The sequence below is a fragment of the Blastococcus sp. SYSU DS0828 genome (assembly GCF_054050975.1).
On the sequence record NZ_JBJHAK010000022.1, the window covers coordinates 1 to 57671 of the forward strand.

The following is a 57671-nucleotide window of genomic DNA, read 5'->3' on the forward strand; positions in this document are numbered from 1 at the left end:
TGGCCGAGGCGTTCCTCTACGCCGATCTGGTCGCCGGCCGTCCGGTCGCCGTCGAGGCGGCCGACCGCGTGCAGACGGCGCTGTTGGAGGCCGGCTGGGGGGGGGGGGGGGGGGGGGGGGGGGGGGGGGGGGGGGCCCCCCCCCGCCCCCCGCGACAGGATGGCTCACTCCTGCAGGATCGGCCCGTAGGCCTCGACGATCTCGTCGATCCGCTGGGAGAAGGCGTCGCTGCCGATGAACTCGTCGGGCACGTACTGCTCGCCGAGCTGCTCACGCACCTGGTCCTTCTGCAGGCACGTGTCGACCGTCTCCTCGAGGGTCGAGACCACGTCGTCCGGGACGCCCGCCGGGGCGGCCAGGCCGAAGACCGACACGCTGTTGGTGAGCTCCGGGTACCCGGACTCGGCCAGCGTCGGCGCGTCGATGTAGTCGACCGGCTCGGGCGGGCTGACCGCCAGCGGGACGAAGTCGCCCGCGTCGATGTTCTCCAGGACGTCCTGCGACGAGTTGATGAAGACGGCGTCGACGTTGCCGCCGCGGATAGCCGTGGTCATCTCCGCGTTGCCGGTGAACGGCACCGCGGTGACCTCGACGCCGTACTCCTCCGCGAGCCGCCGCAGCTCCATCGCCTGCGACGTCGTCGTCCCGGGGACGCCGACGTTGAGCTCGCCGGGGTTCTCCTCGGCGTAGCTGAAGAACTCCTCGGCGGTGGAGAACTGGGAGTCCGGCCCCACGACGAGCGCCGAGGGGATCTCGGTGACGGCGGCGATCGGGACGTAGTCGTCGTTGGTGTAGCCGACGTCCTGCTGCAGCGGGTTGGTGGCCGAGGCCGGCACCGCGATCAGCGACAGCGTGTGCCCGTCGTTCCCACCGGCGAGCATCGCCTGCATCCCGACGGAGCCGGAGGCGCCCTCGCGGTTCTCCACGACGACGGTCTGGCCCAGCTCCTCCTCGATGCAGCTGCCGATGGTGCGCCCGGCGAGGTCGGTCGGGCCTCCGGCGGCGTAGGGGACGATCAGGGTGATGTTCTCCGTCGGGTAGTCCGACGCGGCGGCGTCGCCGCCACCGCCCCCTCCGCCGGTGTCGCCCCCGTCGTCACCACCACAGGCGGCGAGGGTGAGCACGGACGCGGCGATCAGCGCGGGCCAGGTCGAGCGGGTACGGCGCATGGGTTCCTCCGGTGGTCGGGGGTGGGTCGTGCGGGGATCGGGTCAGCCGAGGATCGGCTCGTAGACCTCCTGGGTCCGGTCGAGGACCTCGGCGAGCTCCTCGGCGCCGGCGAACTCCTCCGGGACGTACTGCTCGCCGATCCGCTCCTGCACCTCCGGCTTCTCCAGGCAGGTCTGCAGGGTCTCCTCGAGCGTCGAGACGACGTCGTCCGGGAGCCCGGCCGGGCCGGCCAGGCCGAAGGTCGAGCCGGAGAGGGTCAGGCCGTCGTAGCCGAGCTCGGCGAAGGTGGGGGTGTCGGGCAGCCAGGAGAGCCGCTCCTCGGGCGAGGCGACGAGCGGGACGAAGTCGCCCGACTCGATGTTCTCGACCACGTCGATCGAGGCGTTGATCAGCACGGCGTCCACGTTGCCGCCGAGGAGGGCGGTGGTCATCTCGGCGTTGCCGTTGAAGGGGACGGCGGTGACCTGCACCCCGTGCTCGTCGGCCAGCCGCTGCAGCTCGATGGCCTGGGGGGTCGAGGCGCCCGGCGTGCCCACGGTGACCGTGCCGGGCTGGGCCTCGACCGCGGCGAAGAAGTCCTCCGCGGAGGCGTACGGCGAGTTCTGCCCGACCGCGAGGACCGACGGCACCTCGGCCATGACCCCCACCGGCGCGATGTCGTCCTTGGTGTAGCCCACCTCGTTGGCCAGCGGGGTCAGCACCATGGTGCCCGCGGTCACCAGCGAGAGGGTGTGCCCGTCGGGCTCGGCGGCGATGAGCTCGGTCGTGGCCAGCGCGCCGGAGCCGCCCGGCAGGTTCTCGACCACCACGGCCTGCCCCAGTTCCTCCTCGAGGCAGGCCCCGACGGTGCGGGTGGTCAGGTCGGTGGGCCCGCCGGCGCCGTACGGCACCAGCATCCGGATCGACTCGGTCGGGTAGGACGCCGCGCCACCGCCGTCCTCGCCGGTGGTGCCGGAGCCGCCGTCGTCCCCGCCGCACGCGGCGACGAGTCCGACCAGCGCGACGGCCGCGATGCCTGACGAGATGCGCATGTCTCTCCCCCAACGATCGCCGTTGATCGCTCCGCCGGACACGCCTGGCGGTGGTCCGGATCACCTGGATACAAGCACAGGGGTGGGTGGCCAGCGCCCCGAAAAGACAACGATCCGGACTCGGTCAGGGCACCGGGAGGACGACGTCGATCAGGTACGGTCCGGGCTCGGTGATCGCCCGGCGGAACTGCGCGGCGAACTCCTCCGCGGTCGTCGCCCGGCCGCCGGGCACGCCCATCCCGGCGGCCAGCGCGACGAAGTCGAGGTCCGGCCGGGCCAGCTCCAGCAGGTCCCTCGACCGCGGCCCGGAGGCCTCCGCCCCCACGTTGCGCAGCTCCCCCTCGAGGATCCGGTAGGAGCGGTTGCTGAACACGACCGTCGTCACGTCGAGCGACTCCCGGGCCTGCGTCCACAGCGCCGAGATGGTGTACATGGCACTGCCGTCGCCCTCCAGGCAGACGACGCGCTGCCCGGGGCGGGCGATCGCCGCACCCGTGGCGACCGGGAGCCCCTGCCCGATCGCGCCGCCGGTGAGGGTGAGCCAGTCGTGGCGCGGCGCCCCGGTGGTCGGCACCGGCATCTGCCGGCTCGACGTCACCCCCTCGTCGACGACGATCGCCCCCTCCGGCAGGAGGGCGCCGAGCACCGCGCCCACGGTGTCGGGGGTCAGCGCGCCGGTGGGGAGGTCGGGCCGCTCCAGGGGCTGCTCCTCCGGCTCCTCCGCCGGGCCGACGAGGTCGGCGAGCCGGGCCAGGGCGTCGACCACGTCGTCCGCGCCCTCGGCGAGCACGTGCACCTGGCACCCCTCGGGGACCAGGCTGCTGGGCCGGTCGGGGTAGGCGAAGAACTCCACCGGCGGCCGGGCACCGGCGAGCACGAGGTGCCGGACGCCGGCCAGCCGCTGGGCGACCTGCTGCCCGGCCCGGGGCAGGCGCTCGACCGGCGGCAGGCCCGCCCCGCGCTCCAGCCTGGCCGGGAAGGTCTCGCAGTGCAGCCGGGCGCCGGTCGCACGGGCGACCCGGCTCGCCGCCCGCAGCCCCGGTGCCCGCGTCGCCGCTCCGCCCACGAGGACCGCGCAGGGCTCACCGGAGGTCAGCAGCCCCGCGAGCCGGGTGACGACGTCGTCCGGCACCGCCCGCGGCCTGCCCGGCTCGGGGGTCGCGGCGGGCTCGGCGCCCTCGGACCAGGAGACGTCGGCGGGCAGGACGAGCGTCGCGATCCCGCCGGGGGCCGTGCGGGCGGCGGCGATCGCCTCCGCCGCATCGGCTCCGACGTCCGCCGCCCGGCCGGAGCGGCGCATCCACGCCGACACCGTGCCGGCGAGCGCGTCGATGTCCGACTCCAGCGGGGAGTCGTACTCCTTGTGGTACCCGGCGTGGTCGCCGACGACGGTGACCATCGGCGTCGCCGCGCGGCGGGCGTTGTGCAGGTTGGCCAGCCCGTTGGCGAGACCCGGGCCGAGGTGCAGCAGGACGCCGGCCGGCCGGTCGGCCATCCGGCCGTAGCCGTCCGCGGCCCCGGTGGCCACGCCCTCGAACAGGCAGAGCACGCCCCGCATCCCGGGAACGGCGTCGAGCGCGGCGACGAAGTGCATCTCCGAGGTGCCCGGGTTGGCGAAGCAGACGTCGACCCCGCCGTCCACGAGCGTGCGGATGAGGGCGCGGGCGCCGTTCACGCCACCACCCCCGCGCGGCCGGTGCGGACGTGGGCTGGATCACGCTGGGCACCCATAGGGGGCACCGTACGCGGGCCGGCAGCGTCCGGACGGACGGGTCAGCGGCGGGTGCGGGTGGCGGCCGAGACCCGTGCGAGGGCATCGGTGACGACGGCGGCGTCGTCACCCAGCAGGCTCAGCAGGTGCGCGACGAGCTCGTCGTGCGTGGTGCGGGCCGCGGCCACCCGTTCCCGCCCCGCGGTGGTCAGCCGGGCGTGCAGCAGCCGCTTGTCGGCCTCCACCCGTTCGCGGATGACCAGTCCCTGGGCGACCAGCCGGTTGATGGTGCTGGTGACCCCGGGCCGGGAGAGGCCGACCGCTTCGGCCACCTCCCCCATGGAGGCCCGCTCCCCCGGCGACTCGGCGATGCGGCGCAACGCCTCGAAGCCGGTGAGGGAGAGGTCGTGGTGGCGGTGGAGCGCCGAGTCGACCCGCCGGGTGATGCGGTCGTGCACCTGCACGATGCGCAACCAGGTCTCGGCGGGGCGGGGAGCGACTCCGGGAAGAGCGGCAGCATCCCGGGGGACACCGCGCGCGAGCGCGTCCTCGGACCGTGGCACCCGCTCAGACTCCCCGGATCACGCGCCGGTGAAACCGAACTCAGACGGCGGAGATCGAGCCCACGGCGCGCCGCCCGGCGTGCTGGCGCCCGGCGACCGAGACCAGCCCGCCGGCGGTGGCCACGAGCGCCACCGCGGCGACCGCCAGGGAGGCCAGCGACACCACGCCCCGGGCGGGCGCGGCCTCCTCCACGGCGGCGGCGACCTGCAGGGCGACGCCGGTCCGCACCGCGGAGTCGGCGCCCACCAGGTCGAGGGTGGCGGGGCCCGCCGCGGCGCCCTCGGGGATGCGCACGTCGACGCGGACCTCGCCGGCGAGGTTCGCGGTCGCCGTGGCCAGCACGGTCTCGCCGCCGTGGAACACGATGCTCACCTGCTCCCCGGGGTTGAAGCCGGCGCCGCGCAGCACCACCGTGCCACCGGGCTGGACCTGGGGAAGGCCGCCGCCCGGTCCGCCCGCCGCGAACGCCCCGACGTCGCCGGAGGTGCGCGTCGGGGTGCCCGTGGTCGTGGTCCCGGAGCCCGTCGGGGTGCCCGTGCTCGGCGGGGAACCGGGCGTCGTCGTGGTGCCGGGGGTCCGCGGCGCGGTGGTCCCCGGGAGGGTGGATCCCGTGGTCGGGCCGCCGGTGGTCGGGGCGCCGCTGGTCGTGGGCGCCGGTTCGGACGGCTCGACCGTGGCCGTCGGCGGCGCCGGTGGGGGCGGCGGCGGAGACAGGGCGACCTGGCAGTCCTCGACCGTGGGCCGGGTGAGCGTGTAGTCCGCCAGCTCGTCGACGTAGGTCCGGCCCGACCCGTCGCGCGCGGTGAACTCCAGCCGCGGGTCGATCGTCTCGCCGGGGGCGACGTCGTCGGTGCGCAGCACCACGCTGCCCAGGGGCGCGAGCGTGGCCTCGTCCTCACCGGACGGCGTCCGGGTGGTGGCCAGGCGCACACTGTAGGGAGCGGTGCCGGCGACGACCTCCACCACGATCCCGCCCGGGTGGCAGCTGGGGCCGTGGGTGACGCGGGCGTCGGGCCGGGTGGGGTCGTCGAGCGCCTGCGCGGGGGCAGCCGTGGAGACGGCGAGGCCGAGCAGGACGACGAGGAGGCCGGTCACGACACCGGCGGGGAGGGCGCCGCGGACCACCCGGGCCGACGTCGTCCGCGTCTGCCCGGTGATCCGCTCGAAGCTGCCGTTCAGCCCGCTCTCCCCTTTGCGATGCACTCGAGTTCCAGATGATGACGGAAGTGACGCTTCGTTGCCAGCCCGTTACGCGCGTGTCGGGCGTGTCGTGCGGCGTGTCTGGATCGACCCGCCGTCCACCCGTTCGGGGGAACCGCCGGACGCCCGTTCGTCATCCCCGGCGAGCACGCGCACTACCCGGATCCCCCGCTCCTCACCCACGGGACTTCGCCACCCCGGCGCCCGCCACCACGCGCCCCGGGCCTCCGGTCGGCCAGGACCGGGTGCGGACCAGGCAACGAGCCCCGGCGCGACCGCGCCCCTCCTCCTGCCGCCGTGAGCATGGTCACTACGGTGACCGCGTGGACGAAGCGGGTGCGGGCCGACGGCGGCAGAACGAGGTGTACCGGGCCGGGGTGTACGGCCGCTCCCCGCGGGTGCCGGTCGGCGTCCGGCGGCTGCAGGAGCGCGCCAAGCGGGTCCTGGACGCCCGCGCCTACGCCTACGTCGCGGGCGGAGCGGGCGACGAGGTGACCCAGCGGGCCAACCGGGCAGCGTTCGACCGGTGGGCCGTGGTGCCGCGGGTGCTGCGCGACGCGAGCGTCCGCGACACCTCGGTGGAGCTGTTCGGGCGCCGGCTCCCCGCCCCGCTGCTGCTCGGCCCGGTGGGCGCACTGGAGCTGGTGCACCCGGAGGCCGACCTGGCGGTCGCCCGCGCCGCCGCCGCCACCGGCGTGCCGATGGTCTTCTCCAACCAGGGCTCGCGGTCGATGGAGGAGTGCGCGGCCGCGATGGGCGGGTCGCCGCGGTGGTTCCAGCTGTACTGGTCGACGTCCGACGAGCTCGTGGAGAGCCTGGTCCACCGGGCGGAGACCGCCGGTTGCGAGGCCCTGGTGGTCACCCTCGACACGACGATGCTCGGCTGGCGCCCGCGCGACCTCGACCTCGGGCACCTGCCGTTCGCCCTGGGCAAGGGCATCGCGCAGTACACCTCCGACCCGGTGTTCCGCCGCCTGGTCGAGGAGCGCGCCGCGGCCGCCGGCCCCCGCGAACCACAGCCCCGGCCCACCCCGGCGGCGGTCAAGGCGCTGGTGACGATGGCGCGGGCCTGGCCCGGGTCGTTCCGCGACAACCTGCGCTCACCGCTGCCCCGCGCGGCCGTGGAGACCTTCCTGGCCATCTACTCGCGGCCGTCGATCAGCTGGGCCGACCTGGCCTGGCTGCGCTCCCGCACGAAGCTGCCGATCCTGCTCAAGGGCGTGCTGCACCCCGACGACGCGCGGCGCGCGCTGGACGAGGGCATGGACGGCGTGGTCGTGAGCACGCACGGCGGGCGCCAGGTCGACCGGTCGATCGCCGCGCTCGACGCGCTGCCCGACGTCGTCGCGGCCGTGGGCGACCGGGCGCCGGTGCTGCTCGACAGCGGCATCCGCAGCGGCGCCGACGTCTTCACCGCCGTCGCCCTGGGTGCCCGCGCGGTGCTGCTGGGCCGGCCGTTCGCCTGGGGTCTCGCGCTGGCCGGCGAGGCGGGTGTGCGGCAGGTCGTCGAGGACGTCGTCGGCGAGTTCGACCTGACGCTGGGGCTGACCGGGCACACCGCCGTCGACCAGCTGACGCCGGAGGTCCTGCGCCGCGTCGGCTGACGGACGCTCCGGCGCCGCGGGTTGACGCCGCCTGTGGCCTGGGTCACAGTGGGAACCGGGCGGGGGCAGCCGGGAAACAGTGGCTACCCACTGCTGGGTAGACCGACCAACGCGGCCAGACCGTCAGGACCGGCCCCCCGCCCCCACTCCTACTGCACCGCGTCCGGCGGCGGGTCCGCCGTCTCCGGGGTCGGCGGCTCCGCGGGCGGCTCCGTCGGCGTCTCCGGCTCCGTCGGCGGGTCGGGCTCGGTCGGCGGCGGAGGCGGTGGCTCCGGCCTCGTCGGCGGCGGGGGCGGCGGCTCCGGCGTCGTCGGCGGGTCGGGCTCCGTCGGCGGCGGAGGCGGCGGAGGCGGCGGCTCCGGGCTCGGCGGCGGAGGCGGCGGCTCCGGGCTCGGCGGCGGAGGCGGCGGCTCCGGCCTCGTCGGCGGAGGCGGCGGCTCCGGGCTCGGCGGCGGAGGCGGCGGCTCCGGGCTGGGCGCGGGTGGCGGCGGCGGAGCGGGGGCCGGGGACGGCTCGGGCGCGGGCCGCGGCGCCGGGGTCGGCGTGGGGCGCGGCGGGTTCCAGCGGGCGCCGTTGCTGACCAGCACCGTCACCGTGTCACCGCGCTGGAGGAGCGTGCCCGGCGCGGGGTCGACGCCGACGACGGTGCCCGGGCGGAGCGCGCTGCTGACGCGGACGAACGAGGCACCGAGGTCCCGGGCGGCGAGCAGCTGGCGGCAGCCGGCGGCGGACCGGCCGGGGCAGCCGGCGGGCACCCCGGCCCGGGTCCCCTCCACGAACTGCGGGTCGGCCGGCGGGAAGGGCACCGGCTCCCGGGTGCTCAGGACCGGCTGCATGGCGTCGTGCCAGATCTGGGCACCCTTGCCGCCGCCGAAGCCGCCGACGTCCTGGTTCTCCACCGGGTTGTAGACCATCACGCTGGCCGAGACCTGGGGCGTGTAGCCGACGAACGCGATGGAGAAGTTGTCCTGCGTCGTCCCGGTCTTGCCGGCGATCTGGTGGCCCGGCACGTACGCGCGGCGGCCGGTCTGCCCGGGGTGGCCCGGCTCGACGTCCTTGCGCAGCGCCTGGTTGAGCGTGTTCGCCAGCCCGGGGGCGACGACCTCCTCGCAGCGCGGGCCACCGAGCGGCTGCCCGTCCTCGCCCAGCACCGGCTCCCCGGAGCGGTCGAGCACGCGCTGCACCGGCATCGGCTCGCAGCGGGTACCGCTCGCGGCCAGCGTGGCGTAGGCGTTCGCCAGGTCCAGCGGGCTGGTGGCCTCGGCGCCGAAGGTGAACGACCCGCGGTTCTCGGCGACGATCTGGTCGGCGACGGGGTCGAGGGAGCGCAGGCCCAGGCGCTGGGCCATGCGCACCGGCGCCTCCACGCTGCCGAGCTGGTCGGACAACGCGAGGAAGTAGGTGTTGGAGGACATGTAGAGCGCCTGCTCCATGTCCAGCGTCGCCCGGTAGCGGCCGGCGTTCTCGACGTCGTAGGGGCCGTCGCCGTCCCGGTAGACCGTCGACTCGTAGGGGTCGGAGGTGGTGATGCGGTGCTCCAGGCCGAGACCCTGCTCGAGCGCGGCGGCGGCGGTGAAGACCTTGTACGTCGACCCGGTGCCCTGCCCGGCCGCGACGTTGAGGTTGACCATCGTCTGGGTGGGGTCGCCCTCGTCGGCGCCGTAGGTCCGGTTGACCGACATCGCCAGCACCCGGCCGGTGCCCGGCTCCACGGCCGTGTAGATGCCCGCGCGCGGGTCGTCGGGCGCCAGGGTCGCCAGGACGGCGGCGTCCCCGGCCTGTTGCACGGCGGGGTCCAGCGTCGTCTCGATGGTGAGCCCGCCGGTCTCGATCGCCTCCTCGTCGAGCCCGAGCGTGCCGGTCAGGTAGCTCATGGCGTAGTCGCAGAAGAAGCCGCCGATCCGGGCCTCCTGGCAGCCCCGCGGTGGCCCCTCGCCGGGCGTGGGGACCACCGGTTCGCTCCGGGCCTCCTCGACCGCGGCGGGATCGGCCATCCCGAGCTCCGCCATGCGCGCGAGGACGACGTCGCGGCGCTGGGTGGCCCGGTCGGGGGCCACGAACGGGTCGTACTGCGCGGGGCTCTGCACCAGGCCGGCGAGCGTGGCCGCCTGGGCGAGGGTCAGTGCGTCCGGCGCCACGCCGAAGTAGGTCTCGGCCGCGGCGGCGACCCCGTAGGCACCGGCGCCGAAGTAGACCCGGTTGAGGTACCGGGTGAGGATCTCGTCCTTGGTGTAGTCCTGCTCCAGGGCGAGGGCCAGCTGGGCCTCCCGGAGCTTGCGGGCCACGCTCTCGTCGGTGGCGGCCTGCCGGCTGTCGGGGTCGGTGGCCGACTGCAGGCGGATCTGCTTGACCAGCTGCTGGGTCAGCGTCGAGCCGCCCTCGACCACCTCGCCGGCGGAGATGTTGCGGACCAGCGCACGGGCGAGCCCCTTGCCGTCGACGCCACTGTGGTCGAAGAACCGGCTGTCCTCGATCGCGACGAGCGCGTCCTTCATCACCGGGGCGATCGCCTCGGAGGGCACCACCGTGCGGTTGCGCCGGTAGAACTCGGCGATGAGGGACCCGTCCGCGGCGAGCATGCGGGTGTTGCCGGCCGGCGTGCGGTCCAGCAGTTCGTCGTCGACGGGGCGCATCAGGTCGGTGCCGGCGCGGGTGGCGAGAGTGGCGCCGCCCACGAGCGGCAGGGCGAAGCCGGCGAGCAGCGCACCGGCCAGCACGACCGCCATCGCCAGGCCCAGCAGCGCGCGCCACCGGCGAGGGCGCCGGGCGGGCGCTTCCTCGACCCCGGGCAGGGGCAGACCTCCGGAGACGGGACGGGGCGACACGGAACTCCTCGGCACAGGCGACAACGGCGGCGCCCACGCGGAGCGGACCCGTGTTCCTCGGTACCCCGCGAGGTGCGAAGTGCCAGCCGGCGGACCGATCTGTCACACAATCGCAAAGAGCCGCCTCCGCCCCGAACGCAGCTCTGGGGGCCGAGTTCGCGAGCTGCGGGCCCTGTAGGACCCACGGAGCGCGTGCTCGACCCCCAGAGCGGGGAGCGAACGCGGTCAGTCCCCCGCCGGCACCAGCGGCGCCGCAGGCGCCGGCCGCGGGACCGGCACCACGGCCGGCAGCTCGCCGGCCGGCTCGTGCCGGACGGTCGGCAGCCACCCCATCCACCGCGGCAGGTACCAGTTGCGCTCGCCGAGCAGCTGCATCACCGCGGGCAGCAGCAGCGCCCGGACCACGGTGGCGTCCAGCAGCACCGCCACCGCCAGGCCCAGCCCGATCTGCTTCATGCTCGTCATCGACAGCGTCACGAAGGTCAGGAAGACGAACACCATGATCACCGCGGCGCTGGTGACGACCCCGGCCGAGGACGTGATGCCCTGCGCGACGGCGTCCCGGGTGGCGAGCCCCCGGTCCCGGGCCTCGCGGATCCGGCTGAGGATGAACACGTGGTAGTCCATCGACAGGCCGAAGAGGATGACGAACAGGAACAGCGGGATCCAGTTCACGATGGCCCCGGTCCGGTCGAGGTCGATGAGACCGGCGCCGATGCCCTCCTCGAAGACGAGCACCATCACGCCGTAGGCAGCGGCCACGCTCAGCAGGTTGAGCACGATCGCGGTGATCGCGACGGTCACCGAGCGGAACGAGACCAGCAGCAGGAGGAAGGCCAGCACCAGGACGAAGCCGAACACCCACGGGGTGCGCTCGGCCATGAGCTCGTCGAAGGCCACCGAGTAGGCCGTGCCGCCGCTGACGACCGCGGTCACGCCGTCCAGCGCGCCGACGGTCTCGGGCACGATCTCGTCGGCGAGGGTCGCGAGGGCGTCGCGGGAGGCCTGCTCCTCGCCGTCGCCGGTGAGCGGCACCCCTACGACGGCGACCGTGCCGGCCTCGTTGGTCTCGACGGCGATCGGCTCGTTCATCTCCCCGCTGGCCAGGGCGCGCTCGCGCAGCTCGGCGATCGCGGCCTGCACCTGCGGGGCGGCGACGTCGGGCGCCTCGATGACCACCTCGGCCGGTGAGGGTCCGCCGGGGAACGCCTCGGTGATCCGGTTGTAGGTCTGGATCACCGCGAGGTCCTGCGGCAGGTCCTGGACGCCCTCGGCACGGAGGTCCATCGACGCCGCCGGGACGGCCAGCCCGACGAGGACACCACCGGCGACGACGGCGGCGACCAGCGGCCGGCGGAGCACCGCCCCGAGGACGACGGGCCAGAAGCGGCCGGGCCGGTCGGCGGCGCGCCGGCGCAGGAACGGCAGCCGGCCCTTCTCCACCCGGTCACCGAGCCACGCCATCATCGCCGGCAGCACGGTGAGCGAGCCGAGCACCGAGCAGGCGACGACCAGGATGGTGGCGGAGGCGACGCCGGTGAAGACCGAGAAGCCGGTGAGGAACATGCCGGCCATCGCGACCATGACGGTGATGCCGGAGATGAGTACCGAGTGCCCGGAGGTCGCGGCGGCGATGTCGAGGGCGTTCACCGGGCCAGCGCCCTTGGCCCGCTCCTCGCGCTCCCGCTTGAGGTAGAAGAGCGAGTAGTCCACGCCGACGGCCAGGCCGATCAGCAGCATGACGATCTGCGCGGTCTGGTCGACGTGCCAGATCTGGCTGGTGAGGCTGAGCAGCCCGAGGGCGCCGACGAACGCGGTCAGCGCGAACACCAGCGGGAGGAGGGCGGCGACCAGCGCCCCGAAGGTCAGCAGCAGCACCGCCAGCGTGATCGGGATGGAGAGCAGCTCGGCGCGCTGGAAGTCGGCGTCCAGGGTCTCGTTCAGCGCGAGGTCGGCGCTGGTGCCGCCGAACTGCTCGACGCGCACGTCGTCGTGCTCGGCAGCCACCGCGGCGACCGCGGCCTGCACGGGGGCGATCCGCTCGGCGGCGTCGTCCGGGTCGCCGGCGAGGTCGAAGGTGACCAGGGCGGAGCGGCCGTCGGCGGAGACCAGCGGAGCGCCGTCGAGCGGGCTGACCAGGTTCGTGACCTCGGGGGTGCCTCGCAGCCCGTCGACGAGGTCGGTGAGCGCGGCGGTGCCCGCGGCCTCGGGGACGTCGGCTTCGCGCTGCACCAGGACCATCTCCGCGGCCGGCTCCTCCCAGCCGTGGTCGGTGAGGATCTGCTGGGCCCGGGCGGGCTCGCCGAGGGTCTGCTCGGCCGAGGTCAGCTGGGCCTGCGGCACGAACGAGCCGAGTGCGACGGCGGCCACCACGAAGGCCAGCCAGCCGAATACCGCCGTCTTCCGGTGCCGGGCGCTCCAGCGTCCGACCCGTCCCGCGAGGTTGCGGGATCCATCCATCGTCGTCTCCTGTCCGAGTGCGGGTGTCCGCAGGCCGACCTGCTGGTCACGAGCGCGCGCGCCCATCCCGCCAGCTGGTCGGGCGGGGGTCGGGGCGGCCCGACCGTCGGGGCGCGGCTCGTCGGCGGAGAGACTTCCGGAGGAGGCAGGACCGAACATCAGGGAAACCCCTGAGCCCGTCCCTGATCTTGATCGAGGCCCGGCCAGGGTCCGCCCCGTGCCCTCACCCGGACGGGGGAGAACCGCGCCGCACCGCACGACAGCGCCTTCACCTGCGTCTTTCACGTGCCGACGGGTGGACTGACCGGTTCCGCCGACGGCGGGCCGCTTCCTCCGGAGGCCTGTCCCCCAACCACGGACCAGCCCTGTCCAGCGAGCGCACAGGAGGGCATCAGTGCACATCGTCGAGGCCAACAAGCCGAGCCGCACCGAGGGGCAGTTCGGGCCGACTCTGGCGGGGTCGCAGGGACTCCTCATCCTGTGCCCGTTCGTGTCCCAGGGCGGCCGCACCCGGGAGCTGGACGGCGTCGCCATCACCCCGCACCGCATCACGGTCATCGAGGGCAAGGCCACCCAGATGAAGGGCCACCTCATCCCGGCGCTCAACGGGCCGTGGACGATCGGCGGGGAGCCGGCCGACTTCGCCGGCGACAAGAACCCGTACGTCCAGGCCCGCCAGGCCGCGCAGCTCCTCAAGGCCGCCGCCGTGGACGCACGGGTGCCGTCGCTGCCGTTCATCCACTTCGGGGTGGCGGTGGCAGGAGAGGGCTTCTGGACCGCTGGCTACGAGGTCAAGCTGGGCGACGGCAAGGTCGTCATGATGGAGAACCTCGCCAACCTCGCCTCGCCGGTGGACGTGGGTGACTGCAACCACGACGTGACCATCGACACCGCGTCGGCGTTCCTCCGAATGCTGGGACTGTCGGTGGACGAGGCCACGCTCCGCGCGGAGGGCTTCCTCACCGCCCCCGAGGCGGCCGCAAAGCGGTCCCGCGAGGAGCAGGCGGGGCAGGAGTGGCGGCAGGGCAACGAGGCGCGGTACGCAGAGCTGAAGGCGGAGCTGCAGAGCCACAACTGCCCCTGCGGGGTGCCCATCGAGTCCCTCAAGGGCGACGAGGTCGTGCAGCACTACAAGGAGCACACCAGGGAGCTGCGCGACGAGCTGCACAAGCTGGCCTTCTACGTCGGTAAGCGGTCCTTCAGGGGTGAGCGGGAAACCTTCCGCACCGTCTGGTACGGGGTGCTGCCGGACTCCGAGCTACCCCACGGGGTGCGACGGGCCAGGCAGGAGGGGCGGGCGGTGGCCCCGCCGTCCCAGGCCGTGCAGCGTCGCCGACAGAGCCGCAGGCGGCTCCGCTCCATCCCCGGGCGGCTGGCGCTGGCCGCGGTCACCGTCCTCGTGCTGTACGTCGGGAGCCTCATCTTCCCGGACCAGACCACCCTCCTGGGCACGGTGGGTTTCTTCGTGCTGGTCGGCACGGCGGCGTCGGTGTACGACAAGACCGTGGGGGCCAGGCAGCGGTACGCCGCGTTGCGGCGCGAGGCGGAGCAGGAGATGGCTGCGGAGCGGTACCGCAACTATCTGGACTCCCCGGAGGCCCGTAAGGAGGCGCAGCGCCGGCGCACGGCTCGGGCGCTGGGGCACAGGTACTAATGGGGGTCGTGGGCTGGGCGTACTAGTGGGGGTCCTGGGCTGGGCGCTGTGGCGCGGCAACCGCCGCCTCAACGAGTCGATGGAGCGGGAGCGGCTGCACCAGAACGCCCTCGCCACCCGTGGCTCACCTCCCCGGAGGCGAAGGAGCGGGCCGAGCTGGGGCGGCGGGCGTACTGGCTCAACAGGGGCGGACGGGAAGCAGGCCACATCCGTCCCCCGATTCCGGCCCGGAAACGAATCTGCCGCGCCGCCCCCGTCGGGGCTGCGCGGCAGATCGGTGTCTCAACCAGACGTGCACCCGAAGGGATTCGAACCCCTAACCTTCTGATCCGTAGTCAGATGCTCTATCCGTTGAGCTACGGGTGCCTGTGTTCAGTTGTCGTGCGCGGAGGCTCCGGGATTTGAACCCGGGATGGGGATTAACCCAAACCGCATTAGCAGTGCGGCGCCATAGACCGGACTAGGCGAAGCCTCCCGGGGCTCGAGTCACCTCGTAACCACCGAGGAGAGAGACTACCAGCGCCGCCGGGCCCGGGTCTCCCGGGGGGTGCCGCGCCAGGCCGCACGGACGAGTGCGACGAGCTCGTGGCCACCAGGCCGCGAGCACCACGAGTTCGTCGCACTCGACGCAGCAGTCAGGCGGCGACCGTCTCCCGCGAGTGGGTGGGGGCCAGCGGGCTGCGGCCGGGCACGAGGGTGACGACGACGGCGGCGGCCGCCCCGGCGCAGGCCAGCAGGAGCGCCCCCGGCACCCCGGACGACGTCTCGATCAGCGCACCACCCAGGGCCGCGCCGATGGCCGAGGCGCCGACGGTGATCGTGGAGAGCCAGGTGAACGCCTCGGTGGTGGCGTGCACCGGCGCGAGCGAGCCCACCAGCGAGTTCTGCACCGTCAGGGTCGGCGCGATCGCCGTCCCCCCGAGGAACAGCAGCACGCCCAGCGCCCACGGGCTGGACACCCAGGCCAGCGGCGCGAGGCCGATCGTGACGCCGAAGAGCAGCCAGCGGTACTGCCGGGGCAGCGACGCACTCATCACCCGCGCCCCGAACCACAGGCCACCGGCGACCGATCCCAGCGACCAGACCGCCAGCAGGACCCCCGAGAGGCCCGGGGAGCCCGTGGAGCCGGCGAACGCCGGGATCGCGACCTCCAGCGCCCCGAACCCCAGCATCACGGCCGATCCGCTGAGCAGCACCCGGGGCATGCCGGGGGCGAGCACGGTGCTGAAGAGGCCGGCGGTGGGCGCCGCCGCGGGCACCCACGACCGGGCGGCACGGGCGACGCCGAGCGCGCCGACGACGGCCAGCGCGCCGGCGAGCCCCACGGCCCACGCCGGCGCGGCCAGCACCGCCAGCGCGGCGACCAGCGTCGGGCCGACGACGAACACCAGCTCGGTGGCCGTGGCGTCGAGGGCGTAGGCGGTGGAGCGGACGCGCGGGTCGGTGCGCGACCACAGGGCGCGGACGGTGCCGGAGACCAGCGGCGTGCTGGCGCCGGCCAGGGCGGAGGCGGCCACGACGGCGGTGTCCGGCGCGCCGCCGAGGGTCACCGCCACCAGCAGGGCGAGCAGCAGCGGGTAGAGCGCCGACTGCGCGAGCAGGATGCGGCGGGGTCCCTTCCGGTCGGCGAGGCGGCCGAGGACCGGCGCCATCACGGCCGACGCGATGCCGAGGGTGGCCGCGGCCAGGCCGGCGATCGCGTAGGAACCGGTCTGCTGCTGCACCATGAGCAGCAGCGCGAGCGGCACCATGGACGACGGCAGACGGCCGGCGAAGCCGGCGAGGAGGAGCACCTTGGCGGAGGGAAGCCGCCAGACGGCGAGGTAGGCACGCACGCTTGCACTCGTTTCGCACTGCAGGGGAAGGAAGAGTAGGCGGTCAAAGAGCGTTGACCGCCTACGCAGTCCCGAGACTAGGGACAGATGAGTAGGGAGTCAATTGGACTACGACACCTACGGGTCGACCGCGGTCGAGCTGGCCATCGCCCTGGCCAACGCCGACCTGGCGCCCGAGGACGGGATGGCGCGCTTCCTGGCGGCCCACGACGAGTGGTTCACGCCCGGCACCTCGCTGGACCTCACGCCGGCCGACGCCCAGAAGGCCGCCGCCACGGCGCAGCTGGTGCGCGCCGTCGCGCTGGCCGAGTCGCAGCCCGACGTCCTCGCCCGGCTCAACGAGCTGCTGGCGCTGGCCCGGCCCCGTCCCTACGCCACCGACCACGACGGCGACCTGCACCTGCACTACGCCCGCCCCGACGCCCCGGCCCTCGAGCAGCTGACGACGACGGTCGCGATGGGCCTGTCGCAGGTGGTGGTGCAGCACGGCTGGCAGCGCCTGGGCGTGTGCTCGGCCGAGGGCTGCGACGACGTCTACGTCGACACCTCGCGCAACGCCAGCCGCCGCTACTGCTCCAACACCTGCGCCAGCCGCTCGACCGTGGCCGCCTACCGGGCCCGCCAGAAGTCCTGACCCCGCCCCGAATGATCAGGTGACCTGGCCATTCGGGGTCCTGGCTCACCATCGACACCGAGCCAGGACCCGGAACGATCAGGTGGGCTGATCATCGACGCGGCGGCTAGCGTCCGGTCGTGCCCATCCCCCGCGACGTCGACGCGCGGCTGCACGCCTGGATCGGCGGGTTCCCGACCACCCCGGCCGACCGCTGGCTGCGCCACCTCTCGGCCGCGGCCGACCACGGGAAGCTGTGGCTGCTGCTCGCGCTCGCGCTGGGCGGCCGCCCCGGCCGGCTGCGGCGCGGCGCCCTCCGCGGGGTGGGGTCGATGCTGGTCACCAGCGCGGTGGTCAACGCCGTCCTCAAGCCGGCGTTCGGCCGGGTGCGCCCGGACCTGGCGAACCTGCGCACCGAACGCCGGCTGCGCCGCGAACCGGGGAGCCTGTCCTTCCCCAGCGGGCACTCGGGCTCGGCCGCTGCCTTCGTCACCGGGCTGGCCCTGGAAGCACCCGCGGCCGGAGCCGGGCTCGCCCCGCTGGCGCTGGCCATCGGCTACTCGCGGGTGCACGTCGGCGTGCACTACCCCGGGGACGTGCTGGCCGGGCTCGCGGTGGGCGGCGCGGTCGCCGCGGCCGGCCGGCGCGTCCGGCGCTGAGCGGCCGGGCCGGATGACCCGCCGGACCGGCTGCGTGAGAAGCCCACGGGCGGTGTGCGAAGGTGGCTCGCCCACCGACCGTCGGAGGCGCTGACGGGAGGACCGCGGTGACGCAGGGCTACCGCGCACCGGTGCCCCAGCGGGCCATCGCCCGGGGCTTCCGGCACCCGGGGCGGGTCATCGCCGGAGCGTTCCTGCTCGCGATCGCCGTGGGCACCGCGCTGCTGTCGCTGCCGCTGGCGACGCCGGGGCCCGGCCGCGCCGACCTCCTCACCGCGCTCTTCCACGCGACCTCCGCCGTCTGCGTCACCGGGCTGGTGACCGTGGACACCGGCACCTACTGGTCCGGCTTCGGGCAGGCCGTCATCCTGGGGCTCATCCAGGCGGGTGGGCTGGGGATCATGACCCTGGCCAGCCTGGTCGCGCTGCTGCTCTCCCGGCGGCTGGGTCTCCGCGCACGCCTGATCGCGCAGGCCGAGACCAAGTCGTTGTCGGCGGCCGACGTGCGCCGGGTGATCGTCCGGGTCGTGCTGTTCAGCCTCGCCGGCGAGGCGGTGGCGGCGGCGGTGCTGACCACCCGGTTCGCCCTCGGCTACGACCAGCCGGCCCCCGCAGCCCTGTACAGCGGGGTGTTCCACGCGATCTCGGCATTCAACAACGCCGGCTTCGGACTCCACGCGGACAGCCTGGTGCGCTACGTCGGCGACCCCTGGGTGAGCCTGACGATCGCGGCGGCGGTCATCGTCGGCGGCTTGGGCTTCCCGGTCGTGTTCGAGCTGGTCCGGTCATGGCGCCGGCCGCGGACCTGGTCGGTGCTCACCCGGATCACGGTGATCGTCACGGCCGCGCTGCTCGTCCTCGGCACGGCCGGCTACCTGCTCGCCGAGTGGCGGAACCCCCGGACGCTCGGTCCGCTCGGGTTCGGCGACACCGTCATGGCGGCCTTCGTCGCCGGGGTGATGCCGCGCACGGCGGGGTTCAACAACCTCGACATCGCCGCGCTGCAGCCGGAGACGCTGCTGCTCACCGACGCGCTGATGTTCATCGGCGGGGGCAGCGCCGGCACCGCCGGCGGGATCAAGGTGACGACGTTCGGGTTGCTGGCCTACGTGCTCTGGGCGGAGCTGCGCGGGGACGTCGACGTCGAGGTGGGCCGCCGCCGGGTGCCCCCGACGAACCAGCGGCAGGCGCTGGCGGTGGCGCTGCTCGGCATCGGGGTGGTCACCGTCGCCACGTTCGCGATGGAGGCGCTGACCGACTTCTCCTTCGAGCAGGTGCTGTTCGAGACCGTCTCGGCGTTCTCCACCGTCGGCCTCTCCACGGGCATCACCGCGGCCCTGCCGCCGGGCGCCCAGCTGCTCGTCGTCCTGCTCATGTTCGTCGGCCGGATCGGCCCGCTCACACTGGCCTCTGGCCTGGCCCTGCGGGACCGCGCCCGGCCCTACCAGCTCCCCGAGGAGAGGACCATCGTTGGCTAGTCACAGGGACCCGGTCGCCGTGATCGGGCTGGGCCGGTTCGGCACCGCCCTGGCCACGGAGCTGGCCGGCGGCGGCACCGAGGTGCTGGCGATCGACCACCGGCCGGAGATCGTCCAGCGGCTCTCCGGCCAGCTGGGGCAGGTGGTCGTCGCCGACGGCACCGACCTGGACGCACTGCGGCAACTCGGTGTGGGCGAGTTCCGCCGGGTGGTCGTGGCCATCGGCACCGACCTGGAGGCCAGCATCCTGACGACGTCGCTGCTGGTCGAGCTGGAGATCGCCGACATCTGGGCCAAGGCCCTGAGCAGCCAGCACGGCAAGATCCTGGAGCGGATCGGCGCCCACCACGTGGTGTTCCCCGAGCACGAGATGGGCGAGCGCGTCGCGCACCTGGTCTCCGGCCGGCTGCTGGACTGGGTGGAGCTGGACCCGCAGTGGGTGTTCGCCAAGACGAAGCCGCCGCGGGAGATCGTCGGGGTGCCGCTCGGGGAGACCGGGCTGCGCAGGCGGCACCGGGTCACCGTGGTGTCGGTCAAGCCGGAGGGCGACGAGGCCTACACGCACGCCGCCGTCGACACGGTGCTCACCTACGGCTCGACGATCGTGATCGCCGGCCGGCCGCGGGATGTCGAGCGGTTCGTCGACCTGCAGTGACCCCCCGGGTCAGCCGCTGCCGTAGGTGATCAGGCCGACGGCGAACAGCGGCAGCGCCACGAAGAGGAAGACCCCGAGCGCCGTCAGCGGCTCGTCGCCGCCGGACTCCTCCTGGCCCGGCCCCTGGCCGAGGAAGGCGCGCGCCTCGGCGGTGGCCAGGCGGGGCGCGAGCGTGCCGCCGACGAGCGCCAGCAGGCCGGCGACCACCATCAGCGAGAGCGCAAAGCGGCTGCGGAACCCCTCGTCGGCCACCACCGCCCACACCCAGCCGGCGACGGCCGCGGCCAGGCCCGCAGCCGCGAGCATGACGACGACCCGGCGGAGCGCGGCGGCGACGGGCACCAGGTGACCCTAGGCAGCGGTGCCGGATTTCCGGCACCGCCGAGTCCCGCGCGCCGCCGTCGAGCAGCCCGTGCACCCCGGGGCACCGGTACGGTCCGCACCATGGCGGAGCCGACGAAGCCCCCGGAGAAGGACTGGCAGCAGGGCACCGGCCTGGCCCTGGGGCTGGCCCTGGGCGCGGGGCTCGGGCTGTCGCTGTTCGAGAACCCGGGCGTCGGCGCGGGCATCGGCCTGGCCGTCGGCGTCGCGATCGACGCCGCCATGCGGCGGAGGACGCGGGACTGATCCGCTGCGGTGACGCCCGGTCGACCCGGGCCGAGGGGTAGCCGGGCACGTCGCGGCAGGTGGAGACGGGGCGCCCGAGTTGCGCCGCGTGATTGCCGGATGGATCTTCCGGGCAGTGCACGCTGCGACTGCCCAGTGGCATCGAGGAAAGAGGTCACCATGCTCGTTCGCCGGATCGCCCGGCCCCTGCTCGCCGCGCCCTTCATCTACGGGGGGATCAGCACGCTGCGCCAGCCGCAGGACCGCGTGCCGGGCGCCACCCCCGTGGTGGAGAAGATCGCCGAGACCGCCGACAAGCAGCTCCCGGTGGAGCTGCCCCGTGACGTCGAGCAGTGGGTCAAGGTCGACGCCGCCATCAAGGTGGCCGCCGGTTCGCTGTTCGCCCTGAACAAGTTCCCGCGGCTGACCGCCATCGCGCTGTCGGCGTCGGTCGTCCCGACGACGCTGGCCGGGCACCGGTTCTGGGAGCACGACGACCCGAAGGAGAAGTTCGGGCAGCTCTCGAACTTCCTCAAGAACACCGGCCTGTTCGGCGGGCTGCTGCTGGCCGCCGTCGACACCGAGGGCAAGCCGTCGGTGGGCTACCGCGCCAGGCGGGCGGCGAAGCGGGCCGCCGACGCGACCGAGAAGAACTACGAGAAGGCCTCCAAGCGCGCCGTCAAGGCGCAGAAGAAGGCCTCCCGCAAGGCCGGCAAGAAGACCGGCAAGGGCGCCCTCAAGGCGCTTCGCTGAGCGCTCCGCTCCCGCCCGCGGCCGCGCTCCGGAGGATCGCCTTCCTCCTGGAGCGCGCCCGCGAGGCCAGCTACCGCGTGGGTGCGTACCGCACCGCCGCGGCGGTGGTCGACGGCCTGGACGAGGCCGAGCTGGACCGCCGCATCCGCACCAACACGCTGAAGGACCTCAAGGGCATCGGCCCGAAGACGGCGACGGCGGTCGCCCAGGCCCACCGGGGCGAGGTGCCCGAGTACCTGGCCGCGCTGGAGGAGACCTACGCCGGGGAGCTGCCGGCAGCCGAGGACGTCGCCGCCTTCCGCGCCGCGCTCAAGGGCGACCTGCACGCCCACTCCGACTGGTCCGACGGCGGCAGCCCGATCCGCGAGATGGCCGAGGCCGCGATCGCGCTGGGCCACGAGTACCTGGCGCTGACCGACCACTCCCCCCGGCTCACGGTGGCCAACGGGCTCTCCCCCGAACGCCTGGAGCAGCAGCTCGACGTCGTCGCCGCGCTGAACGAGGAGCTCGCGCCCTTCCGGATCCTCACCGGCATCGAGTGCGACATCAACGTCGACGGCTCGCTGGACCAGAGCGAGGAGCTGCTGGGCCGCCTGGACGTCGTCGTCGCGAGCGTGCACTCCGACCTGCGGGCCGAGCGCTCGGCGATGACCGAGCGGATGCTCGCCGCCGTCGCCAACCCGCACACCGACGTCCTCGGTCACTGCACCGGTCGGCTGGTCATCGGCCGGAGGCAACGCGACGGGACGCAGAAGCCGCGGCCGGAGAGCCAGTTCGACGCCGAGGCGGTGTTCTCCGCCTGCATCGAGCACGGCACCGCAGTGGAGATCAACTCCCGCCCCGAGCGGCTGGACCCACCGCGGCGGCTGCTGAGCCTGGCGGTGGAGCTGGGCTGCGAGTTCGCCGTGGACACCGACGCGCACGCCCCCGGCCAGCTGGACTGGCAGTACAACGGCTGCGAGCGGGCGGTCGAGTGCGGCGTCCCTGTGGAGCGGGTGATCAACACCAGGTCCGCCGAGGACCTGCTGGCCTGGACCGCCGGCTGATCGGTGACCACGGCGCGCTAGGGAACCTATGCGTATCGTGACGACCACGCGTGTGGTCGGTCTTGTCGCGCACCGTTCACCGGGCGGACGCCCGCCCGCCCGGGAACGTGGGTACACCGGTGCCCGGAAAGTCTCGGCGCCCGCGCGAACGCGCGGCAGATCCGGATGGAGGTGCTCGGAGGTGGCCCAGCCCGTGTCCACCCAGCAGGTCCACGCGCCGGACGGCACACGGCTCGCCCCGGCGCCCGAGCCGAAGCGCCCCTCCGCGCGGCACGTGCACTGGTTCCGCTGGCGCAGCGAGGACGCCTTCAGCGGCTCGTCGCTCTACGCCTGCCGCTGCGGGCAGGTCCGCCCCTCGCTCTGAGGCGCGGGCGCCCGGCTCAGCGGAGGGGCTCCTCCAGCGGCTGCACGAGCTCCAGGGAGTGGGCGTCGTCCGTCCGGCGCAGCGCCCAGTCGGCCGGGAGCACCAGCCGCGGCGCGACACCGATGAGGACGGCGACCAGGAACGCCACCCCGGCCAGCGCCTCGCCGGACTCCTCGACGAAGGTGGCGGTGGCCCGGAGCGAGTCGGGGGCGACGACGGAGAGGGCGGAGAGCCCGACCGCGGCGACGCCGTAGCCGGCCAGGCTGCCGAGGACGCGGCGCCGGTCACGGCGCTCGGTGCGGCTGAGGAAGAACAGCGCCCCGACGACGGCCAGGGCGACGAGGGCGCTGAGGGTGATGGCGGCGGGCCGGCCGACGGCGGCGTCCAGGGCGGTCATCGTGTCGGCGTGCACGGTGCCCCCGGCCTTGACCGAGGCGATGCCGGCCGCGACCAACCCGACGGCCAGCCACCAGGTGCGGCGGCCCGGGTTGCGGGCGGCGCCGGCGACGGCGGCGAGGGCGGCGACGGCGAACAGCCCCGCCACGAAGAGACGGGGCAGGGAGAAGGGCGCGTCCATGGAGAGGGCGCGGGCAGCGGTGCCGGTGGCCCCGGTCAGGCGCAGCAGGAAGCCGGTGGCCATGAGCGCCACCGCGGCGGCGGCCAGCCCGACGCCCACCGGGGGCAGCGGGACGGCACGGCGACGGGTGCGCGCGGCGGCGGGCTGCGGTGCGCGAGCCGGCTCCACCCAGGAGGCGGCCGCGCGCTCGTCCGCGTGCCGGATCGTCCGGCCGATGACGACGCCGAGCACGGCGGCGATCGCCACCCAGACGACCAGTCCGCCGATGATCCACGCCCACCACACACGGCGATCATCGGCAGGCGGGGGGCAGACCTTGACCGATCCGTCCTCCGTGTCGGGGGCGACGGGGCGCGGGGGTCAGCTGAGGCGGCTGAGGTGGTCGCGCAGGGCCTCGCGCCAGTGCGCCGGCCGGAAGCCGGCGGCACGGATCTTCGCCAGGTCCAGCACGGAGTTCAGCGGTCTCGGCGCGACGCCGGTGCGCCCGGCGAAGTACTCGGCGGTGCTCACGCGCCGCACGTCGTCGGCGGAGCGGCCGCGGGCGGTGAAGACCAGCGCGGCGACGTCGGCCCAGGACGCGGGCTCGCCGTCGCCGGTGAGGTTGTAGGTGCCGAACGGCGCCCCCGTGCCGACCAGGTGGCGGATGCCGGCGGCGAGGTCGGCGGCGGTGGTGGGCCGGCCGATCTGGTCGTCGACGACCGAGGGGCTGACCCCACGGTCGGCGAGGCCGGCCATGGTGCGCACGAAGTTGCCGCCCTCCCCCACCACCCAGGTGGTGCGCACCAGCCAGTGCCGCTCGATGGCGGCGGCGCAGGCGTCGCCGTCGGCCTTGCTGCGGCCGTAGACCGACAGCGGCGTGGGCGGGAGGTCCTCGGGGATCGGGCCGGGATGGGTGCCGTCGAAGACGTACTCGCTGGAGAGGTGGACCAGCGCCGCGCCGGCCCGGTCGGCGGCGTGCGCGAGGTGCGCGACGGCGTCGACGTTGACCGCGCGCACCGCGGCCAGGTTCGCCGGGTCCTCCGCGGCGTCGACGGCGGTCCAGGCGGCGGCGTTGAGCACGACGTCGACGCCGGTCCAGTCGAAGGCCTGCACGGCGGCGGCGTCGGTGATGTCGAGCGCGGCCCGGTCCAGCGCCACGGCGCCGGGGAACGCTCCGCGCAGCGCACGGCCGAGCTGCCCGCCGGCGCCGACGATGACGGCCTTCACTGCCCCTGGGCCGCGTACTGCGCCTCGACGCCGTCCTTGAGCGGGCGCCACCAGACCGTGTTCTCCCGGTACCAGTCGATGGTGGCTGCCAGGCCGTCGCGGAAGTCGGTGTAGCGCGGCGTCCACCCGAGCTCGGTGCGCAGCTTCGTGGCGTCGATGGCGTAGCGCAGGTCGTGGCCGGCCCGGTCGGGAACCGAGTCGAAGGCGTCGGCCGGCCGGCCGAGCAGCTCGAGGATCAGCCCCAGCACCTCGCGGTTGTTCTTCTCCCCGTCCGCGCCGATCAGGTAGGTCTCGCCGGAGCGTCCCCGGTCGAGCACCGCGTGGACGGCGGAGTTGTGGTCGTCGACGTGGATCCAGTCGCGCACGTTCTCGCCCGCGCCGTAGAGCTTGGGGCGCAGCCCGGCGAGCACGTTGGTGATCTGCCGCGGGATGAACTTCTCGACGTGCTGGTAGGGCCCGTAGTTGTTGGAGCAGTTGGAGATGGTGGCGTGGATGCCGAAGGAGCGCACCCAGGCCCGCACCAGCAGGTCCGAGCCCGCCTTGGTCGACGAGTAGGGGCTGGACGGGTTGTACGGCGTCTCCGGCGTGAACTTCGCCGGGTCGTCCAGCTCCAGGTCGCCGTAGACCTCGTCGGTGGAGATGTGGTGGTAGCGGACGCCGTGCCGGCGCACCGCCTCGAGCAGCGTGAACGTGCCGACGACGTTGGTCTGCAGGAACGGCGAGGGGTCGCGCAGCGAGTTGTCGTTGTGGCTCTCGGCCGCGAAGTGGACGACGACGTCGCAGCGGGCCACCAGCCGGTCGACCAGCTCCGCGTCGGCGACCGAGCCGTGGACGAACTCGATGTCGTCGCGGACGGGCGCCAGGGACGCCTCGTTCCCCGCGTAGGTCAGCGCGTCGAGCACGGTGACCTCGTACTCGGGGTGCTCGCGCAGCGTCTGGTGCACGAAGTTGGCGCCGATGAAGCCGGCACCCCCGGTGACGAGCATGCGCATCGCCTGCTGAACCTCCGCCGTGGATCGCGACCGGACGAGGACCCCGCCCGGTGCCCGCGCCGCGGCGGGCCGTCGTGCAGGGCATGACGGTAGTCGCCCCAGGGGGTGCTCATCGCCGGTTCCCGGCCTCGGCGACCCCGATCGAGGGAGGCGCCCGCTCGCGCCGGACCTCGACCACATGGCCGCGATACCGATCGGTCACGTAACCGACAGTGAGGCCGGGCCGCGCGCCGCCGCTGTTAACCCGCACGCCACCCGATCCCGGTTCCCCTCGCCGCGAGTTGGGCCGAAGGTGTCTCACGAGGCGAGGAACAGGAGGAGGCGCGTGTCCATCGGCCGGGCGGCGGGAGCGCTGTCGGGACCGCACGCCCTCGTCGCGCCGCACGCCGGCCTCCCCGGGCGCGGGGCGTGGCCGCGCCGCCTGCTGATGGCCGCCCTGCTGTCCCTGGGCGCCTGGCTGCTGCTCGCCGTCTCCGCCGACGCGGCGCGGGCCGACTCCGCCGGCCACACGGAGGGCGACACCTCCGTGGCCGCGCCGCCCGGTCCCGAGGAACCGCCCCCCGACGTCCCCGCGGACCCCCCACCCGACGTGCCGGCGGACCCCCCACCCGACGTGCCAGCGGACCCCCCGCCCGACGTGCCGGCGGACCCCTCGCCCGACGTCCCCGCAGACCCCCCGCCCGACGTCCCGACGGACCCCTCACCCGACGTCCCCGCGGACCCCCCGCCGGCCGGGCCCCCGGCTACTCCCGCCACCCCGGCCGTGCCCGGCCCGACACCGACCACCCCGACCGACGGCGACGTCACCCCGCCCGTGGCGCCGACGCCGCCACCCGCGGAACCGGACGTCACCCCGCCTGCGGCCGACCCGGCACCCGTCGACCCGGCAGCCATCGACCCCGCACCCATCGACCCCGCACCCGCCGACCCGGCACCCATCGACCCCGCACCCATCGACCCCGCACCCATCGATCAGTCGCCGCCGGACAGCAAACCCGTCGACGGCGAGCCCACCGACGAGGAGCCCGCCGGCCCCACCGAGGGCGACCTCACCGAGGGCGAACCCAGCAACGAGGAGCCCGCCGGCCCCACCGAGGGCGACCTCACCGAGGGCGAACCCAGCAACGAGGAGCCCGCCGGCCCCACCGAGGGCGAACCGACCGAGAGCGAGCCCGGCGGCACCGAGCCCACCGAGCCCACCGAGCCCACCAAGGCGGGCACGGAGCTCGCCGGCACGGAGCTCGCCGACACTCAGCCCGCGAACGCCCCACTTCCGGCCACCTCGGCGACGGCGCTGCCGCAGAGCGCGCCGACGCCGGACGCCACCGCGCCGCCGTGCCTCCCCGCCGCCGCGGAGACGACCACGACGGGGGCGGCGGCCTCCGCGTCCCCGTCCGCGCGCGGGGCCGGCACCACCCAGCCGGTCACACCGACCCTCACCGCGACCCCGCAGCCCCCCGGCCCGCCGCCCCCGGCCCCGCCACCGGCACCGGTGCGCCCGCCGGGCCAGCACGGCCCTCCGGCGGCGCCGGTCGCACCGGTGCCCGCGAGCGGCCCGGGCGGCCCCGCGTCGGCCACCGCGTCCGGCAGCGGTGGATTCGGCGCCGGCCACACCGACCACGCGGACTGCGTGCTCGCGGTGCTCGACGCGGGCTTCCCCGCATCTCTCGCCGGCTCGATCCGGACCGCTCGCGGGAACGACGCCGCCCTCCTCGGCCGCGTCGAGGAGCCGGGCGCCAGCCCCGACTGACGGGCGCACGCTCCCCTCTTCGCCCGCCCCGCCGGTCCGTCGATCGGCTCGTCGAACAGTCCATGACTCCGCACGCGCGTCCCGCCCCCGGTGTGCCTCTCTCCCCACCGGGCGCCGGATCGCCGTTCGCACCGCAGGGAACTCACCCGATGAGCAGTGAAGCCATCCCGTCCGAACACCTCACCCACCACCGTGCCGCGCCGCCTCCACGGCTCACGCGGGCCGACCGGCTGCGCGGGGCGGGCACCGCCGCCCGCCGCGCCTGGCGCGGTCCCTACGTCCGCCGCCTGGTCGTGTGGGACGCCGTCTGCGCGTCCGTCGCCGCCGGCAGCGGTCTGCTCGCCCGCTTCCACCCGCCGGACGTCGGTGCCACCAACGCGTCCCTGGCCATCGCCGTCGCCCTGCCCGGCGTCTGGCTGTTCGCCATGGTGGTCGCCCGCAGCTACGAGAGCCGCTACCTGTGGGAGGGGCCGGAGGAGTTCCGCCGCGTCTTCTTCGCCGCCGCGCTGCTGCTGGCCCTGGTGGGCACGGTTTCGTGGGGCCTGAAGCTGGAGGTCGCCCGCGGTTTCGTCGTCGTCGCCCTGCCGCTGGCCACCGCGCTCACTCTCGCCCACCGCCAGGCGCACCGGTCGTGGCTGCGCCGGCAGCGGGCCCGCGGCCGCTTCCAGCAGACGACGCTGCTCGTCGGCCACCGCAACGGCGTGGCCGCGCTCCGGGAGCAGCTGCACCGGGAGGTCGACCAGGGCTACTCCGTCATCGGCTGCTGCCTGCCCGCGCGCTCCGGCACCCGCGGCGGCTCCGTCGGTCTGCCGGTGCTCGGCGGCCTCGACGAGGTGGTCGACGTCGTCGAGCGGTACGAGGTGGACACCGTGGCCGTCCTGCCGTGCCCCGAGCTGGACGGTGCGGCGCTGCGCCGGCTGGGCTGGGAGCTGGAGAAGACGCAGGCCGACCTGCTGCTCGCGCCGGCCGTCTCCGAGGTCGCCGGTCCGCGCATCCGGGTGCGCCCGGTGTGCGGGCTCTCGCTGCTGCAGATGGAGCGGCCCGAGCTGCGCGGCCTCCACCGGCTGGTGAAGGAGTCCTTCGACCGGTTCTGCGCCGTCCTGCTCCTGCTGCTGCTGGGCCCGGTCCTCGTCGTCGCCGGCCTGGCCGTCAAGCTCGACAGCCCGGGGCCGGTGTTCTACCGCCAGGTGCGGGTGGGCCGGGACGGGCACCGGTTCCCGATGCTGAAGTTCCGGAGCATGCACGTCGGGGCCGACCGCCTGGTCACCCGCCTGGCCCCGGTGAACGACGGCAACGGCGTGCTGTTCAAGATGCGGCGCGACCCGCGGGTGACGCGGGTGGGCCGGGTCCTGCGGCGGTACTCGGTCGACGAGCTGCCCCAGCTGATCAACATCCTCCGCGGGGAGATGTCGATGGTCGGCCCCCGCCCGCCGCTGCCCTCGGAGGTCGAGCGGTACGGGGTGGAGATGCACCGCCGGCTGGTGGTCAAGCCCGGCCTGACCGGGCTGTGGCAGGTGAGCGGCAGGTCCGACCTGTCCTGGACCGACTCGGTGCGGCTGGACATCCACTACGTGGAGAACTGGTCCCTGATGCTGGACCTGATGATCCTGTGGCGGACGGTGGGGGCGGTCCTCACCGGTCGCGGTGCGTACTGAGACGCCGAAGGGGCGGGCGCCGCGCGTCTCGCGCGGCACCCGCCCCCCACCGTCGGGTCAGCGATAACCGGGGCTGACGTACCCGATGCCGACGGAGCCGGCCGGGACGAAGTCACCCGACGCGGGCTTGCCCTGCGTGAGGGTGCCGGTCAGGTTCCCGATCGACGGCCACGAGACGACGCCGTTGCTGATCTTCGCGGGGCAGCTGCGGTCATCGGTCTGCGGCCACACGCTGTAGCCCATGTCCCGGCCGGAGCGCGGGTCGAGGTAGACGTTCTCGAGGGCCAGCGGGTAGGTGTTGCAGTCGATGCGGATGAACTGCCCGCCCCGCTCGATCGGGTTCACCTCGGAGCTGCCGACGTTGGTGTTCCGGATGGTGCCCTTGCCGATGGCGCCGAGGTCCTGGCGGACCTGGATGCCCTGGTAGTTGGTCGTGCCGCTGAGCCGGTCGATCCGGTACTCGCGCACCCCGCCCCACGGCTGGAAGACGTCGGCGTGGTTCACCGAGTAGGTGCCGCGCAGGGCCTCCATGCGGACGTTCTGGATCTGCACGGTGGCCTCGGGGGCGTTCACGGCGATGCCGTCGGCCTGGGAGCCCGGGACGTTGCCGTTGATGAGGACGCCCTCGATGTGCACGGTGCCGGTGCACTTGTGCACGTAGATGGCGCGCTGGTCGTCGTTGCCGAAGCGGGCGGTGGGCGCGACGGTGATCTGCCCGCCCATGATGACGGCGTTGCGGCAGTTGGCGATGGTGATCGGCCCGGCCGGGCGGTCGGCGGGCAGCTTGACCAGGACGTCGCCGCCCCGGGCCCCGATGGTCGTGACCGAGTTGCTCGGGGTGACGTTGGTGACCGGGTAGTTCTGCCAGCCGGCCGGCGGGGCCCAGCTGAGGGCGCCGCTCGCGGGAGCGGCGACGGGCTTCGCGGGGGTGGTCGCGGGCTGCGTGGGCGCGGGAGCCGGGGCAGGCGCGGTGGGAGCCGTGGTCGTCGGGCCGGTGGGGCGCGTGCCGGTCCGGGAATCGGCGACCGGGGCCGGCTGCTCGTTCGGGACCGGAGCCTGCGCCTGGGTGCCGGCGGGGGCGGGGGTGTCGACGGCCGGCGGGGCACCGACGGGGGGCTGCGCCGCGGGGCGGGAGTCCCGGGTCTCCGCGGGCTGCGGGGACTGGCTCGCGACGACGTCGGCCCCCTGGTTCTGCACGAGTGGGTAGCTGAGCGGGAGGATGCCGACCAGGGCGAGGGAGAGCTGCGCCAGCCGACGTCGGGAGAGACGCCTGCGGCGGGGCTGGTGGTTTCGCCACTGTCGGTAAGCGGTTCGTGACACGCGACAGAAGGTAGCGTCACGATTACGTAACGCCAAGCCCGATCGAGTGAATTTCTCGGGCTTCGCGCCGAGCCGCCCCCGGTTCTGCTAAGCGACTCGCGGCCCGACCTGCGCGGACACCCGCACATGCGGCGAGAAGAATTTTCGGCAGGTTCTGCCCGCGTCGGACCCGGCCCGCTCGCAGCGGTCCGCCTAGGAAGGTCCCATGACATGGCTGCTGGTCCTCGCGACCGCCTGGATGACGCTGGCCGGCCTCCTGGCGCTCGTCATCGGCCGGGCGGTCCGCGTGGCCGACCGCCGGCAGACTCCGGGCACCCCGCCGGTGCCGGACTTCGTGCCCGCGGAGTGGACGACCTCCCCGATCACCCCGCGCTAGGAACCGGAGCCGGCGCGCCGGCGGAAGCCCAGGACGCCGAACGAACGCCGCGCGGGACGCCCGGGCCGATCCGCCGCCGGTGCGGAGCCACCCGCGGTCGGGCCCTCCTCGCCGGACGGCCGGCCCTCGGCCGCATGGGCACCGCCACGGTCGACGTGCGCGGCGCCCCCCCGGGGATCGGGCACGGCCGCGTCGTGCAGGGACGGGTGCAGCGCGGCCAGCGCGGCCAGCACCGGCAGCAGCGCCTCGGCCACCGCCTGCCCCATCTCCTCGTGACCCTGCAGGGGCCGGCCGATCGGATCGGCGATGTCGTCGTCCTCCCCGCCGCTGCGCCCAGGGCGCGCCGCGGCCAGGGCGGCGACCAGCGCGCGGACCCGGTCGGCGAAGCCGCCCCCCGCGAGCTGCCGGTCGTCGAGCGCGTCGAGCAGCGCCGCGGCCTCCCGCAGGGTGAAGGTGCGCGCCAGGGCCCGGGGCACGATCCCCAGCACGTCGCGGCGGTGGTCGCGGGTCAGGGTGAGGACCAGGTCGGCGTCGGCGACCATCCCGGGCTCCAGTTGACGGGCCACGAACCCCTCGGGGTCCCCGCCCAGCCCGGACAGGACCAGCGCGCTGTGCGGGTGCATCCGCGAGCCGGCGACCGCACGCGTGCCCGCGCTGACCAGCCGGACGTCGGACACCGCCGGCCCGAGGAGTTCGTGCAGGTAGGCCCGCCCCAGCCCCTGCCCCAGGGCCGACCGGCAGATGTTCCCGGTGCACACCAGCAGGACGGTGACGGGGTTCGCGGGCGGATGCGGCTCGGGCACGGCACCCAGTGTGGGCGGTGCGGGCCGTTCCCGGACACCTCCGATGGGGTGGTTGCGCTGCACGGCAGGTCGGTCCGGAACGCCGGGTACTAGGCTCGCCCGCGACACCGGACGCCGGACGGCGCGCCGGGAACCGACACAGCCGGCGTGCCCACGTCTCACACCAGAAGGGGTCAGCATGCCCCGGAGCGGCTTGAACGAGAGCCTCCGACACGTTTTCCAGCCGGCTCACCGCAGGGTCGCCGGCCTGATGCCCCTTCCTCTCCGGCGGCGATACCTGTACCTGGCCGGGCACGGGCGACTGCCGCGGCTCCACGAACCGCAGACGTTCGGCGAGAAGATCAACTGGCGCATCCTCCACGACCGGCGCCCGTTGCTGGCCTGGACCTGCGACAAGCTGGCGATGAAGGACCACGCGGCCCAGGTGCAGGAGGAGGCCGGCATCTCGGTGCCGGAGACCTTCTGGTCGGGCACGGACCTCACCGAGGTGGCCGGCCGGATGTTCGACCGGCCGTGGGTGCTCAAGCCCAACCACCGCAGCGGTCTGGTGCGCTTCGGCGGCGAGAAGGAGACGGTCGACGCCCGGACGATCGCGGAGACGAGGACCTGGCTGCGCGACGACCAGAGCGTCCTGCTCGGCGAGTGGGCGTACAGCGAGGCGCGCCCCCTGTACGTCATCGAGGAGGCCATCGGCGACGGCGTGACGCCGCCCGACGACTACAAGTACCTGGTCTTCGACGGCAAGATCGCTGCGGTGTCGGTCGATACGGGCCGGTTCACCAAGCAGCACTCACGCACCTTCTACACGGCCGACTGGGAACCGCTGCACGTGGCGACCGCCCTGGGCAGCGGCGAGCCCGGCCCGCCGCCGGAGAACCTGGCCGAGCTAAACCACGCGGCGGAGGTGCTCGGCCGCGACTTCGACTTCATGCGGGTCGACCTCTACAACGTCGACGGCACCATCTGGTTCAGCGAGTTCACGCCCTACCCGGGCGGGGGTGTGCTGCCGTTCGAGCCGCCCAGCTTCGACGCCTGGCTCGGGGAGCAGTGGACGCTGCCCGCCCTCGACGACGTCTCGGGCCGGTGAGCCGGGCACGATGCGGAACGGAACGACGGGCCCCGGCCACCACGACGACGCCGGCGGCGCGCTCCGGGTCCTGAGCGTCGGCCCGACCGGCGGGCAGCCCGGCGGCATGGCCTCGGTCGTCGCCGAGCTGGAGACCCAGAACCGGCTCAGCGCCACCCCCGTGCAGCTGCGGGTCGTGGACTCCGGCGGGATCGGCCCCGTCCCGCACCGGGCCGTGGCGTTCGCCCGCAGCCTGCTGACGGCCGGCACGGCGCGCGCCGACGTCGTCCACCTGCACGTGGCGAGCCGCGGCAGCACCTGGCGCAAGCTGGCGATCGCCCGGGCCTGCGCGGTGCGCGGCCTGCCCTACGGCATCCACCTGCACGGCGCCGGGTACCGGGACTTCCTCGCGACGCTCTCGCCGGCCGCGAAGCGCCGGGTCGAGCGGTTCTTCCAGCGCGCGGCGTTCGTGGTGGTCCTGGGCAAGCCGTGGGCCCGGCTGGTCTGCGAGGAGCTGGGCGTCCCCGCCGCGCGGGTGCACGTCGTGCACAACGGCGTCGCGGACGGCGCACCGCCGGTCGTGCCGTGGCCCGCCGGTCGCACCAAGCGGGTGCTCCTGCTCGGCCGGATGGACGAGGGCAAGGGCGTGCCCGAGCTGCTGCGCGCGTTCGAGCGGCTCGACGACGTCCCCGACGCGGAGCTGGTGCTCGCCGGTCCCCCGGCCGAGCCCCGCGTCGTCGCACTGGTGGAGGAGGCGGTCCGGGCCCGCCCCGGCCGCATCACCTACGCGGGGTCACTCCCCCGCGCGCAGGCGCAGGAGCTCCTGCGAGACGCCTACCTGCTGGCCCTGCCGAGCCACGCCGAGGGCCTGCCGATGGTGGTCATCGAGGCCATGAGCCGGGGCATCCCGGCCGTCACGACCCCGGTCGGTGCCATGGCCGAGCTGGTCACCTCGGGCGCCAACGGCTACCTCGTCCCGCCCGGCGACGTCGACGCCCTGACCGAGCACCTGCGGCTCCTCCTGGGTGGCGAGGAGCTGCGCGACGCGATGGCGCAGGCGGCCTACGCGACGTGGCAGGCGGGATTCGACGCCCGCTCCATGTACGCCGACATCCGCGCCTTGTGGCAGGCGGCCGCCGGCTGACCCGGGGCCGCCCGGCCGGGCGTCAGTAGGCGCCGCGGCCGCGGAGGACGGCCCCGAGGGTCTTCCACAGGATCATCATGTCGAAGCTCAGCGACCAGTTCTCCACGTAGCGCACGTCGATGCGCACGGAGTCGTCCCAGGAGAGGTCCGAGCGGCCGCTGATCTGCCACAGCCCGGTGATGCCCGGCTTGACCAGGAAGCGGCGGCGCATGTCGAAGCCGTAGCGCTCGGTCTCGCTGGGCAGCGGCGGGCGCGGGCCGACCAGGCTCATGTCGCCGCGCAGCACGTTGATCAGCTGCGGCAGCTCGTCGAGGGAGTACCGGCGCAGCACCCGCCCGACCCGCGTCACGCGCGGGTCGGCCTTCCGCTTGTAGAGGACGCCGTTGCCGTCGTTGTCGGACTCGAGCACCTCGACCATCCGGTCGGCGCCCTGCACCATGCTGCGGAACTTGAGCATGGAGAACGTCTGCCCGTCGCGGCCGACGCGGGTCTGCTTGAAGAACACCGGGCCGCGGCTGGTCGTCTTCAGGGCCAGCGCGATGACGAGAAACAGCGGGAGCGTCAGGAGCAGCGCGACGGCGGCGAGGGAGGTGTCGACCACCGTCTTGGCCAGCCGGCGCACCCCGCGGAGCTCGGGCCGCTCGACGTGCAGCAGCGGGAGCCCGCACACGGGGCGGATGGCCACCCGCGGCCCGACGACCTCGGTGACGGCCGGGGCGAGCAGCAGCTCGGCCTCGGTCTTCTCCAGCTCCCAGCCGAGCCGGCGCAGCGACGAGCCGTCCAGCTCCGGGCTGGGCATGACGGCGACGGTGTCGACCTCGTACCGCTTCACCACGTCGAGCACCTCGTCGAGGCCGCCGAGGACGGGCAGGCCGTCGAAGTCGGTGGGCACGTCGGCCGCCTTGCCGTCGGGCAGGCAGCACCCGATGACCTGGTAGCCGTGGTAGGCGGCGCGGTCGAGCTCGGCGTGCAGCGAGGCCACGGCGTTGCGGTGCCCGACGATGACGGTGGTCTGCTGGAACGCCCCACCGGTGCGGGCCCGGTGCAGCGCCTGCCGGCGCACGTAGCGGTGCAGCAGGGTGAGCACCGTGGCCAGCGGGAGGGCGACGACGACGAAGCCGCGGGCGACGCGCAGGTCCATCCCCCAGGAGACCACGGCCACGACGGCCAGCAGGACCGCGGCGGAGTGCAGGACCCGGCGGAACTCCTCGGCGCCGACCCAGAGGAAGCGCTCCTCGTAGCTGCGGCCGACGTGCATGGCGGCCAGCCACAGGAAGGGCATGAGCAGGGCGGCCCACAGCGAGTACTGGGCCGCGCCGTCGACCTCGGTGCCGAACCGGACGAAGTAGCCGATCGTGGCCGCGAGCACGGCGCAGACCGCATCCCCGAGGACGATGCTGCGGACGTAGGCCGAGCGCCACGCCCGTCGGGCCTCGGTGCCTTCGCCGCGCAGGCGGCGGAGGCCGTAGAAGCGGGTCCGCACCTTCGCGGGCAGCACCTCACGAGTCGTCTGTTCGTGAGCAACCTGCATCGAGATACCGAGCCCCCTGGGTGCGTCTGGTCGTCGTGGTGGCGAACCCGCCAACACACCGCCTCGCTCACCTGTACGGAGAGTGAGCACGCATGGGCAGCCGGGCGCCATTGCACCGGCCGGTCGAGCCGCCGGACACGACGTTAACGGCTCAGGGCCGAAATGTCTCGGCCACGACATAACAGTACGTAACGGAGATCCTTCGTTACAATCAGTCAGCGACCCCGGTCACAGCCGCGCCCCGGGGGGCGGCGACCGCGCTCAGCTCCGGCTCGGGAAGTCCGACCGCTCGACACGGGCGGGCTCAGCACCGGCGGGCTCGGCCGTCGGCGGGATCTCGATCCGGGTCGCCCCCGCCGGCTCGGTCCGTCCGTCGCCCCCCGGCATGACGCCCGACGCCGCAGGGGGCTCCTGCTCGGCGACGACGGGCCCGGGCTTCGGCTCGTCGGACTCCGTGGGGCCCTCCCCCGCGTAGCCGTACGCGTGCGGCAGCGCCGACGCCGGGGCGAGGTTGAGGATGACCCCCAGCATCCGTGCGCCGACCCGGTCGAGGAGCGCCGCGGCCCGCTCCACCTCGTCCCGCCGGGTCTTGCCCTGGCGGACCGAGAGGAGCACGCCGTCCATGGCCGCCGCGACGGCGCTGCCGTCGGCGACCGGCAGCAGCGGCGGGGTGTCGAAGACGACGAAGTCGTGGGTGGCCCGCAGCCGGTCGACCACGTTGCGCAGCTGGCTGGAGGCCAGCAGCTCGCTGGGATTGGGCGGGATGGAGCCGGCGCCGAGGACGGACATCCGGCCGTTGCCGTAGGGCTGGAGGACGTCGTCGAGGTCGGCGGTACCGGCCAGGACGCTGGTCAGCCCGGCGCCGTCGACCAGCCCGAGGTACTTGACCACGCGGGGGTGCCGCAGGTCGGACTCGACCAGCGCCACCCGGTGGCCGCCCTCGGCCAGGGTGACGGCCAGGTTGATGGCGAGGGTGGTCTTCCCCTCCGCGGCGGCCGCGCTCGACACCATGATCACGCGCGGCGGCTCGTCGACGTCGAGGAACTGCAGGTTGGTGCGCAGCTGCCGGAACGCCTCGGCGTTGCCCGACCGGCTGTGCCGCTCGAGCACGTGCTGGGAGGCGAGGTGGGGATCGCGGGCGATGGTCCCGATCACCGGGGCGCCGGCCGCCGCGGCGGCGACCGTCCCGTCGCGCACGGAGCGGTCCATCCGCACCCGTGCGTAGGCCAGCGCCAGGCCGACCAGCAGGCCGACCAGCACGCCGACGGCGGTGTTGGCGACGAGGTTCGGGGAGGCGGGCTCCTGCGCGACCTCGGGCGTGTCGAGGACGGTCACCTTCACCGGGATGCTCGTCACCGGCTCGACCTCGGGATCGGTCGGCGTCGTGGTGGTCGCCTCGACCTCCTCCACCAGGTCGGTGAACTCGGCGGCGACGGCGGCCGCCAGGTCGCGCGCCCGCTCGGCCGAGGTGTCGGTGACCACGATGTCGAGGACGGTCGTGTCGGGCACGACCGAGGCCTCGATCTTCCCCTGCACGGCCGGCGCGGCCAGGTCCAGGTCGAGCCGGTCGACGACGCCGTTGGCCAGCCGCTCGCTGGTGAGGAGCTGGACGTACGAGGCCACCCGGTTCTGGGAGAACTGGCTGCCCTGGAAGGCGGCGGTGGTGGTGGTCGCGTCCGTCGAGGTCACCCACAGCTGGGTCCCCGACGTGTAGGTCGGCGTCATCGCCAGGGCGGTACCGGCCCCGACCGCGCCGCCCACCAGCACCCCGATCACGGGCAGGAACCACCCGGCGCGGAAGGCCGCGATGGTGTCTCTGAGTTCCACTACTTCCTCGTCTCCGGTGATCGACGCTCACGGGCGTGAGCTCCAGGCGGTCGCGGACGTCGCGCGGGCCCGCACATTCCCGGTTCTGCCGACTCAAGCAGTTGCTGGGCCGTCCAGGCTAGATATCGTGCGGGGGATCCGGGGGGAGGGTTCACCCGGACGGGCCATGGCCGACGCACTTGCGCCAGTGTTCGACGAACTTGCGCCGCACGACGTCGTTCGAGTGCCGGGCCCGCACGCGCTCCCAGGCGCGGCGCCCCAGCGACAGGGCGAGCTCCGGGGAATCGGCCATCCGGCGCAGCGCCGCGCCGAGCGCCTCGGAGTCGGCCGGGGGCACGACCATCCCCGTGTCGTCGACCACCTCGGCGATCTGGCCGACGTCGCTGGCGATGACCGGCGTCGCCAGGCTCATCGACTCGAGGATGATCATCGGCATGGCCTCCGCCCGGCTGGGCAGCACGAGCGCGAGCGCCGTCCGCAGCCGGGCGCGCACCTGCTCCGGCGCGACGGGCCCTTCGAACACCACTCCGTCGGGGAGCGGGGCGGGCAGCCGGAACTGGGGCGCGAGGTCGCCGAAGAGGATCAGCTGCTGGCCGTCCAGCCGCGCCTCCGACCACGCGTCGAGGAGGACGTCGGCGCCCTTGCGCTGCCCGACCTCGCCGGCGAAGACGAACCCCGAGCGGCCGTCGGCGACCGGGCTCTCCTCGATGGGCACGGAGTTGGCCACCCGGACGGCGTCGATGCCGAGGGAGCGCACGACCTCGGCCGCCGGATCGGTGAGCACGAACACCATCGCGGGCCAGCGCAGCACCAGCCGGGCCAGCCGGCGGTTGCCCTCGGCGAACGCGACGAACTGCGAGCCGTGCACCAGTGCGGTGCAGCAGATCCCGCGCCGGCGGGCGATGCCGAGCAGCAGCCCCTCGCGGAGGAAGGAGCCGTGCTGGGTCAGGTGGAAGTGCCAGACGTCGGTGGGCTCCGCCCGGCTGAGCAGGACCTTCAACGCCGTCCGGGCGAACGTGGCGATGGTCCGCCGCCGGTCGCCGTGCCAGTAGGAGGGCCACTCGCGCACGACGAGGTCGTCCCCGCTCCAGGTGTTCATCGTGCGCACCACGGAGGAGACACCGCCGCGCCCCTGCGACGCGTTGCCGATCTGCGTGATGCGCAGCGCGGGCCGCGGGGGGCGGCTCACGCCGACATGTCCCCGGCTCGGCGGATCACCACGCCGGAGGGGTCGAGGTCCGCGGCGGTCAGCTCCCCGGGCGCCCGCAGCAGGACCAGCCCGCGCCCGGCGAGCTCACGGGCCACCTGCAGCTGGTGGTCGTCGACGTGCTCGCCGCGCTCGGCCAGCCGCGGGACGACGACGGGCCGGACACCGAGCTCGAGGGCGCGCATCAGGGTGCCCACGCCGGCGTGGGTGACGAAGACGTCGCTCTTGGCCACCAGGCGGTCGAAGTCCTCGGCGCGCATCTCCTGGTTCACGTCCCCCGGCAGGTCGTCGCGCGTCGTGGCGCCCAGCTGCCAGGTGACGGTGTCGCCGGGCCGCACCCCGTCCCGCACCGCGTCGACCAGCGCGTCGAAGCGGAACGGCTTGATGGTGCCGAGGCTGACGAAGACGCGGCGTCCCCCGCCGCTCGGGGCGGGGCCGTCGGGAGCGGGGACGGCGGTGTAGTCGTCGAGGAGCGAGGGGCCCAGCTGCCAGCCGGGGCGGTCGGCCCACGTGGCGTGCTGGCAGTAGCGCTGGACCCGTGGCAGCCGCTCGAGGATGCGGCCGGTGGCCGAGGGCCCGTCGAAGCGGGACACGCTCTCGATGTAGACGAACGGGAGGCGCCGCAGCTGCGCGATCGCGTAGGCGGAGAGACCGACCGCGGCACCGGTGCTCAGGACGACGTCGAAGGGCTCCCGGCGGGTCTCCCGGTGCAGCCGGACGGCGGCGCGGACCGCCGGTGCCAGGCCTCGCGGAGGCACGTAGTCGAGAGCGACCACGCGACGCCCGCCGAGCAGCGACCGGCTCTGCTCGGACTCGAACGTGGCGAAGACCGAGTCCGGCCGGAGGGCGAAGCGCTCGGCCCACCGGACGATCTGCGCGAGGTGACCACCGGTCGAGGCGACCAGGAGGGCGCGCTTGCCGCTGAGCGCCGCGGACAGCTCCACCCTCTCACCTGCCGGTTCGGTTCGATCCCGTCGTGGTGGCACTCCCGCAGCGTAATGGGGCGCGGGGACGGAGCCTTTCCCGCGCGCGCCGATTCGCCGGTTGGGGTGGCTGCCGGCAGCGGACGGGGACGGGCTAGGTGACGTTCGCCACGTCCGCGCGCGCCGGTTCCGCACGCCGCCGGTCCGGATGCGCTCCGCCCGGCCGCTCGCCGGCGGCCCCGTCCTCCTCGGCGGACCGTGCACCGAACGATCCCAGCAGGCCGATCAGGACGAACAGGGGGATGTAGGAGGGCGGGGAGACGAACACCGGGTTGCCGGTGGACTCCAGCAGGTACTGGACCAGCCAGGCGATGCCGGTCAGCCCGAGGAACCGCGCCACCGGCTCGGCGTCGCGCGACAGCCGGCTCGCGGTCCGCCACACGGCGACGAGCGCGGCGAGGAACGCCAGCATGCCGAGGAACCCGGACTCCCCCAGCACCGCCGGCCACATGGTGTCGGTGAGGAACATCGCGTTGCCGGTGCGCTCGGAGAGCCCCCAGACGTACTGGTAGCCGCGCTCGAGGTAGAGCGGGCTGTAGAACTCCGAGGCCGTGTCCGAGCCGAACCGGCCGAAGCCGGCGCCCAGCGGGAAGTAGTCCTGGGCGACGAAGAAGGAGTCGCGGGTCATCAGCGTGCGCGCCGCGGTGCCCTCGGACTGGTCCACGTAGGTGGCGACGATGCCCTGCAGCGCGTTCAGCAGCGTCGACCAGAAGACGATGACGATGCCGGCGACGACGGTGAGCGCCGCCGGGAAGACGCCGGCGCGGCCGGCCCGGGAGCTCAGCCACAGGAAGCTGCCCATCATCCCCAGCCAGGTCTTGCGCCGGAAGGAGAGGACGGCGACCAGGGCCATGCCGGCCGACAGCAGCCAGGTGAAGCGGGTCGCGCCCATGCTGGTGTTCCAGGCGACGACCCCGAGGAACCCCAGGGCGGCCATGATGCCGAGCGTGCCCGGCTCGACGAACGGCCCGATCAGCGACGGGATGGCCGCGCGGTAGCTGAGCTGGTCGATGTTGCCGACCGTGCTCTGCCAGGTCTGCGGGATGGCGAGGTTGACCAGGCAGCAGGCGATGATGACCAGCAGGACGGCGACGCCGCCCTTGGCCAGGCGGCGCACGTCCGCGCTGGACCAGCGCAGCTGCGCCACGGCCAGCGCGAGCAGGATGCCCTTGCCGGCCAGCGCCGCGCCCGAGGCCAGGACGACGAGCGGCACGTTCGCGACCAGCCCGCTGACCACCCCCAGTACCCCGTAGAGGGCGAACCAGCCCAGCCCCGGGAAGGTCCGGAGCGGCTCGCCGCGGAGCAGCCGGGGCCCGACGCAGACGAGCAGCGTGGCCCCGATCGCCGCCTCGTCGAGGTAGTCCACCTGGGCGATGCCGCTCACCTGGGCGGCCGACTTGTTGAACAGGCTGATCAGGACGGCGGCCGCGACGAAGCGCTTGGGGTGCTGACAGCCCCACACGAGCACCGGGACGCCGACCACCAGCAGGAGCACCGGGACCGGCTGGTAGGACGCCGCCACGGTGAGCCCGACGACGGCGAGCACGCAGACGAGCAGCGAGCGGGGCACGGTCCTGGTCAGCGCGTCACCCACCCCGACCCCTTCCACGCCACGGGCCGCTCGCTCCGGGCGATACGGTCCCCGCTGGTCCGACGCGAGCGTTCCACGCGTACCGGTGCTCCGACAATGCCACGCCGCCGCGACCCCCCGGCCGGGCGACGCCTGGGTATGGCTGCCGTCACACGGCCGCGGGGCCACCGCCACCTGCACGGTGGATTCTGCCCCTCCCCGTCGCCGTCCGGCTGGCGTTCCGGGTGGTGCGTGGTCGAACATGGCGGAGGCCTGCAACGGACGGACGGGGAACGCCGGGGCCAGACCTGCCCGACCACTCCCCCCACTCGGACTACAGGAGCACTGCGTGAAGATCTCGGTCATCGGCTGCGGATACCTGGGCGCGGTGCACGCCGCCTCGATGGCCGAGCTGGGTCACGACGTCGTCGGCATCGACGTGGACCAGGCGAAGATCGACTCGCTGGCCAAGGCCCAGGCGCCCTTCTTCGAGCCGGGCTTCGAGGAGCTGCTCGAGCGCACCCTGGCCACCGGGCGGCTGCGCTTCACCACCGACATGGCCGATGCGGCCGGCTCCGCCGTCCACTTCGTCTGCGTCGGCACCCCGCAGAAGCGCGGCGAGTACGCCGCCGACATGCGCTACGTGCAGGGCGCCGTCGAGTCGCTGCTCGAGGTCCTCTCCCCCGGCGAGCTCGTCGTCGGCAAGTCCACCGTGCCGGTGGGGACGGCGGCCCGGCTGGCCGAGCTGATCGACGAGAAGGTGCCCGGCGCCCTGCTGGCGTGGAACCCCGAGTTCCTGCGCGAGGGCTTCGCCGTCCAGGACACGCTGCACCCCGACCGGCTGGTCTACGGCCTGCCGGTCGGGCCCGACGCCGAGACGGCCCGGAAGCTGCTGGACGAGGTGTACGCGACGATCGTCGCGCGGGGCACGCCCAAGGTGGAGAGCGACTACGCCACCGCCGAGATGGTGAAGACCGCCGCCAACTCGTTCCTGGCCACCAAGATCTCCTTCATCAACGCCATGGCCGAGCTGTGCGAGGCGACCGGCGCCGACGTGAAGTTGCTCGCCGACGCGATCGGCTACGACGACCGGATCGGCCGCAAGTTCCTCAACGCCGGCCTCGGCTTCGGCGGCGGCTGCCTGCCCAAGGACATCCGCGCCTTCATGGCCCGCGCCGGGGAGCTGGGCGCCGACCAGGCGCTGACGTTCCTGCGCGAGGTCGACAACATCAACATGCGGCGGCGCATCCGCATGGTGGAGCTGGCCCGCGATGTGCTCGACGGTTCGCTGCTGGGCAAGAAGGTCGCCGTCCTGGGTGCGGCGTTCAAGCCCGACAGCGACGACATCCGCGACTCCCCGGCGCTGAACGTCGCCGCCCAGCTACAGCTGCAGGGCGCCGTCGTCCGGGTGACCGACCCGGCCGCCATCGAGAACAGCCGCCGGCAGTGGCCGCAGCTGGACTACGCGGCCACGCCGGAGGAGGCGGCCGAGGGCGCCGACGCCGTGCTGGTGCTCACCGAGTGGAAGCAGTACCGCGAGCTGGACCCGGTGGCGTTCGGCCGGGTGGTGTCGCAGAAGCGGGTGCTCGACGGCCGCAACGCGCTGAGCCGCAGCGAGTGGACCGCCGCGGGCTGGACCTACCGGGCGCTCGGCCGCCGCGCCGGCTGACCCCCTGATCCGCCGATCTCGTCTGCCGTGCCGCTGACCCTCCGCGCCGCCCGATGGTGATCCGACGGCTGGGCCGCGCCCTGCGCGGGGGGAAGCTGGTCAGCCGGGGGCTCACCGTCGCCGACCAGGCGATCTCCAGCGCCAGCAACATGCTGCTGTCGGTGGCGATCGCCTCCGGCGTGAGCGCGAGCGTCTTCGGCGAGTTCGCGATCATCTACAGCATCTACTGGCTGCTGCTGGGCGGAACCCGCGCCGCGGTCCTCGACCCGCTGCTCATCACCCAGCGGAACGTGCTCAAGGGCGCGCCGGTGCACCTGGTCGCCGTGGCGTCGGCGGCGGCGGTCGGGGCCATCGGCATCCCGGTCGGCCTGCTCCTGCTGGCCACCCCCCTGGACGTCGCCTGGGTGGTGTTCTTCCTGGGGCTGCCCGCCCTGCTGGTGCAGGACGCGCTCCGCTACGTCGGCTTCTTCGAGCAGCGGCCGGGCCGGGCGGTGCTGCTGGACGGCGTCTGGCTGGTCGTGATGATCGTCGCCACCGTGCTGGCCCTGACCGACGTCATCTCGGGCACCGCCGTCGTCCTGGGCCTGTGGATCCTCGGCGCGCTGCTGGCCGACGTGATCGGCCTGGTCGCCTTCCGGCTGCGCCGCGAGCCCCTGCACCTGCGGGCGCGGCTACGGGCGATGTGGCCGGTGTCCGGCCCGCTGCTCGGCGACTTCGCGCTCTCCTCGGGCTCCGGCCAGCTGACGATCTTCGTGCTGCCGCTGGTGGCGAGCACCGCGCTGCTCGGCTCGCTGAAGGCCGCGCAGGTGGCCAACGGCCCGCTCAACATCACCGTGGCCGCCGCGAGCGTCATCTGCCTGCCGATGGTGGCGAGCGCGGTGGAGTCCGACCGGAACCGGGCGTTGCGCATCGGCCGGTTCGCCTCGCTGGCGCTGGCCGGTGTCGCCGTGGTGTACGGCACGGTGCTCGTGCTGCTGCCGCAGGGCGTCGGGCAGGCGCTGTTCGGCGAGTCGTGGGGCTCGGGCTGGCTGGTGGCCGCGGTGAGCGTGCAGATGGTGCTGTTCGGCATCACGCACGGAGCGCTGCTGGCGATGCGCGGTTCGCGCAACACCGGGGCCGCACTGAAGGTGCGGATCGCGGTGGCGCCGATCGCGGTGCTCCTGCCCGTCGCGCTGACCGCCGTCTGGGGCCGCACGGGCCTGATGGCGGGGCTGGTGATCGCCGCCGCGACGATGTCGCTGGTGAGCTGGCTGGTCGCCGTCCGGGTCGTGCCGAGGACCCCGCCGCCGGAGGAGGGCACGGCCGGCGACGAGGCCGTCGAGGTCCTGGAGGACGCCCCGACCGGCAAGAACCCGCTGGGCTCGCCGGCGTCCACGGCGCAGTAGCCGTCAGTCGGCCGCCGCGTCGAGCGCGACGCTCTTCCGCGACTCGCCCCAGCGGGCGTCGGAGAAGTAGAGGGTGTGCTCGCGCCGGGTGTTGCTCGCCGCGTAGATGCCCTGCTTGAAGTAGACGCTCTGCCCCTCGAACAGGGTCGCCGCGACGGCGTTGACCAGCCGCTCGTCGTTGATCCACACCTGCACGCCGCCCTTCTCCGGGTCGGTGGACCACTCGATGCGGACGGTGTGGTCCAGCCACTCGCCCCGCTCCAGCGGGCCGAGGTCGTAGGTGGCGACGTACTGCGCGGACTCGCGGCCCTGCAGCCCGCCACGCACGGAGAGCCGGATCTCGGGCTGCGGCCCCGGGGTGACCCAGAGGTCGACGTTGGGCGACCCCTCGTTCGCGGTCTGGTGCCACTGGGTGTAGATCAGGAACTCGCCGCCGCCGTCCCACAGGAAGTCCTCGGGGAAGTACGTCGACCACGAGTACCACTGCACGTCGCCCTCGCGGGGGGCGCCGGCCTCCTCGATGGTCGAGCGCACCTCCCCGCGGATGGTGGTGTCGACGCCGAAGGTGAAGTCGCCCGGGCGGGCGGAGAAGGCGGCGGAGTACTCGTACCCGGGGCGGACCGGCTCGTCGACGACCCGCACCTGCTCGGGCCGGGCAGCCTGCACCTCGCTCCAGTCGGAGAAGTCGCCGTCGGCGTAGCTCCACACCTGCTCGGGCTCCGCCGGCTGGTCCGACGACGTCGATCCCGAGGTGGCGGAGGACCTCGACCGGGAGGTGGTGAACCGGTCCCCCGTCGTCGAGACCGGATCGAGCTCGGCCCGCGGGATGGCGGTGCTCTCGATCGGGGTCGACGTCGGCTGCGCGGTGGCGTGCGGGGATTCCTCCTGGCCGTCGTCGGAGTCGCCCGAGCCGCAGGCACTCAGGACCAGCGACGCCGCCACCGCCAGGGCGAGCGGGAGCCGTCGTCGTCCTCGAGTCACTGCGGTTCCCTCTTGGTCCTGGTATCAGCGCGGTGGGCGACGCAGCGCCCCGGACGACGGCCTGCTCCCCCCGGCACGAGCCCGCACCGGGCAGCCCTGGGCGGGCCGCCCGAGGTTACTCATCGCAGGCTCGTGACCGCAGGGTCACCGCCACGCAGGTGGAAACGAGGTGTTCATGCCCCGTGTTCCCCGATGCGCAGCGGGGACGCCGAGCAGCCCTTATTGTCGGTAGCGATGATCTTCCCCGGGCGTGTCGTGGACGAGCAGCCCGAGGTGCCCGGCGCACCTCGGGTGGGTTAGCGGTGTCGGCACCACGCCCCGGCACGACATCGCGCAGCGCCGCCACGCGGCCGGCGGGCCAGGGGGCGGGTGAGCGGCAGTCGCGCCGCGCGGCGGCGCTGCCGGCGCGTCCGCGGGCGTCGTCGTCCGGCCCGACCCCGGCGAAGCCGACCGCGCGGCTGGACTCGCTGACCGGCCTGCGGTTCGTCGCGGCGCTGCTGGTCTTCGGCTCGCACCTGATCGCGACGTTCGAGTTCACGCCGGTGGCCGACACGGTCTACCCGTACCTGGAGCCGGGCGCGGCCGGGGTGAGCTTCTTCTTCATCCTCAGCGGGTTCGTGCTCACCTGGACCCACCGCCCCGGCGACCGGGCCGGCCCGTTCTACCGCCGGCGGTTCGCCCGGATCGCGCCTGCGTACTGGGTGGCGGTGATCGCGTTCATCCCGCTGAACGCACTGGCCCGCCCGGAGGAGACCGGGACGCTGCTGCTGCACATGGCGCCGCAGTTCCTCGGCCTGCACGCGTGGATCCCCGACTCCGACTACTACTGGGCCGGGAACGGCGTCACGTGGTCGATCTCCTGCGAGATGTTCTTCTACGCGCTGTTCCCGCTGCTGATCGTGCAGGCGATGCGCCTGTCGCAGCGGGCGCGGTGGTGGGTCGCCGGGGTGCTCTGCGTGCTGGTGATCGTGCCCCCGATCGTGCTGGCGCCGCTCACCCACGGCGAGACGGTGGCCGACTGGGCGATCTTCATCTTCCCGGTGCAGCGGCTGTGGGAGTTCTGCCTCGGCATCCTGATCGCGCTGTGGATCAAGGAGGGCGCCCGCGTCCGCCGCATCGGGCTCGGCGGCTCGCTCGCGCTGGTCGCCGTCGCCTACGTCGTCGCGGCGTTCGCGCCCGCCTACCTGATCTGGGTGGCGATCCCGTTCATCCCGTTCGCGCTCACCATCGCGACGGCCGCGCAGGCCGACCTCGACGGGCGCCGGTCGGTGTTCCGCCACCCGGTGCTGGTGAAGCTCGGCGAGTGGTCGTTCGCCTTCTACCTCACCCACCAGCTGGTGATCCGGGCGGTGGACTACGTGCTCGAGCCCACCACCGTGCCGGGCGCCCTCGGCGCCTCGGTGCTGGCCCTGGTCGGATCCATCGCCAGCGCCTACGTGCTGTTCACTGTTGTCGAGAAGCCGCTGGAGCGGCGGCTGCGCGGGGGGTCGCTACCGGTGAGCACCGGCGGCGGCGGTCACGTCCAGAAGCGGTAGCGCGACACACAGGCGCTGGCCGCCCCCCGCCCGGCACATTCACCGGATCCGGGGGATGCTGACGATGCGCAGCTGTGATCCGCCCGGCCGGTATGCAGGCGTACCGTCGGGGTAGGTGATCACGGTCACGAAGCAGGGTAGTTTCCCGCGTATCCGGCGACGAGCCGGCGACACCAAGGAAGAGCCCATGAGCTGGGTGCTGATCCTCATCACACTGTGGGTGGCGGCCGGCATCGCCGTGGCCCTGGTGATCGGGCGCGGGATCCGCCTGGCCGACGACGAGGACGCCGCAGCCACGACCCTGCATGCCGGCCCGGACGACGAGCCGGCCGCCGACGAGGCGTGGCCGCTCCCGGGCGCGGCCGCGGCAGAGGGGGCTTCACGCAGGCCGCGCCCATCCGGGCACCCGGCCATCGGGCACTGCATCCCCGCCCCCGAGCGCGCGCCGACCGATCGCGAGCGCGGCCTGGCCTGAGCCTCACCCCCGCGAGGCAGGGCCAACCCCGCCCTCTCCTACGTCGCCGTACCCTCGGCCGGGTTCGACGGCGACGGGGGGCAGGCGATGCAGAGCGGCGACAGCGGCGTGCGCGACAGCGGGCGTACGGGTGACACCTCCCCCATCCCCCTCGTGGCCGACGGCGACCACGCGGACGAGATGGCAGAGGGACGCCCCCGTCACCGCGGGCTGCGGCGGGTGCTGATCGGCCTCGGAATCCTGGCACTCGCGCTGGTACTGCTCGTCGGCGGCGGCTTCTGGTTCCTCGCCGACCGCTGGGCCGGCAACATCGACCGCGTCTCCGACGTCTTCGCCGACATCGAGGAGGACGCACGCCCCGCGCCGGCTACCCCGCAACAGAGCGCCGGCGAGGAGCCGGTCACCTTCCTGCTGGTCGGTTCCGACACCCGCAGCGAGGGCGAGCAGGGCGTCGACCCCGGCGGCCGATCCGATGCGATCATGCTCGCCCGGCTTTCCGCCGACCGGCAGCACGCCCAGCTGATCTCCATCCCCCGCGACTCGTGGGTGGAGATCCCCGGCCACGGCATGAGCAAGATCAACGCGAGCTACGCGATCGGGGGCCCGCCGCTGCTTGTGCAGACCGTCGAGCAGCTCACCCAGGTGCGCATCGACCACTACGTCGCCATCGACTTCGAGGGCCTGATCCAGGTGACCGACGACCTCGGCGGCGTGGACGTGGTGGTCGCCGAGACCACACAGAACGGCCCGTACACCTTCACCGAGGGCGTCAACCACCTCGACGGCGACCAAGCCCGCTGGTACCTCGCGCAGCGCTACGGCCTGCCCGGTGGGGACTTCGACCGCGTGAAGCGGCAGCAGCAATACCTGCGGGCGATGTTCGACAAGCTGTTCAACTCCGAGACCTTCACCAGCCCGCCGAAGCTCGATGCGGCGATGCTCGCCATCACGAGCGCGGTGAGCGTCGACGACACCCTGAGCAACGCCGACCTGGTGAGCCTCGCCTATTCGATGCGCAACGTGACCCCCGGCGACATCGAGTTCTTCACCGCGCCGGTGATGGGCCTCGGCATGGAGGGGCAGGCGAGCGTCGTCTACCTCGACGACGTGGCCGCGAGCCGCATGTGGGAGTACCTGCGCAGTGACTCCCTCGGCCAGAACGCCGACGAGTTCGCCGACGAAGCCCTGCCCGACGTACCGCGCTGACGGCGGCTGTTGCCACGGAGCAACAGGCTGTGCGCGGAGCCCGACACGCCTTGACCCCGAAGACCACTCGCCGGCCGGCCCGCACAGAATTCGCTGCGCGCTCGCCTGCGCGCGCGTCGCAAGCACCAGGACGGGCGCCTGACCCAGCCCTTGGACCGAGAACGACCCAGCCCCTCGGCCAAGCCGAGGGGCTGACTCGCAGGTGCAGACGCACGGGCCGATGATCGCTCACCGCCCGGGCGGCCGCCGCGACAGCGGGGGCGTCAGTAGGCCCGGGAGCCCCGCACGACGGCGCCGAAGCACTCCCACCCGGTGATCGGCACGGCGTTCGCTCACACCGTGATCGATGACCACCGCCGAGGCGCCTACCCCGAGATCCACGACGACGACACCACTACCACCGCCATCGGCGTGCTGCGCAACGCGGTCGCCTGGTTCGCCGATCGAGGCATCACCGTCGAGCGCGTCCTTTCCGACAACGGCTCGGATCACCGCTCCCACGCCTGGCGGGACACCTGCCTCGAGCTGCCATCAAGCCCAGCCACGCCGGCCCCTACCGCCCGCAGACGAACGGCAAGATCGAAGGCATCCACCGCACGATGGCCGACGGCCAGGCCTACCGACGCCCCTTCGCGAGCGAATCAGCATGCCGCAAAGCACTTTCCGCCTGGCTGCACGAGTACAACCATCACCGACCCCACACCGCGACCGGGCGTCGCCCACCCATCACCCGCTTGACCAACCTGTCCGGTCAGTACACCTAGCGGCGACCGGACATCTGGCGGCCGGCTCCCAAACGATCACGCGTTTGCCGCCGGACGGCAGCAGATCAACGTTCCGGGCGACGGCCGGGTGCGTGGCGCACTACGCCCTGCCGCGCCTCACGGTCGCCCGTAGTCGTGCGGCAGTGCCTGAAGTCGATCCCAGGGAAAACCGTGCATCACCCGATAGTCGGGGACGCCATCCAGTAACGGCGCCCATGGATCCTCGCCCGTCGCCGCCTGAACGGAAGCGCCACTCTCCGCAATCAGCGCAACAGCGCCCGCGGTGTCGACGACAATAAAGCCGTACCGCTGCGCGGCACTCGCCACCATGGCAGCCACAGGATGCAGATTCAGCGCTGAGACATCGATCGTTGGATCAAGACGCAGTCGAGTACCTTCGGGGACTGCATGAGGATGAGTGTCCCAACCGTCGCTCCGCTGCGCGGGCCAGCTCAGCCTCGTCGCGATTGCAGGATTGGGAATGGCAAGAGACAAGGCATGCTCGATGCGCCCACTCTGGACGTCGGCAAGCCTCACCATACCGCCCGAGCTAGAAAGCCCAGTCGCCGTCGCGCCGAAGTGCCCGTCGAAAAACCCGGGGCTACGGGACACTCGATCGATCCGCCCTCCCCAGCATGCACCCCATCCGCCCTCATCGTGGACCGCGCCCCAAAATTCCCACAACTGATCCGTAGACGGTGAGTAGATCGACAACGCCTTGTCCGTACCTGGTGAAGGAACAGCACCAGCAGGAATAGGCACATCCTGGAAGTGGCCTCCAGGGTTTACGAGTCCATCTGGCGTGTAGCCTTTACCTTGACAGTCAACGAAGGCGACGTCCGTAGTGGATAACCCATCATCGGCGATGTAGTAACTGTTGTTGAAGTTGTAGACATTGAAAGCTGCTATGCCGTTATAGCGGTCACTTACAGTGCTCGCCAGGTGAGCCACGAGACTGTGACTTTGCGTCGAGATCGGCGCGTTTGATACGTCCTCACGCCAGACACTCGCAGGGCCGAAGGGGTACCGTCCCATAAGGCCGTTTGCGGCGGACACGTCGGCGACGTTGGGCGCACTTTCGGGCACCTGCTTCGCCAGCGTCGGCATGCTGCGCCAAGCCTCCCCGTCAGGGGCAGGAAGCGTCTCATCGACGAACGACTCGGGCACCCGCGCACCTTCCGGCGTCATGCCGCTGGGCTCCTCGGAGGTGTCCGGACGCGCCGGCGGCGAGGACCTCGGGGGGGAGGTGGCTTCCCGCACACCTAGCTCTACGTCAGACGGAGCACAACCTAACAGCCCCGCCAGAGACACGGAGACCGCCAGGCCGAGAAGCGCCGCCCGACCCACTAGCTGCTGGGGCACAGAACCTCCGAACACCTCAGTTAGGGAGACGCATGGCGCGATGCGCTCGGACCATCCTCGCAGCCCCGCCGTCGTGGCTGGGGACGTCTTCGAGCGTGTCGGAGAGACAGCCCGGAGGACACAGATCCGCAGGCAGTGCGGGGCAACTTCCGACCGCCATACGGAAGACCGAAGAGGTGCGTACATGCGAAAAGGTCGCTTCAGCGGTCGAGCGAGATTGAGCCGCCCGGCGCCATGTGTCAGCGTTCGGGATCCTCAACGCCTCCCAGATGGCTCACCATGGCCCCCGGGTCTGGTGGAGGAACTGAAGCCACGGAAGGGTGAAGCAGCGCCAGCACCGAGACAGTACCCCGACGAACTGTGTGGGCGGGCCGTGCGGATGGCGTTCGAGATCCGGGAGGAGACCGGGCAGCGCAAGGGCGCCCTGGCCGGGTGGCCCAGCAGCGGGGCATCAACCCCGAGACGCTGCGCAACTGGGGCAACCAGGCCGAGGTCGACGGCGGCGTCCGGCCGGGCACGTCGACCGATGACCGGCAGCGGAACGCGGAGTTGGAACGTAAGATCCGCGAGCTGCGCCGGGCGAACGAGGTCCTGAAGTCCGCGTCGGCTTTGTTCGCGGCGGAGCTCGACCGCCCACGTCGGCGCTCATCGCCTACATCGACTAGAGCAAGGACGACTTCGGGGTCGAGCCGAACTGCCGAGCGCCCACCGCTGCCGGCGCCAAGATTGCCCCGAGCACCTACTGCGCCCACCACTCCCGGCCGCTCTCGGCTCGGGCGGTCGGCGATAGGCGATAGGCGATAGGCGATAGGCGACTCAAGACCGAAATCGTCCGGGTGCACGAGGTCAATCTGGGCGTCTACGACGTGCGAAGGTGTGGCGGGCACTGAACCGCGAAGGCGTTCCGGTGGCCCGCTGCCGGGTCGAGCGGCTGATGCGCGAGCTGGGCCTGGCCTGCGTGGTCCGCGGCAGAAGCAAGCGCACCACCGTGCCCGCCGCGTGGCCGCCCGCCCTGGAGATCTGGTCGACCGGAACTTCACCGCGCCGGCGCCGAACCGGCTGTGGGTGGCCGACCTGACCTACGTCGCCACCTGGTCCGGGGGCATCTACGTCGCCTTCGTCATGGACGTCTCCTCCCGCCGGGTCGTCGGCTGCTGACCTCCACCAGCCTCTGCGCCGACCTGGCGCTAGACGCCCTTGAACACGGCCTGCGGGCCCGCGCCCGACACCAGCGCCACGTGACCTGCCTCCTGCACCACTCCAACCGCGGCGTGCAGCGCCTGGCCACCCGCTACACCGAACGCCTGGATGTCACCGGCGCCGTTCGTTCGGTGGGTAGCGAGGGCGACCCCTACGACAACTCCACCGCCGAGTACCTCATCGGTCTGTACCAGACCGAGCCCCTCCCCCGCCGCGGACCCTGGCGCGGCCTCGACGACGTGGAACTCGCGACCCTGAAGTACGTCGACTGATTCACCCACCGACGCCTGCACGGCGCCCGCGGCGACACCCACCGGTCGAGCACGAGGACGACCACTACTGTTCGATGGCCGACCTCACCGAAGACCATTCAGCAGAACCAAGCCTCCGCTGGACCGGGGGCGGTTCATTAGCACTGGATCGGTTCGCCGCCGCATGTGCCACACAGAGTCCGCATAGCCATTGACCCAGAGCTGCTGGCTCGATCCGCCACCTTGCCCGCGTGATGACGACCGAGCCCCTGCCACCGCCATTCATTACTGTGGCCCAGCTCCTCGAAGCCAACCTCGTAGAGGCATTCCCTAGCCGAACCAACCACCAGTAACGAAGCGGCATGCCAGAGTCACCGAAACTTTGGCCCAGGCCCCTCGTCGCCAACTTCGTATTTGTGACCGTAACCGTAGGCGGTCGCGATCTCCGAATTCCCGGGAACGATGTTCAGAATCACACCGAGCGCCTTCGCGCCCACACGCTCCAATGCCGCGGCAGCCTGCCGCAACTGTTCCTTCTGAGTGCGTCCGTACCGGGCAGACAGGAGCACGCCATCTACGTGCACAGCCAGTCCGACTGCGTCTGCGACGGGGAGCAGAGGAGGCGCATCGACAAGAATGAAGTCGTTCTCGCTACGCAGACCGTCTAGCATCGCGCGCATTTGACTCGAGGACAGCATCTCGCCAGGGTTGGGCGGGGTCGGCCCCGCAGCAATAACGTTGAGGCCTCTGGTCCCATGCCGCTGCAGTACATCGTCGACTCCAGCACTTCCTGACAGAATGTTTGTGAGCCCGACTCCGCCGATCAGTCCCAAATACCGGGTGACTTTCGGCTTGCGGAGGTCGCCGTCCACAACGGTGACCCGCCGCCCTGCATCGGCTAATGCCACGGCAAGGTTTACGACCGTCGTCGTCTTGCCTTCGTCCGGCAAGGCGCTCGTCAACATGATGACCTTTGGGGGGTCGTCAACCTTCAGATACTGCAGATTCGTACGGAGCTGTCGGTAATCCTCCGCAGCTCGCGTTACCGCCTCACGATCTATGACATGCGCCTTCGCCAGCTTATTGTCGCGGGCGATCGTCCCGATGACCGGCAGTCCTAGCGATTCCGAGATTTCATCTGGCCTCTTGACCGACCGATCCAAAGCAACCCGCAGGAACGCCAGACCGACCCCCACCACGCCGCCGAGTACGGAACCGACGAGCACGCTGCGCGCCACCTGAGGTGAGCTCGGGGAGTCCGGTTCTTCCGGTGCGAGCGTCACTCGAACGGCGACCGGCGAGGTGGCGGCTCCGGGGGCCGTCTCCAACTCCTCGACCAGTCGCGTGAATTCCAGCCCAATAGCCTGGGCGATCTCCCGAGCCACACTCGGCGATCGGTCCTCAACGGACACGTCAATCAGAACAGTGTCTGCGATGGGCTCCGCGCTGATCCGACTAGCTAGCGCCGTGGCCGATTCGTCAAGCCCCAGGCGATCAACGACTCGACCTGCGAGCTGCTCCCCGGTGATCAGCCGCGCGTACGACGTCACGCGCTCTTGGCTGAACTGCCCGCCTTGGAACACGTCTGAGGTCGTGTTGGTGTTCTGCGTCGCTACAAAGAACTGGGTGTTCGCCTCATACATCGGTTGCTGCAGCTGGGCACCCACGAGGGCCCCGGCCCCGCCTAGAACCATGCCAGCCACGATGAGCCACCATGACGCGCGTAACGCTGTCAATGCCTTGCGGACGTCCACTCTGCGGCTCCCACCTCGACGACTACAGCGAGTATGCCTCCACAAGCGCGGGGCATACCTTCGCACCCCTCCGAAGGAGGGAGTGGCGTGACCAGCGCCTTGCGGACCAGCCATGGTCACTTGAGACGCTGAGCATGAACACTTAACCGCTCAACCGGGTGTCGACCGGATCGGGCACATAGATTTACAGGTGAGCTGGTTCCAGCCGAGCAACGCGCGAGACGGGGGTCCCGTGACGCAACGACAGGCGATAGTCGTATCGAGCCTGCCCTGGCCACCCGACTCGGGGGATCCCGTCCGCGTCTTGGCCATGCTGGAGCGCCTCTCCGAGATGCGAGACACCGACGTTCTCGTGGTCCGTCGTCCCAGCAGCACGGACGAGGACGTGGAAGCTCTTCGAGCCGCGGTCCCACGGGCCCGAGTTCGGACCTTTGCCCCGTGGTGGGAAACCCGGACCAGTGCTCCGTGGACCGCCGTTCGCATTCTGGTCGCGCTCCTAACCAGAACGCCCCCCTGGATAGTTGGACGTTACTCGAGGGAACTATCCAAGTTCATACACAAGTATCACTCCGACTACAGTCGGATTATTGGTATCGGTGAAGCGACCGGCATTTACGTGCGACGGGGATCTGGCTGGCACTGGGACAAGGCGAACGTCCTGACCGTCAGTAGCAGGGACGCCATAGTCGGTTCTCGGGGGCTTCCAGGCCTACGCCCGATCCTTGACTTCCTCACGAGCCAGCCCTTCGAGGCTCGCGTCGGAGTGCGTGTCGCATCAGTGACGGTGACATCCGAGGACGAACGAAGGCGCTGGCTGAAAGTCTCCCGATCGAGCGATCAAGGACGAGTCTCAGTCCTCCCGAGTTCCGTCCCTGCCGCTCCGGTCGTTAAGCTTGGATCAGACCCGACGACCATCGTCTGGCTGGGATCGTTCGTGTACGCGCCCAACGTCCAAGGGTTGTTGCAGTTTCTCGCGGTCGCGGACCCGGTCTTGACCCACGCGGGTGTGCGCTTGCGCGTCGTCGGTGCAGACTGCCCGCCCGGTCTCCGTGCCGAGCTGAGGCGATATCCCTGCGTTGACTTCCTCGGCTTTGCACCTGACCTCCACCCCGCCCTTAACGGCGCGACGGCCGCCATCGTGCCCGTGTGGCAGGGGGCCGGCATCAAGATGAAGACGCTCACCCTCCTGGCCCACGGCCTACCGGTAGTCAGCACCACCGTAGGCGCTGAAGGCATACGGAGGGAGGCCTTTTGGCATGTTTCCGATGACGCTGAGGACTTGGCACGCGCCTGCGCCGAAGTGACTCTCGGACCGCCCCTCTTAGCCAAAGCCGCCGCGGGCCGCCAAGTATGGTCGGACGACCATTCGCCAGATGCCTTCAACACTGCATTGACGGCGATCTTCGCATGAGGGGACTCGGCTACGACGAAGGGCAAGACGTGAAACAGCAGCGACTCAGTGTCACCCGAGGTCGTCAGGCGCGGCGTCTAGATAATCGGCGGGACAGCCATGCCACGTAGCAACGTGCGGCGCAGATCCCGATCCTCAGCCGACCGCCTCGTCATCGTGCAGTACGGTGGCGACTTTCGAGAGGCCGCGGAACGGTTGGCTAAGGGTGGGCCGGAAACTTACCGCGCGCAGAAGTACACCGTCGACTACGTGGAGAACCTCGCCAACCGGCTCGGGGATGTAGTCACGATCACTTGCGTCACGGAAGAGCAGTATGACGTGCGCCTGCCAAGCGGAGTGCGGGCGATCGGCTTGGGGAGCACGGGTGACTACTCAGTGGTCGCGGTAGCTCGCTTGCTCGAGAAGCTGTCGCCGACCATGTTGATCCTGCGCAGCCCGATGCGACGGGTCCTACTTTGGAGCGCCGTGCGGGGCGTTCGAACGATGCTCCTCCTCGCCGACTCATATAACCCGTCCTCCGTCAAGAGCCGAGTAGCGTTCCGCCTACTGGCAGCGATGACGTACTTGCCGACCGTTGACCTCGTTGCCAACCACGGCGAAGCCTCCACTCGGCAACTGGTTGAGATCGGTGCATGCGCCTCGAAATGCCTTGCCTGGGATTTCCCCGCAATGGACACACCACAGAGCCGCAACCCTAAGGAACTCGGGCCTGGCCCCTTCCGACTGATATACGTGGGCGCCATCGTACCGGAGAAGGGAGCGACCGACCTCATCGCTGCTGTTCGCCTTATGAAGGATGACGGCCTGAAGGTGAGCGCCGACATAGTCGGCCAAGGGGACGAAGATCCCTTGAGGCAGATGGTCAACGAGCTTGGCGTAGCCGACGCCGTGCAGCTGGTCGGTGCCGTGCCGAACGGTGAGGTTATCAACCGTATGGCACAGGCCGATGTCGTTGTCGTGCCCAGTCGTCACGCCTATGCGGAGGGATTTCCTCTAACGATCTACGAGGCGTTCTGCTCTAGAACCCCTCTTGTGGCATCCGACCACCCGATGTTCGTGCGGCAACTTCAGCACCGAGAGTCAGCTTTACTCTTTCGCGCTGGCGACCCGGTCGACCTAGCGCACCGGCTCCAGACATTGCTAACCGACAGCCACACGTACGCAACCCTATCGCGGAACACTCTCGCTGCGTGGCAACAACTACACCGCTCGGTTGACTGGGCGAAGTTGATTGACACCTGGCTTACTGGCCGAGGCGCAACTGAGCGGCTTCTGTCCGAGCGATCTTGCGCTAGCGCGTCGACCGCGAATCCCGACCACGACGGCTGGCGCAACGTGCGCACCTCTCGCGGCCAAAGAGCCCCCTAATGACTGAGCGTTCGAACTTCGCCACTTTTAATGTCATCCATGTGGGCGCTGTCGGCGCGTTCCCAGGCGGCATGGCCAAGGTAGTGAACGGGATGCTTACTTGGCAGGTGCCCGGCGTGCGAATGCGCGCGTTGCCCACCACTCGGGGCAAGCGTCGCGACCCCCGCTCCCCGTTCATGTCTGCCGTGGCGGCGTGGACTCTGGTTCGCGAGCGACTTCGGCAACAGCCAACCGTTGTGTCGGCACATCTTTCTGAGCGAGGTTCCTTCGTGCGCGAGGGCGTCGTTCTGATGCTAGCCCGCGCCTTGGGCTTTGGCACCGTGGCGCACCTTCACGGCGCCGACTTCGACACTTTCGCTCGATCCCATCCTGCACTGACCCGGGTCGTTCTTCGCCGAGCTGACGTCATAGCCGCCTTAACTGCGGACTCCGTCACGACGTGCCGACAGTTGCTCGGCCCCGGCTCCGTCGTGACACTAGTCCGTAACGGAGTCAGCGTACCCACTTTGGACTGGTCGACAAAGGAGTCGTGGGTCGTCTTCGGTGGCGAACTATCGCATCGCAAAGGGTTTGACGCCCTCACTCAAGCATGGCTCAGCGCGCCGACGCAAGATCACTGGCAATTGCACATAGCAGGATTGGACGTCGAGGGACTCGCGATCCGGCTGGCGGATCGCCCTGACGTCGTCTACCACGGTCCGTTGAGGCATGAAGACCTGTTGGCCCTGCTCGAGCGAAGCAAGGTTGCTGTTTTGCCGTCGCGCGCAGAAGCGTTACCAATGTTTCTCCTCGAGGCTATGGCCGCCGGCAACGCTGTGATTGGTACGCGCGTCGGACAGGTGGAGGAACTGGTGACCGAGGAAGTGGGCGAACTCTTGGACGCTGGGGACGTCGACGGCCTGACGCGAGCGCTCACGAACCTGATGGACGGGGAGTCCTGGAGACCTAGAGGAGAGCGCGCCCGCGCCCGCGTGCGGGACCACTATGCCGCCGTGAACACACAGGTCGCATTGACGGGCCTGTGGACGACGGCGTTCCACGAGGCTCGACAGCGAAAGCGTACACGGTGGTCGCTGTAGCAATGTCTACATACGTCTGTGAACGGGGGGCTTGTCGTGCTAGAGGATTATAAGGGCGCCAAGGTACTTTGGGTGGCCAGCCCAGGTGGCCATATCTCCGAGTTGGACCTTCTGTCACGCCATATCGAGCCCTCACCTGACTCGCTCTGGATCACCGCGCAGTCGACGCAGACCGACTCTCTATTGCGGGGGAGGCGTACACATTACGTGCCCTACGTTCGCCCCCGGGACATCGCGGCCGCCGTTCGCGCTGGTCAGGCCGCGCGGCCGGTGATGGAAAAAGAGAGGTTCGATGTATGCATCAGCACGGGGGCCGGGCTAGCGTTGCTGATCCTTTCACAGGCGCCGCGCTTCCGCATGCCGGCGGTCTTCGTGGAAAGCCTCACGCGGCTGTCGGGCCCCTCTTTAACTGGGCGCCTGCTTCATCTGACACCGGGCGTGACGACTATGACGCAGCATTCCGCTTGGGCAACGTCGGGATGGGGCTACGCGGGCAATCTCCTTGACAACTTTGCGCCGTCCCCAAGGCAGCGTGTCGGCGCCCTCCGCCTATTTGTAACGCTCGGCACCATCAAGCCGTATCGCTTCGATCGAGCCATAGACGGCATCACCAAGGTGTTGCGACCCACTGACGATGTCACCTGGCAACTTGGCTCGAGCCTCCGCGGCGGCCTACAAGGCCAGACCTACGAATGGCTGCCCGTGCAATCAATGAGCAGCCTCATGCAGGGAGCCGACACTGTCGCCTGTCACTCAGGGGTCGGGAGCGTGCTCGAAGCGTTGGAGGCCGGCAAGTGCCCTGTGCTGCTGACCCGGAGCGCCCGATTCGGCGAGCACGTGGACGAACACCAGCGACGATTCGCTGACCACTTGGTTTCGCGCGGGCTCGCATACGAGCTCGACATGCAACAGCCAAGCCGCTCCGTGCTCGAGACGGCCGCCGCGGTCTCAATGAGCAGTTCAGTGTGATGTTGAAGGCGAGCTAGTGAGGGTCAA

Annotated in this window: 46 protein-coding genes, 2 tRNA genes, 2 pseudogenes and 1 other annotated feature; of the genes and pseudogenes, 25 read left to right on the forward strand and 25 right to left on the reverse strand. The window is 72.4% G+C overall.

All coding sequences use genetic code 11. From position 1 onward, the window contains the following. Positions 1–164: 164 nt before the first annotated feature. From ACI79Q_RS16025 to ACI79Q_RS16045, 5 genes are all read right to left on the reverse strand, one after another. The gene (locus ACI79Q_RS16025; RefSeq protein WP_456613152.1) at positions 165–1169 is read right to left on the reverse strand and encodes a tripartite tricarboxylate transporter substrate binding protein; all 1005 of its coding nucleotides are present in this window, start codon (positions 1167–1169) and stop codon (positions 165–167) included. Between the two features lie 42 nt (positions 1170–1211). Continuing rightward, positions 1212–2201, reverse strand: a complete 990-nt coding sequence (locus ACI79Q_RS16030) for a tripartite tricarboxylate transporter substrate binding protein (RefSeq protein WP_456615000.1) — start codon at positions 2199–2201, stop codon at positions 1212–1214. A 124-nt stretch (positions 2202–2325) separates the two neighbouring features. After that, positions 2326–3876, reverse strand: coding sequence for an acetolactate synthase large subunit (locus ACI79Q_RS16035; protein ID WP_456613154.1), 1551 nt, complete (start codon positions 3874–3876; stop codon positions 2326–2328). 98 nt (positions 3877–3974) lie between these two features. Next, a complete protein-coding gene (locus ACI79Q_RS16040; protein ID WP_456613155.1) occupies positions 3975–4475 on the reverse strand; it encodes a MarR family winged helix-turn-helix transcriptional regulator in 501 nt (166 codons plus the stop codon). Between the two features lie 40 nt (positions 4476–4515). Continuing rightward, a complete protein-coding gene (locus ACI79Q_RS16045) occupies positions 4516–5679 on the reverse strand; it encodes a hypothetical protein (protein ID WP_456613156.1) in 1164 nt (387 codons plus the stop codon). 320 nt (positions 5680–5999) lie between these two features. On the opposite strand from ACI79Q_RS16045, the gene ACI79Q_RS16050 reads away from it, so the two are divergent. Further along, positions 6000–7280 (forward strand): alpha-hydroxy-acid oxidizing protein, encoded by a 1281-nt coding sequence (locus tag ACI79Q_RS16050; protein ID WP_456613157.1) that lies wholly within the window; start codon positions 6000–6002, stop codon positions 7278–7280. 149 nt (positions 7281–7429) lie between these two features. On the opposite strand, the gene ACI79Q_RS16055 is transcribed toward ACI79Q_RS16050, so the two are convergent. After that, positions 7430–10105, reverse strand: coding sequence for a transglycosylase domain-containing protein (locus tag ACI79Q_RS16055; RefSeq protein WP_456615001.1), 2676 nt, complete (start codon positions 10103–10105; stop codon positions 7430–7432). Positions 10106–10330: 225 nt separating this feature from the next. Next, a complete protein-coding gene (locus ACI79Q_RS16060; RefSeq protein ID WP_456615002.1) occupies positions 10331–12565 on the reverse strand; it encodes an MMPL family transporter in 2235 nt (744 codons plus the stop codon). Between the two features lie 394 nt (positions 12566–12959). Here ACI79Q_RS16060 and ACI79Q_RS16065 point away from each other — a divergent pair, with 394 nt between their 5' ends. Beyond that, positions 12960–14219 carry a nuclease-related domain-containing protein gene (locus ACI79Q_RS16065; protein WP_456615003.1) on the forward strand — a complete coding sequence of 420 codons (1260 nt, stop codon included), beginning with the start codon at positions 12960–12962 and terminating at the stop codon, positions 14217–14219. Positions 14220–14512: 293 nt separating this feature from the next. Here ACI79Q_RS16065 and ACI79Q_RS16070 read toward each other — a convergent pair. The 3 genes from ACI79Q_RS16070 to ACI79Q_RS16080 all read right to left on the reverse strand — a co-directional run bounded on the left by ACI79Q_RS16070 (position 14513) and on the right by ACI79Q_RS16080 (position 16054). Further along, positions 14513–14585 (reverse strand) — tRNA-Arg (locus ACI79Q_RS16070). Between the two features lie 20 nt (positions 14586–14605). Next, a tRNA-Ser gene (locus ACI79Q_RS16075) sits at positions 14606–14694 on the reverse strand. Positions 14695–14854: 160 nt separating this feature from the next. Next, positions 14855–16054 (reverse strand): MFS transporter, encoded by a 1200-nt coding sequence (locus ACI79Q_RS16080; protein WP_456615004.1) that lies wholly within the window; start codon positions 16052–16054, stop codon positions 14855–14857. Positions 16055–16157: 103 nt separating this feature from the next. On the opposite strand from ACI79Q_RS16080, the gene ACI79Q_RS16085 reads away from it, so the two are divergent. The 4 genes from ACI79Q_RS16085 (at position 16158) to ACI79Q_RS16100 (ending at position 19459) form a co-directional block, all read left to right on the forward strand. Then, complete coding sequence (locus ACI79Q_RS16085; protein WP_456615005.1) at positions 16158–16688, forward strand: CGNR zinc finger domain-containing protein; 531 nt, start codon at positions 16158–16160, stop codon at positions 16686–16688. A gap of 119 nt (positions 16689–16807) precedes the next feature. After that, positions 16808–17326, forward strand: coding sequence for a phosphatase PAP2 family protein (locus ACI79Q_RS16090; protein WP_456599800.1), 519 nt, complete (start codon positions 16808–16810; stop codon positions 17324–17326). 107 nt (positions 17327–17433) lie between these two features. After that, complete coding sequence (locus ACI79Q_RS16095; RefSeq protein ID WP_456615006.1) at positions 17434–18804, forward strand: TrkH family potassium uptake protein; 1371 nt, start codon at positions 17434–17436, stop codon at positions 18802–18804. Further along, positions 18797–19459 carry a potassium channel family protein gene (locus ACI79Q_RS16100; RefSeq protein WP_456588398.1) on the forward strand — a complete coding sequence of 221 codons (663 nt, stop codon included), beginning with the start codon at positions 18797–18799 and terminating at the stop codon, positions 19457–19459. The genes ACI79Q_RS16095 and ACI79Q_RS16100 overlap by 8 nt, the downstream gene beginning before the upstream one ends. A gap of 9 nt (positions 19460–19468) precedes the next feature. Here the strand turns inward: ACI79Q_RS16100 and ACI79Q_RS16105 are convergent, their stop codons facing one another. Next, positions 19469–19801: a hypothetical protein gene (locus ACI79Q_RS16105; protein WP_456615007.1), complete on the reverse strand. Its 333-nt coding sequence runs from the start codon at positions 19799–19801 to the stop codon at positions 19469–19471. A 102-nt stretch (positions 19802–19903) separates the two neighbouring features. Between ACI79Q_RS16105 and ACI79Q_RS16110 the strand changes: the two genes are divergently transcribed. The 4 genes from ACI79Q_RS16110 (at position 19904) to ACI79Q_RS16125 (ending at position 22228) form a co-directional block, all read left to right on the forward strand. Beyond that, positions 19904–20086, forward strand: a complete 183-nt coding sequence (locus ACI79Q_RS16110) for a hypothetical protein (RefSeq protein WP_456588396.1) — start codon at positions 19904–19906, stop codon at positions 20084–20086. Positions 20087–20245: 159 nt separating this feature from the next. After that, the gene (locus tag ACI79Q_RS16115; protein ID WP_456588395.1) at positions 20246–20818 is read left to right on the forward strand and encodes a DoxX family protein; all 573 of its coding nucleotides are present in this window, start codon (positions 20246–20248) and stop codon (positions 20816–20818) included. After that, the gene (locus ACI79Q_RS16120) at positions 20815–21864 is read left to right on the forward strand and encodes a PHP domain-containing protein (RefSeq protein ID WP_456597042.1); all 1050 of its coding nucleotides are present in this window, start codon (positions 20815–20817) and stop codon (positions 21862–21864) included. Before ACI79Q_RS16115 ends, ACI79Q_RS16120 begins: the two co-directional genes overlap by 4 nt. Before the next feature lie 181 nt (positions 21865–22045). Next, on the forward strand, positions 22046–22228 hold the full coding sequence (locus ACI79Q_RS16125; protein ID WP_456613162.1) for a hypothetical protein: 183 nt from the start codon (positions 22046–22048) through the stop codon (positions 22226–22228). 16 nt (positions 22229–22244) lie between these two features. Here the strand turns inward: ACI79Q_RS16125 and ACI79Q_RS16130 are convergent, their stop codons facing one another. The 4 genes from ACI79Q_RS16130 to ACI79Q_RS16145 all read right to left on the reverse strand — a co-directional run bounded on the left by ACI79Q_RS16130 (position 22245) and on the right by ACI79Q_RS16145 (position 26885). Beyond that, positions 22245–23090, reverse strand: a complete 846-nt coding sequence (locus ACI79Q_RS16130; protein WP_456615008.1) for a hypothetical protein — start codon at positions 23088–23090, stop codon at positions 22245–22247. A 75-nt stretch (positions 23091–23165) separates the two neighbouring features. Next, the gene (locus tag ACI79Q_RS16135) at positions 23166–24011 is read right to left on the reverse strand and encodes an SDR family oxidoreductase (protein ID WP_456615009.1); all 846 of its coding nucleotides are present in this window, start codon (positions 24009–24011) and stop codon (positions 23166–23168) included. Further along, the gene (gene rfbB / locus ACI79Q_RS16140) at positions 24008–25003 is read right to left on the reverse strand and encodes a dTDP-glucose 4,6-dehydratase (protein WP_456615010.1); all 996 of its coding nucleotides are present in this window, start codon (positions 25001–25003) and stop codon (positions 24008–24010) included. The genes ACI79Q_RS16135 and rfbB overlap by 4 nt, the downstream gene beginning before the upstream one ends. A gap of 700 nt (positions 25004–25703) precedes the next feature. Then, the gene (locus ACI79Q_RS16145) at positions 25704–26885 is read right to left on the reverse strand and encodes a Cys-every-fifth RiPP peptide CefA (protein WP_456615040.1); all 1182 of its coding nucleotides are present in this window, start codon (positions 26883–26885) and stop codon (positions 25704–25706) included. A 17-nt stretch (positions 26886–26902) separates the two neighbouring features. Here ACI79Q_RS16145 and ACI79Q_RS16150 point away from each other — a divergent pair, with 17 nt between their 5' ends. Continuing rightward, a complete protein-coding gene (locus ACI79Q_RS16150) occupies positions 26903–28408 on the forward strand; it encodes a sugar transferase (RefSeq protein ID WP_456615011.1) in 1506 nt (501 codons plus the stop codon). Between the two features lie 57 nt (positions 28409–28465). Here the strand turns inward: ACI79Q_RS16150 and ACI79Q_RS16155 are convergent, their stop codons facing one another. Continuing rightward, positions 28466–29728 (reverse strand): hypothetical protein, encoded by a 1263-nt coding sequence (locus tag ACI79Q_RS16155; RefSeq protein WP_456597000.1) that lies wholly within the window; start codon positions 29726–29728, stop codon positions 28466–28468. A 205-nt stretch (positions 29729–29933) separates the two neighbouring features. Between ACI79Q_RS16155 and ACI79Q_RS16160 the strand changes: the two genes are divergently transcribed. Continuing rightward, positions 29934–30104, forward strand: coding sequence for a hypothetical protein (locus ACI79Q_RS16160; protein WP_456588369.1), 171 nt, complete (start codon positions 29934–29936; stop codon positions 30102–30104). Here ACI79Q_RS16160 and ACI79Q_RS16165 read toward each other — a convergent pair. Continuing rightward, on the reverse strand, positions 30101–30907 hold the full coding sequence (locus ACI79Q_RS16165; RefSeq protein ID WP_456615012.1) for an arsenate reductase/protein-tyrosine-phosphatase family protein: 807 nt from the start codon (positions 30905–30907) through the stop codon (positions 30101–30103). The genes ACI79Q_RS16160 and ACI79Q_RS16165 overlap by 4 nt on opposite strands. A gap of 250 nt (positions 30908–31157) precedes the next feature. On the opposite strand from ACI79Q_RS16165, the gene ACI79Q_RS16170 reads away from it, so the two are divergent. Both ACI79Q_RS16170 and ACI79Q_RS16175 read left to right on the forward strand, forming a co-directional pair. Further along, complete coding sequence (locus ACI79Q_RS16170; protein ID WP_456615013.1) at positions 31158–31994, forward strand: ATP-grasp fold amidoligase family protein; 837 nt, start codon at positions 31158–31160, stop codon at positions 31992–31994. Between the two features lie 10 nt (positions 31995–32004). After that, positions 32005–33117: a glycosyltransferase family 4 protein gene (locus ACI79Q_RS16175; RefSeq protein ID WP_456615014.1), complete on the forward strand. Its 1113-nt coding sequence runs from the start codon at positions 32005–32007 to the stop codon at positions 33115–33117. 22 nt (positions 33118–33139) lie between these two features. On the opposite strand, the gene ACI79Q_RS16180 is transcribed toward ACI79Q_RS16175, so the two are convergent. The 5 genes from ACI79Q_RS16180 to ACI79Q_RS16200 all read right to left on the reverse strand — a co-directional run bounded on the left by ACI79Q_RS16180 (position 33140) and on the right by ACI79Q_RS16200 (position 40259). After that, positions 33140–34615, reverse strand: a complete 1476-nt coding sequence (locus tag ACI79Q_RS16180; RefSeq protein ID WP_456615015.1) for a sugar transferase — start codon at positions 34613–34615, stop codon at positions 33140–33142. 294 nt (positions 34616–34909) lie between these two features. Next, on the reverse strand, positions 34910–36475 hold the full coding sequence (locus ACI79Q_RS16185; protein ID WP_456613173.1) for a polysaccharide biosynthesis tyrosine autokinase: 1566 nt from the start codon (positions 36473–36475) through the stop codon (positions 34910–34912). A gap of 151 nt (positions 36476–36626) precedes the next feature. Continuing rightward, complete coding sequence (locus tag ACI79Q_RS16190; RefSeq protein WP_456615016.1) at positions 36627–37664, reverse strand: glycosyltransferase family 4 protein; 1038 nt, start codon at positions 37662–37664, stop codon at positions 36627–36629. After that, positions 37661–38626: a glycosyltransferase gene (locus ACI79Q_RS16195; RefSeq protein WP_456613175.1), complete on the reverse strand. Its 966-nt coding sequence runs from the start codon at positions 38624–38626 to the stop codon at positions 37661–37663. The genes ACI79Q_RS16190 and ACI79Q_RS16195 overlap by 4 nt, the downstream gene beginning before the upstream one ends. 133 nt (positions 38627–38759) lie before the next feature. Continuing rightward, positions 38760–40259 (reverse strand): O-antigen ligase family protein, encoded by a 1500-nt coding sequence (locus tag ACI79Q_RS16200; RefSeq protein WP_456596992.1) that lies wholly within the window; start codon positions 40257–40259, stop codon positions 38760–38762. Positions 40260–40584: 325 nt separating this feature from the next. Between ACI79Q_RS16200 and ACI79Q_RS16205 the strand changes: the two genes are divergently transcribed. Then, positions 40585–41904 carry a UDP-glucose dehydrogenase family protein gene (locus ACI79Q_RS16205; RefSeq protein ID WP_456615017.1) on the forward strand — a complete coding sequence of 440 codons (1320 nt, stop codon included), beginning with the start codon at positions 40585–40587 and terminating at the stop codon, positions 41902–41904. 53 nt (positions 41905–41957) lie between these two features. Then, entirely contained in the window at positions 41958–43289 is a 1332-nt protein-coding gene (locus tag ACI79Q_RS16210) for a hypothetical protein (protein ID WP_456596990.1), read from the forward strand. A 3-nt stretch (positions 43290–43292) separates the two neighbouring features. Here the strand turns inward: ACI79Q_RS16210 and ACI79Q_RS16215 are convergent, their stop codons facing one another. Then, complete coding sequence (locus ACI79Q_RS16215) at positions 43293–44270, reverse strand: heparin lyase I family protein (protein ID WP_456615018.1); 978 nt, start codon at positions 44268–44270, stop codon at positions 43293–43295. A gap of 302 nt (positions 44271–44572) precedes the next feature. Between ACI79Q_RS16215 and ACI79Q_RS16220 the strand changes: the two genes are divergently transcribed. From ACI79Q_RS16220 to ACI79Q_RS16235, 4 genes and pseudogenes are all read left to right on the forward strand, one after another. Further along, positions 44573–45805 carry an acyltransferase family protein gene (locus ACI79Q_RS16220; RefSeq protein WP_456613179.1) on the forward strand — a complete coding sequence of 411 codons (1233 nt, stop codon included), beginning with the start codon at positions 44573–44575 and terminating at the stop codon, positions 45803–45805. A 115-nt stretch (positions 45806–45920) separates the two neighbouring features. Then, the gene (locus ACI79Q_RS16225) at positions 45921–46280 is read left to right on the forward strand and encodes a hypothetical protein (protein WP_456615019.1); all 360 of its coding nucleotides are present in this window, start codon (positions 45921–45923) and stop codon (positions 46278–46280) included. A gap of 87 nt (positions 46281–46367) precedes the next feature. Further along, positions 46368–47486: an LCP family protein gene (locus tag ACI79Q_RS16230; RefSeq protein ID WP_456615020.1), complete on the forward strand. Its 1119-nt coding sequence runs from the start codon at positions 46368–46370 to the stop codon at positions 47484–47486. Positions 47487–47733: 247 nt separating this feature from the next. Beyond that, a pseudogene (locus ACI79Q_RS16235) lies at positions 47734–48250 on the forward strand (integrase core domain-containing protein); the annotation flags it as partial. A gap of 117 nt (positions 48251–48367) precedes the next feature. Here the strand turns inward: ACI79Q_RS16235 and ACI79Q_RS16240 are convergent. After that, entirely contained in the window at positions 48368–49417 is a 1050-nt protein-coding gene (locus ACI79Q_RS16240) for a hypothetical protein (protein WP_456615021.1), read from the reverse strand. A gap of 574 nt (positions 49418–49991) precedes the next feature. On the opposite strand from ACI79Q_RS16240, the pseudogene ACI79Q_RS16245 reads away from it, so the two are divergent. Continuing rightward, positions 49992–51152, forward strand: a pseudogene (locus ACI79Q_RS16245) (IS3 family transposase); the annotation flags it as partial. Next, positions 50218–50346, forward strand: a sequence feature (AL1L pseudoknot). (Overlaps the previous pseudogene by 129 nt.) A 282-nt stretch (positions 51153–51434) precedes the next feature. Here ACI79Q_RS16245 and ACI79Q_RS16250 read toward each other — a convergent pair. Further along, positions 51435–52931, reverse strand: coding sequence for a polysaccharide biosynthesis tyrosine autokinase (locus ACI79Q_RS16250; RefSeq protein ID WP_456615041.1), 1497 nt, complete (start codon positions 52929–52931; stop codon positions 51435–51437). A 196-nt stretch (positions 52932–53127) separates the two neighbouring features. Here ACI79Q_RS16250 and ACI79Q_RS16255 point away from each other — a divergent pair, with 196 nt between their 5' ends. From ACI79Q_RS16255 to ACI79Q_RS16270, 4 genes are all read left to right on the forward strand, one after another. After that, on the forward strand, positions 53128–54228 hold the full coding sequence (locus ACI79Q_RS16255; RefSeq protein WP_456615042.1) for a glycosyltransferase family 4 protein: 1101 nt from the start codon (positions 53128–53130) through the stop codon (positions 54226–54228). Between the two features lie 156 nt (positions 54229–54384). Next, positions 54385–55596, forward strand: coding sequence for a glycosyltransferase family 4 protein (locus ACI79Q_RS16260; RefSeq protein ID WP_456615022.1), 1212 nt, complete (start codon positions 54385–54387; stop codon positions 55594–55596). Next, positions 55596–56675 carry a glycosyltransferase family 4 protein gene (locus ACI79Q_RS16265; RefSeq protein ID WP_456615023.1) on the forward strand — a complete coding sequence of 360 codons (1080 nt, stop codon included), beginning with the start codon at positions 55596–55598 and terminating at the stop codon, positions 56673–56675. The genes ACI79Q_RS16260 and ACI79Q_RS16265 overlap by 1 nt, the downstream gene beginning before the upstream one ends. 72 nt (positions 56676–56747) lie before the next feature. Then, entirely contained in the window at positions 56748–57644 is an 897-nt protein-coding gene (locus ACI79Q_RS16270; protein ID WP_456615024.1) for a glycosyltransferase, read from the forward strand. The last annotated feature ends 27 nt before the right edge of the window (positions 57645–57671 follow it).

Coding starts and splice junctions, on each gene's coding strand:
- ACI79Q_RS16060 (WP_456615002.1), bottom strand. CDS start 12,565: ATGGATGGATCCCGCAACCTCGCGGGACGGGTCGGACGCTGGAGCGCC.
- rfbB (WP_456615010.1), bottom strand. CDS start 25,003: ATGCGCATGCTCGTCACCGGGGGTGCCGGCTTCATCGGCGCCAACTTC.
- ACI79Q_RS16110 (WP_456588396.1), top strand. CDS start 19,904: ATGGCGGAGCCGACGAAGCCCCCGGAGAAGGACTGGCAGCAGGGCACC.
- ACI79Q_RS16160 (WP_456588369.1), top strand. CDS start 29,934: ATGACATGGCTGCTGGTCCTCGCGACCGCCTGGATGACGCTGGCCGGC.
- ACI79Q_RS16250 (WP_456615041.1), bottom strand. CDS start 52,931: ATGGCTGGTCCGCAAGGCGCTGGTCACGCCACTCCCTCCTTCGGAGGG.
- ACI79Q_RS16030 (WP_456615000.1), bottom strand. CDS start 2,201: ATGCGCATCTCGTCAGGCATCGCGGCCGTCGCGCTGGTCGGACTCGTC.
- ACI79Q_RS16255 (WP_456615042.1), top strand. CDS start 53,128: ATGCTGGAGCGCCTCTCCGAGATGCGAGACACCGACGTTCTCGTGGTC.
- ACI79Q_RS16210 (WP_456596990.1), top strand. CDS start 41,958: ATGGTGATCCGACGGCTGGGCCGCGCCCTGCGCGGGGGGAAGCTGGTC.
- ACI79Q_RS16025 (WP_456613152.1), bottom strand. CDS start 1,169: ATGCGCCGTACCCGCTCGACCTGGCCCGCGCTGATCGCCGCGTCCGTG.
- ACI79Q_RS16150 (WP_456615011.1), top strand. CDS start 26,903: ATGAGCAGTGAAGCCATCCCGTCCGAACACCTCACCCACCACCGTGCC.
- ACI79Q_RS16175 (WP_456615014.1), top strand. CDS start 32,005: ATGCGGAACGGAACGACGGGCCCCGGCCACCACGACGACGCCGGCGGC.
- ACI79Q_RS16115 (WP_456588395.1), top strand. CDS start 20,246: ATGCTCGTTCGCCGGATCGCCCGGCCCCTGCTCGCCGCGCCCTTCATC.
- ACI79Q_RS16265 (WP_456615023.1), top strand. CDS start 55,596: ATGACTGAGCGTTCGAACTTCGCCACTTTTAATGTCATCCATGTGGGC.
- ACI79Q_RS16170 (WP_456615013.1), top strand. CDS start 31,158: ATGCCCCTTCCTCTCCGGCGGCGATACCTGTACCTGGCCGGGCACGGG.
- ACI79Q_RS16230 (WP_456615020.1), top strand. CDS start 46,368: ATGCAGAGCGGCGACAGCGGCGTGCGCGACAGCGGGCGTACGGGTGAC.